Here is a 56,097-nt window from a genome sequence, read left to right as displayed (position 1 = left end):
GCAACGCAAGGTCTGGCGCTTCGAACGGTTTGGTTGGTACGCCATGGTGCTCATCATGGCGCTCACCTTGGCCGGGCTGTTCTCCAAAGGGCCGTTGAGCACCACCCAGGTGCGCAGCGCCGATGGGGCGGTGCGTGTCGAGTACCAACGCTTCCTGCGCAACGGCTCCTCGGACGTATTGGTGATTCATCTGCAGGGTAAGGCCCGCGAGCCGCTTGAGGTGGCAATCAGCGGTGAGCTGTTGCAGGGCTTCAATATTGAAATGCTGCAGCCGCAACCGCTCAAGGCCAGTACCGCGGGCGAGGGCATGAGGCTTTGGCTGCTCAGCGACAATGATGGCAAAGCGGTGTTGCACCTGACCTTGCGCAGCGACGGCGTCGGCAGTTTCGACACCCAGGTCGCACTCGCCACGGGCGCGTCCGTGGGTCTATCACAATTCATTTATCCCTAGGGGGCAGCCAGCATGGACTCAGTATTGCGGGCGGCAGCCATTTACCTGGTGCTGCTGGTGCTGTTCAAGATCGCCGGCAGGCGCTCCCTGGCGGAACTCACCACCTTCGACCTGGTGTTGTTGATGGTGATCGGTGAAGCCACGCAACAGGCGCTGCTGGGCGATGATTTTTCGCTGACCAATGCCGTCCTGGTCATCATCACGCTGATCGCCATCGACATCGGCTTCTCATTGGTCAAGCTGCGCTCACGCTGGTTTTCCCGCATGTTGGATGGCGGGCCGACCATCGTAGTCGAACGTGGCAAGGTGCTTCACGAGCGCCTCAAGCGCGCGCGGATGGATGAAAGCGATATCCTCGAAGCGGCCCGCTCCGCTCAAGGGATTGTCCAGATCGATCAGATCCAGTTCGCGATCCTTGAGCGCAACGGGAAAATCTCCGTTATCCCTTATCAATAAGCCCAGCCTAGCGGCTCGACTGACGCAGTTTTTCGATCAGACTGATCAGGGATTCATGGGTTACGGGTTTGCTGACATGGGTGTCAAAGCCTGAGTCAACGGTTTTCTTCTGGTCACTGCTGGCACCGTAGCCGGTTAATGCGATGGCCGGAACCTGGCGCAGATGGCCTATCTTGCGCAGCTCGCGCATCAGCTCGTGGCCGTTCATTTTCGGCATGCCGATGTCCGAGATAATCAGGTCGTAGTGGGTATCGCGGACCGTCTCAAGCGCGCCCAGCGGGTCGCTGAACGCGCTGACCTGGGCGCCTTCCATCTCCAGTAGCATATTCAACACCTCCAGCACATCGGCCGAATCGTCCACCAGCAGCACCTTGACGCCGTTCAGCCGTTCATTCTCGGCCTTTGCGCCGCAGGTGTCGGGCAAGTGGCTCTGCTCGCTGAGGGGCAACTTGATCGAGAAGGTACAGCCAAAACCCAGGCCCTTGGAGTAGACACTCACCGAGCCACCGTGCGCCTCGACCAGTTGGCGGACCAGCGACAGGCCAATCCCCAGGCCTTCACGCTGATGGGTCTGATGCTGGTTCTCCGCCTGGCCGAACAAATCGAAGATCTTTTCCAGGCTGTCTTCGGCAAGCCCCGCGCCACTGTCGATGACATCCAGTTGCGCGTGGCCTTCCGAGCGGCTGAGCACCAATTGCACTTGCCCGTCTTCCGGGGTGAATTTGAGTGCGTTGTTGACCAGGTTCCAGATCACTTGCTCGATACGGGTAGGGTCCACGTCCACGATCAGTGAGCCAGGTACCGAAGGCGTTTGCAGGGTCACTTGGCGGTGACGCCCGTCGGCAAGCACCACGCTATGGATATCCTGGAGCGTGCGGATCAGGTCGACCGGTTGTTTCTTCAGCTTGAGCTTGCCGGTGCGCACCCGGGCGACATCCAGCAGGTCGTCAATGATGCGCGCCTGGCTGGAGACTGCCTCGCAGATGGTATCCACGGCCCTGACCGCGGGGCCCGCTGCCTTGGTGACGGGCAGGCGTCGCAGCAATTCGGCGTTCAGCTGAATCAGGTTCAACGGGTGTTTGAGTTCATGGGACATGACCGCGAAGAATTCATCCTTGAGGTGGCTGTTGGTCTGGGTTTCCATCAGCCGCTGGCTCTGTTCTTCCTGGGTACGCTTGTGGCCGGTCAGGTCGCGGGCAATCTTGACGTAGCCTTGCAAGCTGTCGCTCTTGAGCAGGGTGACTTCACCGCTGCAGTAGAAGCGGCTGCCGTTCTTGTGCACATGCCAGCGTTCGTCTTCGCCGCGCCCATGTTCGCGGGCCGCGCGCAGCTCGCTCTCGGGGATGCCCGCGGCGCGGTCTTCCGGGGAGAAAATCAGGTCGTAGTAAGCGCCCAGCACTTCGTCCTTGGTATAGCCGAAGATCAGCTCGGCCCCGGTGTTCCAATCGGTGATGGCGCCATGGTCGTCCAGGATGATGATGGCAAAATCATGGGTGCTCTCGGCGACCAGGCGCATGCGTTCTTCACCCAGGCGCAGTTCCTCTTCGGCCAGGCGCCGTTTGGTGATATCGATAAAGGTCAGCACGGTGCCGTCAATGTGGTCTTCGCTGGAACGGTAGGGCAGCAAGCGCGCGATATACCAGCGGCTGTCTTTGCTGCTGATTTCGCGCTCGATCATGCTCAGCGATTCAAAGACGGTGGTGGCATCATCGGTCATCTCCGGGTAGTCGAGGCGGTGCGTGATGTCCATCAACGAGCGCCCCGTGTCCACCGGCAGCATGCTGAAGATATCCGTGGCGCGCGGGGTGAACCAGCGAATGCGCATATTGCGGTCGACGAACACCGTGGCGATGTCGGTGGAGGCGATCAGGTTGGTCAGGTAGTCGTTGACCTTGTCAGTCTCTTCAACCTTGGTCTTGAGCTCATAGTTGACCGTCAACAACTCCTCATTGATCGACTGCAGCTCTTCCTTGCTGGTTTCCAGCTCTTCAGTGGCCGAACGCAGTTCTTCGTTGACCGCCTGCATCTCTTCGTTGGAGGCCTTGAGCTCTTCGCTGGAGACTTCCGCCTGCTCGATGGTGTCCTGCAGGTGCAGCTTGGTGCGTTGCAGCTCGCGTTCCAGGTTGCTCATGATCGCGTTTTCCGCATGGCTGACGCTGGTGGCGTCGGACTGTTCGGCGTCGACTATGGCTTCCTGGAACATCACCAGCACGTAGTCGCTTTCGGTGGCGTCATCGCGGTAGGGGCGGGCGGTGATGTCCACCAGATAAGTGACCTGGTCCCGTTGGATGCGCACCTTGCGCGAGGTCACAGGTATATTCGATTGCTGGACCTGGAACAGTGTCGTACGGATATCCAACCGCAAATCGGGATGGACCAGGGCCAATAGATTGTGGGTGATTTCCCCGGCCACATAGCGCAGGTAGCGTCCCGCGCCTTCGCTCATGTGCAGGATATCGGCCTGCAGGTCGACAATGACACTGGGCGGTGCAGCCTTCTCCAATGCGCGCAGGTGCATATCGGCGAACGAACGCTTGGTGGGCGCCTTGATTTCCGCGGCAGCGACCGGGGCGTTGGCACGCACATAGCCGCCTCGCGGCATGGTGGGCGCGCGGCGAACCGCCGAGGAGCCGGCGCGCACGCGAAAAATGCGGTTGCGCTTGTCCACCGGCACGAACAGGTCCTGGCAGCCGTCGGCCGACTCCGATGAACCCAGAAACAGATAGCCACCCGGGCGCAGCGCAAAGTGGAACAGTTGCAGGATCTCGCGCTGCACTTCACGGTCCAGGTAGATCAACAGGTTGCGGCATACGATCAGGTCGATCTGCGAGAACGGCGGGTCCGCCAGCAGGCTGTGCTTGGCGAACAACACCCGCTCGCGGATTTCCTTGCGCACCCGGTAGTGCTGGTTTTTTTCCTTGGAAAAGTATTGGCGCAAACGCGACGGCGGTACGTCAGTGATGATCGCTTCGGAATACACACCGCTGCGGCCATGGCTGATGGCGCGCTCATCAATGTCGGTGGCAAACACCTGCATTTTCGCGCTGCTGGCGTCCAGCGCCAATTGTTCGGCCACCAGCATCGCCAGGCTATAGGCCTCTTCCCCGGTGGAGCAACCGGCCGACCAGATGCGCACTTCCTCGCGGTGCGGCACAGTGTCTTCCAGGGACTTGACCAGGTTGGGGATCACATCACGCTCTAGGGCTTCGAAGGCTTCGCGGTCGCGGAAGAAATTGGTCACGCCAATCAGCATGTCGCCGAGCAACGCCTTGGTTTCTTCCGGATGCCCCTGCAGATAGGTGTAATAGGCGGCCAGGTCGGGCTGGGCGGTGACTTGCAGGCGCCGCTCGATGCGGCGCAATACGGTGGCGCGTTTGTAGTGCTTGAAATCATGCCCGGTGCTGGCGCGCAGTTGGATCAGGATATCGAGCAGCAACTGTTCGGCCACCGCCGCGTCGCGTTCGGTTACGGGCGGGGTGGTATGGATTTCAGGGTCATTGGCGTTGGGCAGGATGATCGACTGGGCGTTGTGCCATAGCTCCAGCAACTTTTGCGGCATCTCCACCACCGGCAGCACCAGATCGACCATTTGCGTCTCGATCGCCGCCAGCGGCATGCCGTCGTACTCAGCGTCTTCCGGTGCTTGCACCAGGGTGATGCCGCCTTGTTCCTTGATGCGCGAAAGCCCCACCGCGCCGTCGGAACCGGTGCCTGAGAGGATCAGGCAAAACGCGCGCTCTTTGTGGGTGTCGGCCAAGTCGCGAAAAAACAGGTCGATGGCAATGTGCGTGCCGCCTTCGCGTGACGAAGGCGATACGCCCAGATAACCATCATTCATCATCAACCGCTGTGCAGGCGAGATGACATACACGTGGTTCTTTTCAATGGGCGTGGTGTCATTGATCTGCACGACCGGCAAGCCCGTCGACTCCTGGATGATCTTGTCCGCCACGCTCTGATGGTCGGGGGACAGGTGCAGTACCACCACGAAGGCCATGCCACAGTCTTTGGGCATGTGCTCGAAAAATGCTTTTACCGCTTGCAGCCCGCCCGCCGACGCGCCAATGCCGACCACTGGAAAGGTCAGGGTGCTGGGGGTCAGATCCTTGCGTTGCGGAACGTTGGGGGACCGCAGAGGGGCAGACTTCATAAATACCAACCTTGGTTAACTGCGCACGAGAAGAGCGTGTAGGGGCACGAATTCCAGCGAGGGTGATGAGTGAGCGGGAGGTGAAATATAGCTGAAAACCTGCTCGTAACAGAATGCCTGCGTGCGACTCCACTACCCCTTGGAACCTTTACTCTCGGTTGAGACGAGCGTGTTGCAAAGGTTTATACAAACTGACGAGTGGCGTAGTTGCCGTAGTGAGCGGGCTTGTCGAATCGTCGCACCGCCCGCGCTGGGGGGCGAAGCCGCCCCAAAAACCACACCTCGGTTTTCAGATAAAACCGAATTGTCTGGATTAGGGCGGCTTCGCCCCCCAGCGCGGGGCAAGCCCGCTCACTACAATCGCGCGGCGACTACGATTTACGCATCGCCCGGCGGATGCGCATCCAGTCCCGATAAGCCGCGGTGCGTTGCTCATCCGCGGCTTTCTTGGCTTCCAGAAAACGCGTCCAGGTTTGCGCCTCGCCGCTGTAGTTCTCGATGATCTTGTACGCTTGCGCATCCAGTCGATCGGCCTCGAAAAACATCTCGGTGTTGTGCGCGATCTCGTCGTCCCACGTTTGCCCTGCTGTGTAACCAAGAGTCTGGCTGTTCATTGTGTGAGGCCCTCCGCCCACTGGATCGCTTCGGCGCCGCTCCAACGCACATCGGTGATGCCGTATTTTTCGGCCATCGGTTTAGACACGCGCTTGAGGGTGTGTTGACCAAATCTGGGTATGACTGCCACACCAGCATCGCAACTGGCCCAATGCCATGCCTCGGCATTGTTCATTTGCGCGGCACGCACGATGAAAGACCTGGGTTCACCGTGCAGCCGATACCGGATAGTGAATAAATCGTTGTGTTTCATGAGGACTCCTTATGCTCATGAAGTACAGATATTTGACGTCAGGGAAAATTCAAAAAACTGTCAGACAATTCGATGGCCGAGAACGAGACTTATACAATCAGTCATCCACTGTAAAAGTTACCCAGCCAGGCCCTTCGACAGGGCGCTCTATCTCGGCAATCACGCCGCTCACAGAGGTGCCATCCGGCAAGTTGACGGTCACAAAGGTGGGGTTGCCAGGCCACTCCAATGGCGAGTCGAAATCCAGGCGCACGATAGTGGGTTTGCCACTGCTGGACATCCGGATAGTGACCGAGTCATTCAGGCGTTCATCCGATTCTGTCCCCAGGTGGCGGGAGGCCGTGATGACGCTGGCGGTACCTTCGAAGTTGTAAGACATGCTGGATTACCTCATGCAAAAAAGGGGGGCGGTCGCCCCCGAAAGCTCATTTGTGCCGCGTGTTGTTCGAACGCAGGTTACGCGCGACGGCAACGCCGCTCAGTAACAGTACGGCGCCCGCTGCGGCCAGCCAGTAAGACGTGTGGCGGGGTTTTCGTTGGCCGCCTTCGACGCGTCGCTCGCCGCTTGCCGGTGTGAACAGGTTGCCCGACGATGTGGCGGCGTGGGAGCTGCGCTCCAACCCCCGGCGGGTCAGCCAACCGGATAATTGGGGGAAAGCAGGCAGCATAAAATGCGCAACGCGCGCAACGGTGGCGGCGGCACCGACGGTGGTGCTGTTCTTGGGCTGCAACGCACAGGCCACCATTGCTTGCGCAACCCGCTGTGGATCGTAGACCGGTGGCGGCGGCTTCAGCGCGTGGCCGGTGAAATTGCCGCCATCGCGAAAACCCGGCGTGTCGATCACCGCCGGATAGATGTCGCACACGTGGATATTCGGGAAGCCAACCAATTCGCCGCGCAGCGCTTCAGACAAACCACGCAAGCCGTACTTGCTGGCGGAGTAGGCGGCCGCGTAAGGCTGTGCAACCCAGCTGCCCAATGACAAGGTATTGATCAGAATCCCGCTGTTCTGCGCCTTGAAATAGGGCCACGCGACGTAGGCACCACGCAGGTAGCCGAGCAGGTCCGTTTGCAGCACCTGCTCATGGGCTTCCAACGGGGTTTTCTCGAAATCGCCGACCGCACCGACCCCGGCGTTGTTGACCCAGATATCGATCCGGCCATTGCCAAAGGCGGCGGCCTGTTCGGCCAAGGCGCGCATCTGGTCGCCCTGGGTCACGTCGGTTTGCACCGCCAGCGCCTGGGCACCGAGCGCCGCGCATTCCTCGACCACATCGGCCAACGCCGCTTCGTCGCGGGCCGCCAGTACCAGGCGCGTGCTCTGTTTGGCAAAGGCATGGGCCGCGGCGCGACCGATGCCGCTGGAAGCGCCGGTGATCACTACCGTCTTGCCGTGCAGTTGGCCGTTGCGCTCAGCGGCGGCAGGCGCGGGCTCGTCCTCGGTTGCGTGCACAGGCGTCTCATGCAGTTTCAGCCGGGCGCCATCGCTGAGTATCAGCGTGAGGTTTTCGATCGTGCCGGCGACGCGGTCGGGGAAGACCGGTTCGCCGGTGGCGTCGAGCTCGTCATAGATAAACGTCTGGCCTTCGAGCCAGCCGACTGCGGTGAGCAGTTCAGGTCCCAGGTAGTACTTCCCGTCCAGGAAAAAGCCGCTGAAGTGCTTCGTTCGTTCCAGACTGTCCACTGTGTAGCGTTCGCCAGGTCTCATTCCGGTTGCTGGATCAATCATGCTGACATCCTCCATTCGCTGGTTTTGGGATAGAGGCGGGCCAGTAAATGATCGTTCAATCCAAATGCCCGAGTGGTGTATTCAGTGCCGATGAGGTGTTTCGGTCGGGTCGACGATCTGGATGACGTTGCCCTGGCGCCATGCATCCGCACCCGGCGCGATGGGCGCTGCGATGATGTCCGCACGGGCCTTTTTCTTATCGCTGCTGTTAATTCCCAGCCGCTGGTCGCGCTCGGCAACCATGGCCGGGTCAGCCTGGCCGTCAGCGGTAAAGCCCATCATCAATTGCGGCACGCCCAGTGGCAGCTGTTTGTTGAGGTCGGTGTGCCAGGTGTGCCAGGTCTTGCCATAGGTATTCACCAGCTTGTTCATCAAGGCATGCTCGGCAATTTCGGGAATGCCCGGCGCAACCAGTTGCCCGGACTTCACTTCATGCACATGGCTGTGCCACAGCGCCTTTTCAGCCGCAGGCAGCGTGTTGAACAACTGCTTGCTGATGATGTATTCCACGCCCATCAACTTGGCGTCCTGGCGATTGCCGTCGTAGATCACGCACTGGATCACCTCTTCGTTGAGGATCGAGCAATAGTGATGGGCCTCCATTTGCACATCGGGGTGGCCGTTGTAGAAGTGAAAACCGTCCAGGTAAGCGTTCAACGCATCAATCGGTGGGCGTGACTGGAGCATCGCGGCGCCCGCATCCAGCGTTCGGGTGGTCGGCGATTTCTCGGCACCGGGTGCCACCACATTTGATGCCGAATCGTTACCGGCGCAGGCTGTCAGCACACCGATGGACGCTGCCAGGCAGAGCGATGGGAGCGCGGTCGTGCGGTTGGCTTTTTTCATGGCTCAGTCCTTCCGTGGTTATGCGCAAGGCCAGAGGGGAGGCCTTGTCAGGTTAAGGTTTGCCACTGTTTAGAAGGAGGCCCCCAAAAGGCGTTCAATCGGTTTTCGCCTGGGACCACTCGTCAGCCTCGGGTCGATTTGATTGAACACGGCGGGCTGTGCTCCGGCCAGATAAAGCGTGTGCTGACGAAGTTCGGCTTCGTCTTGCCAGGTTGAATCACTCGACTTACAGCAGGTGAACAAGCATGAAAAAGTTAACCATGTGCCTTGGGCTGTGCAGCGTCTTCATGCTGCACGGCTGTTTTGACAGCGCCGACAACGCCACCAAAGAGAATGCCGACGGTAAGGCTTCGGTGCAGATGCAAGAAGGCAAGGCAGACGAGAGCAAGTAAGGCTTCCATCCTGTGACCTGGAGATTTTTTCCATGAAGCACGACCCATCCAACACCCAGAACCGCCCCGTTGAAGATTTGGGCCCACCCAATGACGACGGCAATGTAATCGGTACCGCCGGGCGTGACGAGGACCCCAATGCGGCCACCGATTGGGACCATCCCGGCACCCTTGAAAAGTCCGGCGAAGCGGATGTCTTGCCTCCCAACGGGACGCCTGAAATAGACATCGTTCCCTCTGACAACGAGCGCGTCGATTGAATGCCTGGCATCGCCGTTTCGCTTAGCCATTCAGACGTAACCGCTGGTCGAGATATGTGCAATTTTTTTTGAAATTTCCAGCGCCGGTTATTTCACATGAAAGTAGGCGCGCATTTGCAAAGTGCCGTCTCTTTTCGATTAGCCCGAGGAGATTTGTTCATGTTTCTACATAACAAGCGACTTCAATACACCGTCCGTGTTGCCGAGCCTAATCCTGGCCTGGCCAACCTGCTGCTGGAACAGTTTGGCGGCCCTCAGGGGGAACTGGCGGCAGCGTCCCGCTACTTCACCCAGGCCTTGGCTGAAGACGATCCTGGGCGCAAGGATCTGTTGATGGACATCGCCACCGAGGAGCTCAGCCATCTTGAGGTTGTCGGGTCCATCATCGTGATGCTCAACAAGGGCGCCAAGGGACGCATGGCCGAAGGCGTGGAAGAAGAGGGCGAGTTGTATCGCTCGCTCAACGGTGCCGGCAATGACTCCCATGTCACCAGCCTGTTGTACGGTGCCGGTGCGCCGTTGATCAACTCCGCCGGTGTGCCCTGGACAGCGGCCTATATCGACACCATCGGTGAGCCCACCGCGGACATGCGCTCCAATATCGCGGCCGAAGCCCGCGCCAAAATCGTCTACGAGCGGCTGATGAATGTCACGGATGACCCGGGCGTGAAAGAGGCGCTGGGCTTTTTGATGACGCGGGAAATTGCGCATCAGTTGTCCTTTGAAAAGGCGCTGCATTCGATTCAGCCGAACTTCCCCCAAGGCAAGCTGCCGGGCATGCCCGAATTTACGCAGGTCTACTACAAGATGTCCCAGGGCGCGGGGGGCATGCGTGGCCCCTGGAACCAGGGCGAAGAGTGGGAGTTCGTGGAAAGCCCGCAACCGGCGGTCGATGGTGGCGATGGCTTGGCCAGCGTGAAGTTGGACGCAGACGACGAAGCGACATTGAGCGCGATGAAGATCCGCACGGCCTCGGACCCGACGAGCGACCCCGTTACAGGCGCGGACCTGGGCTCGGGAATGCAACCCAAACCCGAGATTTGACGCGGCACAGCCGCACGCTTTCGGGCGTGCGGCCCATGCTATTTTTTCATCAAGAGGACTAACGACATGGCAACTCCACAGGAAAACCTGCTTGATTGGCTGCGTGATGCCCATGCGATGGAGCAGCAGGCCGAAAAAATGCTCAAGGCGCAATCCGAGCGCCTGGAGCATTACCCGCAGCTCAAGGCGCGGATCGACCAGCACATTGAGGAAACCCTCGGCCAGCAGCAGCTGGTTGACCAGTGCCTGGCGCGCCTGGGCGGCAGTTCGTCGACCCTGAAAGACATGGGTGGCAAGCTGATGGCGTTCGGCCAGGCAGTCGGTGGTTCGTTGATGAGTGACGAAGTCATCAAAGGCGCAATGGCCGGGTACGTGTTCGAGAACATGGAAATTGCCAGCTACACGGCGCTTATCGCCGCTGCGAAAGAGGCCGGTGATTTGGAAACCCAAGCGGCCTGCGAAAAGATCCTGCCGCAGGAAATTGCTATGGCCGAGTGGCTGCTTGAGCACTTGCCCGAACTGACGCAAGCGTTCCTGCGTCGCTCAGCCGACCCCGACAAAGAAGCCAAGCGCTGATGCAACGCGCGGCGCCCGACCTCATGCGGCGGGCGCCTGTTCAGCGCAGGGTGGCACTGCGCGACATTTTTACGGTCCATGGAACACGCACCACGTAATTGGAGGTGAACCTTGGCAAGCAAGAAAAAGCCCGTGGTCGACCGTATCGATCCAGCGCGGCTTTCTTCCAATCGCAAAGACCTGTTTTTCGCGGCCATGCAAACCAGCCAGAGCGCGATGATCGTTTGCGACCCCGCCCAACCCGATAACCCGATCATCTTCGCCAATCAGGCGTTCCTGAGGCTGACGGGGTATGAACAGGATGAAGTCATTGGGCGCAACTGCAGGCTTCTGCAAGGGCCTGAAACCGACAAACGTGCGCTGCAGCAAGTGCAGCGTGCCATGACATGCCGCCATGAGGTGTGCGTGGAAGTACTCAACTACCGTAAGGATGGCTCGACGTTCTGGAACGAAGTGTTTATTTCGCCGTTGTTCAATGAGCAAGGGCAACTGGTGTACTTTTTCGCCTCCCAGTTGGACGTGAGCCGGCGTCACGACGCGGAACTGCGCGTGCGCCGCGCCCAGGACCTGGAGGCCCTCGGGCAACTGACCGGGGGCATTGCCCACGACTTCAATAACCTGCTGCAGGTGATGGTCGGTTATCTCGAACTGATCCAGCAGAGCGCCCAGCGCCCTGGCGCCGATCCGCAGCGCATCTTCAACGGCGCCAGCCGCGCCAGGGCCGCCGCCGAAAAAGCCCAATCCTTGACCCAACAGTTGCTCGCGTTCTCGCGCAAGCAACGCCTGGACAGTCGCGTGATCAACCTGAACACCTTGCTGGGCCGCACCGATTTCATGGCGCAGACGCTTCAGGATGCCCAGCTGCATGTGGATCTCGCCGAAGACCTGTGGAACTGCCGTATCGATCCCGCGCAGGCGGAGTTGGCAGTGCAGCACTTGTTATCCAACGCCCAGGATGCACTCGAAGGACGCACCGAGCCGACCGTGACGGTGAAGACGTGCAATGTTCAGGTTCCCGGCGACGCCAATGCGCAACGCGACGGGCTGGCCGAGGGCCGCTACGTGGGCATCTCGATCAGCGATAACGGCAACGGCATCGACGAGAGCGTCCAGGAAAAAGTGATGCAGCCGTTCTTCACCACCAAGGAGGAGGGCAAGGGCTCGGGGCTGGGCCTGTCAATGGTGTATGGCTTCGTCAAGCAATCGGGCGGCACTGCGCGCATCTATTCCTACCCAGGCGTGGGCACGACGGTGCGCCTGTATTTTCCGGCGGACGACAGCCAGCTCTGGGTCGAGCAGACGCCTGCGGCCACGTCGCTTCACGGCGACGAACGCATCCTGATTGTGGAGGACCGGCCCGAAGTGGCCGAGCTTGCCCAGGAAATTCTGTGCGATTACGGTTATCGCACCGACATTGCGCACACGGCCGCCGAGGCATTGGACCGGCTCGCCGACGCGACCTACGACCTGGTGTTCAGTGACTTGATCATGCCCGGCGAGATGAATGGTGCGGTACTTGCGCGCGAGATAGCGCGCTTGTATCCGCATACCAGAGTCCTGCTCACGACGGGCGATGCGAAGGATTCGCTGGAGCGTGCCGATATACAGGTGCATGACTTCGAGCTGATTGCCAAACCCTATCAGCCGGCTGATTTGCCCAGGAAGATTCGCACGTTGCTCGACACAGCGTGGACAGCGCCAGCATCAGGTTGAGGGCCATCACCAACAGAATCGAGAAGCCGAAGATCGAGCGCGCCCAGCGCGCTGGATCGACCCGGCGCACGCTGCTGTTGGCCAGCGCCAGCCAGTAACCGTCGAGGGCGCTGACCACGGCGAAATACAGGATGTCCATCTGAGCCACCACGCCCAGCACCAGGGTGCTGGCGCAGAAGGCCAGGGTGTACGCCTGTATTTGCCGGTGGGCTTGGGACAGGGTCAGCAGCGGCAGGCGCGCCGCGCGAAAGTCCTCGCGGCGCATCACGGTTATGGCGTGTGAGTGGGGCATCTGCCAGCAACAGAACACCAGCACCAACATCAGCGCCGTGGCGTCGAACCTGGCGCTGACCGCGCAATAACCGATCACCGGCGGCATTGCCCCGGAGAGGCTGCCAACCAAGGTGCCCCAGTGGGAACGACGCTTGAGCCAGAACGTGTAGACCCCTGCATAGATCACCAGCCCGACCAGCGCCAGCAAGCAGGCCAGCAGGTTGCTGCCTGCCCAGAGCAGGCCGAAACCGCTGACGCCCAGGGCGATGGCATAGCTGGCGGCGGTGGGCACTGCGATGGTCCGCAGCGCCAGCGCGCGATGGCAGGTCCGCACCATGCGCCGATCAATGTCCCGATCGGCGCAATTGTTGATGACGCAACCGCAACCGATCACCAGTGCGGTGCCGAGCAGGGTGGCCAACAGATGCACGGGGTCTGCCAGGCGCCCGCCGCCGGCGAGGAAGTAACCCCCCAGCACTGACGCGAGATTACCGAAAATAATCCCCGGCTTGGTCAGTTGAACTCCGGCATTGAGCAGCCCCAGCCAGTACCTCAGTGCGCCAGCATGTTGTGGTGAATACTGCCCATGATCCATAGCGAGAGCCCTACCAGCAAGAGAATGATGACCGCCGAGAAAATCAGCGCAACCAGGTTCCAGCGTTGTTCCTCGGCGGTATCCAGATGCAGGAAGAACTTGAGGTGGACCACGACCTGGATAACCCCCAGCGCCACCACCAGCCAGGCGGTAATGGTGCGTGGCAGCGAGGGGAACATCACCAGGGCGAAAGGGATCAGGGTCAGCAGCACCGACACCAGGAACCCGACCAGGTAGGAGCGGCTGCTGCCATGGCTGCTACCGGCGCTGCTGTGAATCGAACTTTGCTTGTACATGTCACACCACCCCCAACAGATAAACCACGGTAAAGACGCAGATCCACACCACGTCCAGGAAGTGCCAGAACAGGCTCAGGCAACTGAGCCGGGTGGCGTTGGTGGTGGTCAGGCCTTTCTGGCGGATCTGCACCATCAGCACCGCCATCCAGATCAGCCCCGTCAGCACGTGGGCACCGTGGGTGCCGACCAAGGTAAAGAAGGCGGTGAGGAACGCACTGCGGTCCGGTCCGTAGCCTTCTGCGATCAAGTGGTGGAACTCGTTGATTTCCATGGCGATGAAGCCGGCACCGAGCACAAATGTGAGCCCCAGCCAGCGCAGCACCTGGCTTTGCTGGCCACGGTTCATCGCCAGCATCGCGTAGCCGTAGGTGATGCTGCTGAGCAACAGCAGCATGGTTTCAGCGAGCACATAGGGCAGCTCAAAAATGTCCACGCTCGATGGACCGCCCGCCACGCTGTCGCGCAACACTGCATAGCCCGCGAACAGGGTCGCGAACAGGATGCAGTCGGTCATCAGGTAGATCCAGAACCCGAAGACGCTCAGGGAACCCGCGTCCTCATGCCCGTGTTCCTGGGTATGAGCGACGTCTTTTTCAATCACGGTATTGGACATGGATCAAGCCTCTGCCAAGTCTTTGAGACGTGCCGTTTCGATGCGCGCGACTTCTTCGGCGGGCACGAAATAATCAGTGTCTTCGTCGTAGCTGCGCACCACGAACGCGACCACCGAAGCCACCAGCCCGAACGCCGCCAGCCACCAGATATGCCAGACCAGGGCGAAGCTGCAGATCAGCGCGAACAGGCTGATCACCAGGCCCGAGGCGGTGTTGCGCGGCATGTGGATGGCGCGGTAGTCGGTGTGGCTGAGGGTACTTACGCCGCGCTCTTTCATGCCCCAATAGGCGTCCAGGTCGCTGACCTTGGGTTGCTCGGCGAAGTTGTACAGCGGCGGCGGGGAGGAGGTGGCCCACTCCAGGGTGCGCCCGTCCCACGGGTCGCCCGTGAGGTCGCGGTATTGGTGACGGTTGCGGATGCTGACGTACAGCTGCAGTGCCTGGGAGATTACGCCGCAGAGAATGATGAGCACGCCCAACACTTCCAGCAGCAGCCACGGCCGCCATTCCGGATTATCGAAATGGTTGAGGCGCCGGGTCATGCCCATAAAGCCCAGCACGTACGAAGGCATGAAGGCGAAATAAAAGCCGATCAACCAGCACCAGAAAGCGATGCGGCCCAGCTTGTCGTTCAAGCGGAAGCCAAAGGCCTTGGGGAACCAGTAGGTCAGGCCGGCCATGTAGCCGAACACGGCGCCACCGATGATCACGTTGTGAAAATGCGCGATCAGGAACAGGCTGTTGTGCAGCATGAAGTCGGCGCCCGGCACTGCGAGCAGGACCCCGGTCATCCCGCCGATACTGAAGGTCACGATAAAGCCCAGGGTCCACAGCATCGGGGTTTCGAAGCGCACCCGGCCACGGTACATGGTGAACAGCCAGGTGAAGATCTTCACCCCGGTCGGCACCGCGATGATCATGGTCATGATGCCGAAGAACGCGTTGACGTTGCCTCCCGCGCCCATGGTGAAGAAGTGGTGCAGCCACACGATGAACGACAACACGGTAATCGCGATCGTGGCCCATACCAGCGACACGTAACCGAACAGCCGTTTACTGCTGAAGGTCGCGGCAATCTCGGAAAACACCCCGAACGCCGGCAGAATCAGGATGTACACCTCCGGATGCCCCCAGGCCCAGATCAGGTTGACGTACATCATCGGGTTGCCGCCGGCTTCGTTGGTAAAGAAATGCATGCCCAGGTAACGGTCCAGGGACAGCATCAGCAGGGTGGCGGTGAGAATCGGAAACGACGCCAGGATCAGCACCGAAGTGCACAGCGCATTCCAGGTGAACACCGGCATCTTGAACAAGGTCATGCCTTCGGTGCGCATCTTCAGGATCGTGACGAAGAAATTCAGCCCCGTCAGTAGCGTGCCTATACCGGATATCTGCAGTGACCAGATGTAGTAATCCACCCCGACCCCGGGACTGTAGGCCAACCCGGATAACGGCGGATAGGCGACCCAACCGGTTCGCGCAAACTCACCGATTCCCAGTGATACGTTGACCAGCAGGGCACCGGCCACGAACAGCCAGAAGCTCAGCGCGTTGAGAAACGGATAGGCCACGTCGCGTGCGCCGATCTGCAACGGCACCACAACGTTCATCAGGCCGACCACGAAGGGCATGGCCACAAAGAAAATCATGATCACGCCGTGGGCGGTGAAGATCTGGTCGTAGTGTTCCGGCGGTAGATACCCCGGCCCGCCACTGGCGGCCATGGCTTGCTGGGTGCGCATCATGATCGCATCGGAAAAACCGCGCAGCAGCATCACCAGCGCGACGATGATGTACATGCAGCCGATCTTCTTGTGGTCCACCGAAGTGAACCACTCGCGCCACAAATAGCCCCATTTGCGTTTCCAGGTAATGGAGCCGACCATCGCCACGCCTATGAGACCGACGAAGGCCAGCGTGTACATCACAATGGGTTCAGTGGTTGGAATCGCGTCCCATGACAGTTTTCCGAACATTGTTATTGCTCCTCGGCCAGCAGACTGGGGTGTTGATCGGTGCGCGTGCCGGTGCCGTTCGATTCAGCACCATTGGATTGGGTCTGGTTGCGCTCGGGTTTCCTGGCTTTGTTCATGCCTTCGTATTTGTCGACGATGTCCAGGAACAGCCGCTCCTGGACCGACGAGAAATAGGTCACCGGGTGCCGGGTGGTGGGCTTGGCCAACTGCGCGTAACGCGCGTGGTCGAGTGGGGCGGCGGCGCCCTTGACCTTGGCCACCCACGCCTGGAAGTCGGTGGGGCTCAGGGACAGCGTGGCGAAATGCATGTCGGAAAAACCGGGGCCGTTGTAGTTGGCGGCAATGCCTCTGAACTCGCCGGTCTCGTTGGCGATCAGGTGCAACTTGGTCTGCATGCCGGCCATGGCGTAGATCTGCCCGCCCAGGGCCGGGATGAAGAATGACGTCATGGCCGCGTCGGAGGTGACGGTAAAACTCACCGGCGTATGCACCGGCAGGGCCAGCTCATTGACACTGGCGATGCCCAGGTCGGGGTAGATGAACAACCATTTCCAGTCAGTCGCCACCACCTGCACATTGATCGGTGGCGTCTCTGAGTCGAGCGGGCGGTAAGGATCGAGCGCGTGGGTGGTTTTCCACGTCACCCATCCCAGGGCAATGATGATCAGCAACGGAACGCCCCATACCACCGCTTCGATTTTGTGCGAGCTGGCCCAGCGCGGTGAGTAACGGGCCTTTTTATTGGTGGCGCGGTAGCGGTAGGCAAACACAAACGTCAACACGATCACCGGAACCACTACCAGCAGCATCAAGCCGGTGGCGAGGATAATCAGGTCGCGTTCATCGGTTGCAACCTGCCCCTTGGGGTTGAACACAATCAGGTTGCAGCCGGTTAATAAGAAAATGCTGGCGATATATACCAGGCAATAACCAATCGCTCGTTTCATGCCTTGCTCCTGTATTGAAAACTTCCGTTGTTACGGTGCCGAAACGGTGGCGCCGGTGTTCGCAAGTTAACTAAGCGAAACGCCAGCGCAGCGCTTGTTAATGCGTGGCGCAGTCAAGTGCTTAACGCCAGGCAATACGGCGCCGCCAGTGGAGAAACTGCATCCACTGCCCGGATCTGTTGGCTTTCTCGGCCGCTCTGCGGGGCGTGTTTCACCGCGCTCCCGAACATTTTGAATAGACGCCCGGGGGTTGGTTTAACAATTTGTTACTTCGCCTGACGAACGGTTTAACAAGCGAAACGGCACTTAGGGTTTTATAGGCGCATGATGCAATTAGCCTTGGAAAAAAGACGGAATCCCTGCTAAAGCATTCAGGTCTTACTTGAAGGCCAACCACTAACGGTCTGGGAGAACAGCTATGTTTATTCGTGGTAATACCTATAAGGCTTGGGCCGAAAAGGCACTCGAGGAAGAGTGCTTTACCCAGGAAGTGGAAAACGGTTGCCATATCGAAGTCAGGGCTCGGGAGCGCGAAGACGCCGATATTGAAGTGCTGGTCAGCGTCTATACCGCCACGGGGCAATGTGTGGTCGAACGCACCCAGCAGTTGCCTGGCGCGCAATGGTCCGTGCACGACGCGCTCAAACGCGGCATCGATCAGGCGGAACGGATTGCCGGCGGGGAATCGGGGCGGTTGCCCTGCGCCGATGCGCATTTGCACGACGACGATTGACGCGGCGCGTCGCTGGAATCCCTGCAGAAAACGGAACTTTGGCGGCGCGGGCATTTTCCATTGTAGATAGCCCCGCGTCAGCCGGCCCGTGTCGGATGATCGCTCTTTGCAACCCACGCCAGAGCCGCCCATGTCCGAATCCAGCTTGAGCCAAGCCGCACCTTCCAAACCGTCCTTGCGCCGCGCCGTGACGGGCCCGATGTTGTTCCTGTTCATTCTCGGCGATGTGCTCGGTGCCGGCGTGTATGCGCTGGCCGGCACCATCGCGGGCGAAGTGGGCGGGGCGATCTGGGTGCCGCTGCTGGTGGCGTTGTTCTTTGCCATGCTCACGGCAGGCTCCTATGCGGAACTGGTGACCAAGTACCCCCATGCCGGCGCCGCTTCGGTGTTCGCCGAGAAGGCATTCAAGTCACCGCTGATTTCTTTCCTGGTCGGGTTCAGCATGCTCGCCGCCGCCGTCACCAGCGCGGCGGGGTTGTCCCTGGCGTTTGCCGGCGACTACCTGGCGGCGTTCGTCGACGTATCACCGCACCTGGCCGCGCTGATATTTCTGGTGGTGATCGCACTGCTCAATGCACGCGGCATCAAGGAGTCGTTGGGCGCCAATATGGTCATGACCTGCGTCGAACTGTCCGGGCTGCTGTTGGTGGTGGTGGCTGCGGCCTGGTGCATACAGTCCGGCGAAGCAAACCTTGGCCGCGCGCTGGAGTTCAAGGCCGGGGTCAACCCGATGCTCGCCGTACTGGGCGCCGCGTTATTGGCGTTCTACTCGTTTGTCGGTTTTGAAACATCGGCCAATTTGGCCGAAGAAATACGCGGTGTGCGCAAGGTGTATCCGCGTGCGCTGTTTGCCGCGTTGGTAACGGCGGGCATCGTGTATATGGCGGTCGGTGTCGCCGCGTCGGTGGTGCTGCCGATGGACAAGCTGACGGCCACCTCCGCGCCGTTGCTCGAAGTGGTGCGCGCCTCGGGGTTGAGTATCCCGCCCCAGCTCTTCGCCTTCATCGCGCTGGTGGCGGTCGCCAACGGTGCGCTGCTGACCATGGTCATGGCCAGCCGCCTGGCCTATGGCATGGCCCGCATGGGCCTGTTGCCGGAGCCGCTTTCGCGCGTACTGCCCAAGCGCCGTACGCCCTGGGTCGCGATCATCGCCAGCACCTTGGTGGCCATCGCCTTGACCCTGACCGGCACCCTCGCGGCGCTGGCCGAGACGGTCGTGCTGTTGCTGCTCTTTGTGTTCCTCAGCACCAACCTGGCGGTGCTGGTATTGCGCCGCGACACCATCGCAGAACAGCATTTTCGCGTGCCGACCTGGGTGCCGGTGCTCGCGATTGTTTCGTGCCTGATCCTGCTCAGCCAGCAAAGCCTGGACACCTGGTTGCGCGGTGGTGCGCTGATGCTGCTGGGCATCGCACTGTACGCGTGCAACCGCTTGGCGACACCTGTTGCGGAGCCTGGCTGAGGGTGCGACTGGCCGCCCTAGCTAAACCGCTCATCGGAGGACAATCACAAAATTTCGATGCCCTCCCGCGATCTCCTTGTCATCCAATAGAGCCGCAAATCCTGATGCAGGCTCGTTGAAAAAGTCACTTGGTGACGACTGATGAAGGAGATCGACCCATGTCCAAAATCGATAATCTGCTGGATAACAAGGGCACGCCCTTGGACAAGCAGAGCTTTACCTGGCGTGACCTGGCCGGCAAGCCGATCAGCAAGCTGGACGATGATGCCTTCACCCGGGTACGGGTGATTTTGATGAACGGTGTTGAATCTGACGCCTTGCGACTCAAGCACTTCGGCTCGCGGTTTCACAAGGAGCTGCAGCTGCCCCTGGCGCAGATCCGCCGTGTCGAGCAACACCAGATGACGGCGGTCAACTGGCTGCTGTCTGCAGACCATTCACCCTTGGAAACCACCGTTGCCTACGAGCAGGTGGCGATCGAGGTGACCGCCGCCGTCGCCCAGAATGAGCCCGACCCCTACCAGGCCCAAACCTATCGCTTTGGCCTGCTGGAAGACTTCGACCACCTCTACCGCTACGCCGCCATGCTCGACCGGCTGGAGGGTAAGGACGCCAACAACATTCTGCAGGGCTACACCGACCTCGTGCCCGGCAGGCCCACCAGCGAGCATCACCGCGCCCCCGGCGATGATCTGCGTGATAACTATCAAAAAGACAACGCCGCACTGATCACCAAGATCCACGCGGCGCTGATCACCGGGGCCGAATACCAGACCCACGACTACTACATGAACATCGGCCCGCTGTTCGCCGACCCGGTGGCGCGCGCGCTGTATGCCGAAATCGCCTCGGTCGAGGAGCAGCACGTGACCCAGTATGGTTCGTTGCAGGACCCCAGCGAAACCTTTATGGAAAAGTGGCTGGTGCATGAGGCGATGGAGGTCTACACCTACGCCAGTTGCGCCGAGCAGGAAGAAAATCCGCGGATCAAGGCGCTCTGGGAACGCTTCGTCGACTACGAACTGGGGCACCTGAACCTGGCCTGCGAGTTATTCAAGCAATACGAACGCCGTGATCCCGCCGAGGTATTGGCCGGCCCGCTGCCGCGCATGATCGAGTTCAAGAGCCAGCGCGATTTCGTGCGCGAGACCTCGTCCCGCGAGGTCGACCTGCGTGCCCATGGCATCGACTATGTGCCTAAGGAAAGGGAAGGGCAGGCCTCTCTGGATCAACGTGCACGCCTGAACAGTGAAGGCGTTCCAGCCAACGTGGTGTCGGCTGGCTACACCTTCAAACCCGGCACCGAACTCAACCCAGCGGGAGAACAGCAATGAGCGAACGTCAAGTGATCATCGGCACCAACCGCACCGGCGCGCAAATGTCGCCAGAAGGCACTGCACGCCAATTGGAAGCCACGCGCCTGTTTCCCGCCGATGTCCCCGGCGACATGAGCGCCTTCACCGCCGAGCGCGAGCGCGCTATTCGTGAAGCCGACCTGATCGGTTCGGTGCCGGCGCCAGGCAGCGCCAAAGGCGTGGTCAAGACCGCGCTGGACAAGACCATTGGCAAAGCGCCCGAAGTGCTGCTCGACAAGCTTGGCGAACGCCTGGCCTTCGAGCGCACCGGCGTACGTTTATATGAAGCGATGGTGGCCAAGGCCACGTCGGCACCAGGCGCCAACCCCGAATTGGTGGACACCTTGCGCCAGATCCAGGCCGAAGAACTCGAACACATGAACCTGGTGCGCGAAGCCATCGAAACCCTGGGCGCCGACCCCACCGCCATGACGCCATGTGCGGACGTAGTCGGGGTCAAGGCCATGGGTGTGCTGCAAGTATTGACTGACCCGCGCACGACGTTCTCTCAGTCGATGAGTGCGATCCTGACCATCGAGCTGGAGGACAACGCCGCGTGGGAACTATTGATCGAACTCGCCCGCGCGGGTGGTCATCCGCTGATTGCCAAGCGCTTCGAGCATGCGTTGCAGCAGGAGGAAACACACCTGGCGACGGTTCGCCAGTTCATCCGCGACGACCTGCTTGCCCAAGTGAGCTGACCGTTCGCGCGATGCGTGGTTTCACGCCGGACATCGGTGTGAAACCACGCGCACTCGCCCTCAGGGCTTAAACACCGCCCGCAGACAATTATCGGTTTTTTCCTTGAACAGCTTGTAGCCTTGCGCCCCGTCTTCCAGGCTCATGGGATGGGTCAGCAGATAGGCAGGGTCGAGCTCGCCTTTCTGGATGTGCTCGAACAGGGTCGGTGCGTAGCGCTGGCCCGGTTGCTGTCCGGATTTCAAGGTCAATGCCTTGTTGACGATCGCGCCCATAGGGAACTTGTCGAGCAACCCGCCGTACACGCCGACCACCGACACCGTGCCGCCTTTGCGGCAGGCGCGTATGGCCTGCCTGAGCACGCTGCCGCGTTCGGTGTGCAGCCTGAGCAGTTGCTTGGCCTTGTCATAGGCGTAGTCGATTTCGGTGCCATGCGCCTCCATGCCCACGCAGTCGATGCAGCGGTCCGGCCCGCGCCCTCCGGTCAGCTCCAGCAAGGCGTCGTGCACATTGGTTTTCTCGTAGTTGATAGGGATGGCCTTGCCGCGCTCTTCGGCCAGGCGCAGCCGGTCGGGGTAGCGGTCAATCGCAATCACCCGCTCGGCGCCCAACAGGTAGGCGCTGCAGATCGCCATCTGGCCAACGCCACCGCAGCCCCACACCGCCACGGTGTCGCCGGGCTGGATATCGGCGTTGTCCGCGGCAAAGTAACCGGTGGGCGCCGCGTCCGAGACAAACAGCGCCTGTTCATCGGTCACGCCTTCGGGCACCTTGAACAGGTTGACGTCGGCAAACGGCACCCGCACATAGGTCGCGTGGCTGCCGGGGTAACCGCCAAAGGCGTGGCTGTAGCCGATGATGCCGCAGCACGGCTGGCCGTACATCAGGTCCGTCGCCGACGGGTTTGGGTTGGAGTTGTCGCAACAGGAGAAATCGCTGCGCTGGCACGGCTCGCAGTTGCCGCAGCCGATGATCGAGATGGTGACCACTTTGTCACCCTTGCGCAGCTCCGTGACGCCTTTGCCGACCTCGACCACTTCGCCCATGAATTCGTGGCCAATGATATCGCCGGGCTTCATGGCGGGTACGTAGCCGCCGAGCAAGTGCAGGTCCGAACCACAGACCGAGGAGAGCGTTACGCGGATGATCGCGTCCCGTGGGTTGAGGATCGCAGGGTCGGCGACATTGTCGACTTGCAGCAGGTTGGGGGCTTGCCAGGTGAGTGCGCGCATCAGTGATGTCCTCCTTCAATAACCACACCGGTCTTGGCTGACGGCTGATCGGTCGTGACCTGATCAGTGCCGGCGTGTACGTAAAAAAAGTCGTCGTCCTGGTCCGGCCTGAGGCGGTTGTTGCTGACCTCGCCGGTCTCCAGTTGCTGCTTCACCGCCTGCAGGGCGTTGAGCAAGGCCTTGTCGCTGAACAGGCTGATCGCACGGGCCAGGCCATAACCCAATGTGCCCATTGTCGGCTTGCACACCACCACGGCCTTGACCTGGGTTCCACGGCCGGCCGGGGCGGGCGTCAGGGAGACGCTGATGTCGTGCGCCCAGCGCGCGTCGCCCGGGGTGTTCCAATGCAGCACATTGGGATCCTGGGTGTCGCTCTGCACCAACGTGCATTGCAGGCGCCGCCCGGCCGGGGCGCGCAGGTTCCAGCGCGCGGTGTCCGGGGTCAATTGTTCAACGCTGTCGACCCAACGCAGCAACGGGCCGATGTTCTCGGGCCTGGCGATGAAGGCAGACACATCCTCCAATGGACGCATGATCGTAATGCTGCGCGTGATCGCCTCGCTGATCGGCCATTGGTGTTCGCTGCTGAATTGCGCTTCGTAGGGGGTGGGCGTCAACGCCTGCTTCAGCGCGCAGTGCCCGGCTGCACCGCGAAACACGCCGTAGGCGCCCGTCGCGATCTGCAGTGCGCCGCTCAACCCGCCCTTGCGCCAGCCATGCAGCAAAAGGGCAGCGCCGGCCGTCAGCGACAGCGTGCGCTCGGCCTTGGTCATCGTGCCGCTTCGGTGCGCATCAGGCGGGGTGTGGGTCGATATCAGGGGCTGGTCAGTCATGGTTCGATCCTCCGATGGGTGTGTCTGCGATAGAAAATCGTGCGCCGTTTGAGGTTCCGCCGCATTTCGGGATTGGGGATGAAAGGTGTCGCGCTCTTCAAGTTCACGCTGTTCGCTGCCTGCTTACACTTTGGAATAAACAACCCTTGTATATATAGGGGTGCATGCACTAGTCACGGTCTCGCTGAGAAGGGTGGCCTTATAAAAAGCAAAAAAAAGCCCGTACGGAGTACGGGCAAGACAGGAGTTTTTACCAGAGCCTGGAGTGAACAGACTCAGTAGTAAGAAACAAGAAAAGTGGAAACGGTTTTGTTTTTTTTATGAATCGCCGACGAATGGTCGTATCACAAGGTCGCCGCAATTTGGTGCAACTAAAAGGACTTGTAAGGGGAAAAAAATCTGAACCTTCGCACTGCGCAAATAACAAAAAATCATCAGGAGCGCATATGAAAAATTCTTTATACATCATCGAATATGAATACCATCATGAGCCGAAGTCTTTCATTATAAGAGCTGAGGTCATGAATAACGCCGAGGCGTGGCATTGGGCATCCTGCGATGCTGGAATCGGTATAATTCCACGGTCACGCCATGAAAAGATAAAGCGGGTCAGCAAACCTCTTGCAGAACGCTACGGCCTGGAGAATGTCAGGTGGCGGCCTTCCGGAAGTATTCCGTTTATTGCACAGCCTTATGTGCCGCCACCCCCTGAATGAGTGCGGGATCCGGTTAAGGGTATCCATTTTAGTGTGGTGTTGGTTACATGTAAAGCTTGCTACTTTCTTCGGCGTTCCTGCAGCATGCATAACTTGAGGACGCTGCGTTGAAGTGCGTCCTTCATTACGTCGGCCAGATACTGCTGCCTGCATTTAGGGCAGAGCATTTCGGACGCTGTGGATACCAAGTAGGCGGGTTCGTCAGTAGTCGGCTCAAAAGGTTGTTTGCATTGAGCGCATCCGCGGTTCGCTTGTAGATCAGACACATCGATTCCTCCTTGAATTGAAACGGTCACCCACAATCAATTATGACGTGATTGTTTTCAACAAAAAAAGGGAAGATTTTCAAACGAGCGCTTAGTTGATATTTAAACGCCAGTATTGGAGTTTCAAAGGGGGAGCGTTCGGACAGCTGCCGAACGCTTGGTCTGGCAGGTTCAGGTCTTGAGTTTTTTGCTGCGAGTTTTTTGCGCGGCGGACGAGGACGCCGTCTGACGTTTCGAGCGGTCCGGCGTGGGGGGCGTGACACTGCTTTCGATCGAGCCCGACAAACCATCGGTCTGTGCGGGCGCCAATTCGTCCCTGGCTTGCAACCAGTGCACAAAATCCTGGCCGTCAGGCTTACCTTGCTGTTCCCAAATGCGGTAGGCGGTGAGTCGAATCGTTTCTTCGTCCATTGAGGTGCTCCCGTTCTGGTTTAAAGGCGCTAGGAGTGAATGAAGCTGCTTACAAAATCGGCTTTGACGACCGGCAGTTCGATTGCATGGATCAGGCCGGCGGACATGGCTTGTTGCGGGTCAAGAATGCGCGGCGCCGCGATCAGGTACTTTTCCGTTTCGAGTTTTTCCCTGGCGTCTTGCGTGCGTTCGGCGACGATGCGTGCATACAGGTGCAAGTCGTAGTCGAGGCTCATGGCATATTCGGACATGCGCGAGTGGTCCACGGCACCCTGGACATGCCAATGGAACGGATGGAACAGGAATTTGCTGTGACTGCAGGCCGTCCTGCGTTCACCGGCCAGGAAGATGATATTGCCCATCGACTCCACGGTGCCCAAGTTGTGGGTATGTACCGGGATCGGCAGCGACAGCAGGAAGTTGTACATGGTAAAGCCGTAGCTGCATTCGCCGCCCATGGTGGCGATATTCACTACCAGGCCCGAAGCGTCTTGCTGCACGGCCAGGGAGGCTTTTTCGATGAGTTGGCTGCAGGTTGAGGCGGTGACCGGTCCGGTAAAGTTAATAATGTGTAAAGGCATGGTGTCCCTCATCAATCAAGGCAGGGGAGCATGGCTCCCCTGCATCAAGCACATTAACTGTTGCGTCCACCACCATGGCTGTTCTGCCCGCCTTTACGGCCAGCTTCGGAGGCTTTCTCGCGGTCGTTGGCAAAGTTGCCGCCACTGTTCTGACCACCTTTGCTACCCGCTTCGGCCGCGCGCTCGGGATCATTCTTGAAGTTCCCGCCGCTGTTCTGGCCACCTTTGCTACCGGCTTCGGCGGCGCGCTCGGGGTCGTTCTTGAAGTTGCCGCCGCTGTTTTGGCCACCCTTGCTGCCGATCTCCTGGTAGAACTCTTTGTCATGGGAAGCCGAAGTGGCTTCGCCACCTTTTTTACCGGCTTCGCTGACGCTCATTTTGCCATCATTGTCTTTAGTGCTCATGTTCAGTTACCTCGTCGTTATGTCGGTTATACAACTTTCATTTCGATTTAGCGGGTACTTACCTGGCGCAGTTCATGGCGCAGGTTATAACTGCCTTTCACACAGCGGGCGCGTTTGCGATCCGCCGATAGTTGATTCAGCCAGTTCAACGACTCGCCGATGCTCGTAACACGGGGACGCATTGGGCCGTTCGATGACCCTTGCGTCAATGCGCACTTGCATACTGGGTCGATGATGCAACTCGCTTCGCTGATGTTCCACTGACGTACGCATGGTAAGTTGCCTCTTTATATCGTTACGACTTGCGGCCGCCGCCGTGACTGTTCTGGCCACCTTTACGGCCAGCTTCCGAGGCTTTTTCACGGTCGTTGGCAAAGTTGCCGCCAGACGCCTGGCCACCTTTCTTTCCCGCCTCTGATGCTTTCTGGGGATCGTTGGCGAAATTGCCTGGGTTTTTATTACTGGTCGTCATAGTAGTACTCCAACTGTAATTGAGGTTTCGCTGACGCCCGTTTACTGCAACGGACATAGGTTCCGATACGGGCACCCGTCGAAATGTTTTGAGAATTTTTCAAAACGGCGATGAACGGTAGTTAGTCATGTAAAACTTATACAGCATGCTAATTGGAAGGCCGCTTCGTATAACTTTTACAAGTTGGGGGTAGGGGGCTTGATATTAAGTTAATAGCACTGTTTTCCGCTTCGCTTATAGAGTTGCCGCTTCGCTTGTATAGGACAGAAAGCGAAAGGAACCTCTTGGGCAGGACGACGCCCTAACGTAGGCCACTGACTTGGAGGTGCTGCATGCCAGGTCCCTATTTCTAATAAGGAGGAAATGATGCCTGACCTGTCGACACCCGATGAGGCAACTCCGCGCAGCTGGTTGAGCCATGTGTCCGATCAAGGATGGGCGGGCGCGTTGTTCTGGACCACCACGGTTGCCGTGACGCTGTTGCTACTGGTCAGCGGGTACAGCGCCATCGTCGGGGCCGATGCGTCCAACCTGCGTTATGCGTTACTGGGCGGCCTCAGCGGTTTCGCGGCGACGGCCCTCGGTGCAACGGCAGCGATGGTGCTGCGTGACATCAGTTCACGCACCCAGGACACCCTGCTCGGTTTTGCCGCCGGCATGATGCTGGCGGCCAGTTCGTTTTCCCTGATCCTGCCGGGTATCGAGGCGGCACAGGACATTACGGGCAACCCGATGTGGGCCGCGTGCGTGGTCGTGCTGGGGCTGGGGCTCGGCGTCGCGCTGATGATCGGCCTGGATCGCTTCGTGCCCCATGAACATTCAAAGTCCGGCCGTAGAGGCCCCCAGACCGAACGCTTCAATCGCGTCTGGCTGTTTGTGCTTGCCATTACTTTGCATAACCTCCCGGAAGGCATGGCCATCGGTGTCAGCTTTGCCAATGGCGACCTTCGCGTCGGCATGCCCCTGACCACCGCCATTGCGATCCAGGATATCCCGGAAGGCTTGGCGGTGGCCCTGGCGCTGCGCGTCACTGGGGTCTCAGCCGTTCGCGCTGCGCTGATTGCAATCGGCTCTGGGCTGATGGAGCCCTTGGGTGCGGTAGTGGGGCTGGGCATTTCCAGCGGGTTCGCCCTCGGCTACCCGATTGCCTTGGGGCTTGCCGCCGGCGCCATGATCTTTGTGGTCTCGCACGAAGTGATTCCCGAAACCCACCGCAACGGTCACGAAACCCCGGCCACTCTTGGCTTGATGCTCGGCTTTGCGGTGATGATGTTCCTCGACACTGCGTTGGGGTGATGGGGCGACGTCATCGCGAGCGGCGAAAATAATCTGAACAAGCGTACAACGCATCCAGTCATTTTTGATGTGTAAGGCGCCGAGGCGATGGCGCCGTTTGTTATTCACCCGTGCGTGATCGAGAGCCAAGATGCCTGATATACAACGCGACGCCAGCCAACACGACGAATTGTTGAAACAACTTTTGATGGCCCGTGGGCCGGGTGGGCAAGAGGACGAAGTCCGCGAAATCTGCCTGCATGCCATGTCACCGCTTTGCGACGAAACCTGGGTTGATCCCGCCGGCAACGTCGTGGGCTTGATCAAGGGGCGGCGGGAGCGCAGCGAACCCAAGCGTGCGGTCAGGGTCATGGCGCATATGGATGAAATCGCCATGGTTGTGAAATGCATCGATGACGACGGCACCTTGAGAGTCACGGCCCTCGGCGGCGCCAATCCGGTGAATTTCGGCATGTGTCCGGTCGACATCCTGGGCGATCAAGACATCATCCCTGGGGTTTTGTCTTTCGGTTCGATGCATGCGACCCAAAATGCACCTCAAGGCGCTGATGTGATGTCCGGAAACGTGCATTGGAACGACGTGCATGTGGTGACTCGCGCTTCGATAGACACGTTGCGTGCCCACGGCGTGCGCCCCGGAACCCGGGTGGTGTTGAGTCGCCACTGGCGTGAACCGTTTCGCGTCGGTGATGCCATCGCGGCGCATTTTCTGGATGATCGCGCACCGATAGCGGCGGTGATCGACGCCGCGCACCGCTTGAGTCAACGTCGCGATGACCTGGCCTGCGATGCCTATTTTGTGTTTACGACCCTGGAAGAAGAGTGCAACGCCGGGGCGATGTACGCCTCGGCGACGCTGCCCGGCGATACCACCATCGCGGTTGAGGTCGGCCCGGTGATGGCCGAATACGGCACGCAGCTAAGCATCAATCCGATCATCAATACCGGCGACGAAAAAGGCTACTACACCCGCACGGTCGTAGCGTCCCTGGCCGCTGCCGCAGAGCGCTGTGGTTACACGCCCCAATATGCATTGCTGGTTGATTTTGCGTCGGATGCCAGCGCGGTGTTGAGCAATGGTTCATCGGCGCGGGCCGGGTGCATCTCGATACCGACGGAAAACACGCATGGTTATGAATTGATTTTGGACGGGGCCATCCAGGCGTGCTCGGCGTCGCTGTGCGAGTACCTGGCCACCTGCTGATCGCTACTCAGGGATATATTGGTATGAACACAGCCGCGGCAACTATCGAGTTCCTCAAATCCAACGACCTGGTGATCACCACCGCTGAATCCTGCACCGCCGGCAAGATAGTCACGTTGCTCTCGGAAGTTCCCGGGGGCGGCGCGTTCATCGACAGCGGCTACGTTGTCTACTCGCCAGAGGCGAAGCAGCGGTTGTTGAACGTGCGCGCCTACACGATCGAAACGTTCAACCTGACCAGCTGCGAAGTCGCCAGGGAAATGGCCCAGGGCGCATTGCGTGACAGTGAGGCCGACGTCGCTGTGGCTACCACGGGCATCCTCGGCCCGGATGACATGGACGGCATACCCGCTGGCACAGTCTGCTTCGCCTGGGCGTACCGCGGCCCGCAGGGCCTGTGCCTGTTCAGCCGGAAAGAGCGGTTTATCGGCTCGCGCGAGCAGGTGCAGCTGTATGCGGCGGTTCACGCGTTGGAGCGTCTGCCGTATTTTTATGAGCGGGCGGTGGCGGGGGAGAGAGGCTGAGCAGCCGTTTTCAACATTTTTATCGCAGTGGAATGCGTTTGAGCCTATACACTCAGGGAAGAGCCAAAGACGTCGAGAGCAGGCGCGTTTCAACACCCGTGCATTGAGGAGCAGGTATGTTGCAAGTCGACGAGTTCCCCACAAAGACAGGGGAACCCAGTGAATACGAGAGCCTGCTCGCAATGGGCACTCACTCGCTCAATGCCATTCCGGGGGCTATTTACCTCTGTGATCGCGACGGATGGCTGGTCAGGTTCAACAGCGAAGCGGTCAACCTGTGGGGAAGAACACCTGCCCTGGGTGAGCATGGGGACCGTTTTTGCGGCTCGTATCGGCTTTACACGACAGGCGGCGCGCCGTTAGCCGTCGACGAATGCCCGATGGCCTCGACGCTCAATGCAGGCCTGCATGCGCGTAACCAGGAAGTCTTGATTGAGCGCCCGGACGGGTCGCGGTTCGTAGCGCTGATGAATATCCGCACGCTGAGAGACCGGCATGGCGCTATCCAGGGCGCGATCAACTGCTTTCAGGACGTCTCCGCGCACCACGCACTCGCCGAAGAACTGCGACGTAAAAGCACCGATCTCGAAGACTTTTTCGAAAACAGCGCCGTGGGCCTCCACATCGTCAGCGGCGAGGGCATTATTCTGCGGGCCAACAAAGCAGAGTTGTCGCTGCTGGGCTATTGCGCAGACGAGTACATTGGTCGTCACATCACCGAATTTCATGTGGATGAACCGGTCATCGGCGACATCCTCAACAAGCTCGGCAGCGGTAATTGCCTCAACAGTTACCCGGCGCGTCTGAGGGCCAGGGACGGCAGCATCAAACACGTCGCCATCACCTCCAATGGACGATTTGAAGACGGTAAATTCTTCAACACCCGTTGCTTCACGATCGATGTGACCCGCGTGCATGACGCCGAAATCGAGCGCCAGGAAAGCGAGCGACACATGCGCAACCTGCTGGAGGCGCTGCCGGCGGCCGTCTACACCACCGACGCCGAGGGGCGCATCACGTTCTATAACCGTGCGGCAGTCGAGTTGTCGGGGCGCACGCCGCAACTGGGCGACCAGTGGTGCGTAACCTGGAAACTGTTCAACACCGATGGCACCTATCTTCCTCACGACCAATGCCCGATGGCCGTGGCGCTCAAGGAAAACCGGTCCATACGGGGCGTCGAGGCGATTGCGGAGCGTCCGGATGGCACCCGCGTACCTTTTGCGCCTTACCCGACTCCTCTGCACGATGCGGACGGCAACCTGATCGGCGCCATCAACATGCTCGTGGATATTACCGAGCGAAAGCAGGCCGAAGACCGACAAAAAAACCTGATTGACGAGCTTAATCATCGGGTCAAGAACACGCTGGCGACGGTCCAGTCCCTCGCGGCCCAAACAGCACGCAATGCGTTGGATGCCAAGGACGGGTATACCCGGTTCGAAGGCCGACTGCTGGCATTGTCGCGTGCCCACGACCTGCTGACGAAGCGGCATTGGGGCCTTACCCCGCTGGGCGTGCTGGCCCATGAAGTGTTAATGCCGGTGCTGGGCGCCGAGCCTGCCCGCATCACGATCACCGGTGATGCTGTCGAGGTGGACACCCGTGTGGCCTTGAGCCTCACCATGACGCTCAATGAATTGGCAATCAACGCCCTTAAATATGGCGCGATGTCCACCGAGACCGGGACGCTGTCCGTCAGTTGGAGCGTGCAACCCCAACCGAACGGCGCGCTACTGAGCCTGGACTGGCATGAGCAGGGCGGCCCCACGGTGCTGACGCCTGTGCGCGAAGGCTTGGGTTCGCGGTTGATGAAGCGCTGCATCGAGCGCGATCTAGGCGGTTCTTTTGAGCTCGACTTCGCGGCTGAGGGCGTTCGCTGTCGCTTCTCGTTCATGGTCGCCGAGAACCAAGCATGACTTCGTTCACAGGGATTCGGGTGCTCCTGGTTGAAGACGAGGGCGCCATTGCGATGTTGATCGAGGAAATGCTCGAAGACATGGGCTGCACGGTGGTTGCCTCCGTGGCTCAACTCGCGAAGGCGCTGCAAGTGGCAGATGCAGTGGATGTAGACGTGGCGATTCTGGATGTGAACCTGGCTGGAGAGCGCGTGTTTCCGGCAGCCCGGGTTCTACGCGCACGCAACATTCCGTTTTTATTCAGTACGGGCTACGGTGCCAGTGGCCTGCCGGCAGAATTCGTCGACTGCCCGGTGCTGCATAAGCCGTTTGCCGAGGCGGATCTTCGGCTGAAAATCGCACTGACGCTGGAATATCAGGCAGTAAAACCAGCAACTGACCGTCCCGCCTGAATCCCGAGAAAATCTTTTCCAACCCCATCCCCTCCCGCAAAGCTTCTGTCCGGTCGAGCAAAGGTCCCGGCAGGCGAGTGCCTTGATAATCCCTGCACTCAACCCCACCGCTGCAACGAGCACCGCGTCCCGCCATGAACCTGCGCACCTTCATCCGTAGCCGCTGCCTGAACTCCAGGCTCGCCACGCATGCACTGACCCGCCTGCATCAGTCGCTGTCTTCCCTGGCCGCTCATCTGGCCCGGCGCGGCTTTGATTCCAACACATGCCCGGCCACCGGTGACGGGGCCGCGCTCGATCGTCGCATCAACAGCCTATGCCCCGAGTTGGCCGCCACCGTATTCAGCAACGCCCGCGACGGGATCATCCTGGTCGACCCGTTCGGCCGCGTCATCGCCATGAACGAGGCCTTCAGCCGGCTCACCGGCTATGGGCGCGACGAAGTGCTGGGGCGGGCGTTGAATTCCCATCGCATGGTGCGTCGGCTCGCAACGTTTTATGCGCCGATGAAGAACGCGCTGGATTTCCACGGGCATTGGTCCGGTGAGATCCAAAGCAGCCACAAGGATGGACGGGAGATGACCTCGCGGATCAGCGTCAGTGCGGTGCATGACCGTCACGGCAATGTTCAGCACTATGTGGCGCTGTTCAGCGACATGACGCAGATGAAGCAGCGCCTGCAGTTGCTGGAACGGGATGCCCGGTATGACGCGCTCACGCAGTTGCCCAACCGCTTGCTGTTGGCCGAGCGGATGCGCCAGGCGCTGGGCCAGGCGGCGGTGGACCAGCAGAAAGTGGCGATCGTGTTTATTGACCTTGATGGGTTCAAGGCGCTTAACGACAGTTATGGCCATGATTGGGGTGATCGGGTGTTGCAGATTGTCGCGGCGCGGATCAACGCAACGTTGCGTGAGGGCGATACGTTGGCGCGGCTCGGAGGCGATGAGTTTGTCGCCGGGCTCGTGGGTTTGCAGGCGGTGGAAGACAGCGAACCTTTGCTCAAGCGGATGCTGCAGGCGGCCAACGCGCCGATTTTGATTGGCACGCAGACAGTAGAGATCGCCGTGAGTATCGGCGTGGCATTTTATCCAGAGCATGGGACGCAGATCGATGGGCTGATCAGCAAGGCGGATCAGGCGATGTACCTGTCGAAAAAGGCTGGTGGTAATCGGTTGGCGTTTTGTCCGACGCGGCTTGTTTCGCTCAATAGCGAAGCCTGACGGTGGTGCCCAGGGTGCGTTCGCTGCCGGTCATGACGCCGTAGTCACCGGCGCCGAGCAATGAATACACGGCGGTGATGTACTGGCGGTCGAAGACGTTGCGCACCCAGCCTTCCACTTCCCAGGCACGGTCCTGGCTGCGCAAGCCAAGGCGCAGATTGGTGAGCCCGTAGCTGGGTTGATAGCTGCCTTCGCCGCCTTCGAGGGTGCCGTAGTAACCGGTCCTGAAGCTGTAGTCGATGCCGCTATAGGCTTCCAGTCCATGCGCCAGCGGGTGACTGTGGTCGAGGCCGCTGCTCAAGCTCCATTGCGGCGCATTGTAGAGACGCTCGCCGCTGAGGTCGCAGGTCCATTGGCCCGAGGCCGGTGGGCACGGGGCATTGGGGAAACTGCGGTAGCGCGCATCGCTCCAGGCCAGGCCCAGGCGCCAGGTGAGTTGCGGGCGCAGTTGCCAGGCGGAATCCAGCTCGATGCCGCGCAGGCGGACTTTACCGACGTTGATCAGGTTGTCCCGCAGCGGTGGCGCGAACAGTGAGGTCGGTGGGCTGTAGGTGAGCGCCTGGTAGTTGTCGACGTCGGTCTGGTAGACGGCGAGGTCGAGCATTGCGCGGTCCTCCCAAAAGCGCGTTTTCAGCCCCAGTTCCACGGACGTGGCGCGCTCCGGTTCGAACGTGGGGGCGGTGAACGGGCCGACCACGTCGAAGTTGATCCCGCCGGCCTTGTAGCCCCGCGACCCACTCACATAGCCCATCACCGCATCGTTGAAGCGGTAGCTGGCGCTGAGCAGGCTGGAGACGTTGTTTTCTTCAATCGAATCTTCACGGTAATAACCACCGCCGAGTGCGATGCCGCGCAACAATTGCCCGCCCGCCTGGAAAGCCGGCGGCAATCCGTTCAGCGGGGCCAGGTTGCTGACATCTCGCGAGACCCAGCCGTCCTTGCGCTCCTGGCTGTAGCGCAGGCCGGCGGTGAGTTCCAGTGGGTCAATCGGACGCCAGGAAACCTGACCGAACAGGGCGCGGCTATCGCCTTTATGCTCGCCGTCGTAGCGTTGCCGGGCACCTTCCAGCAGCATGGCCGGTACCTGGTTTGGCGCGGTGAAGGCAATGCCATAGCGTTTTTTCAGCGCATCCAATTGATCACCGACGAACCACGGCGCGGCGTCCTTGCCGAATGCGACGTCGATCTTGCGGTCGAGCTGCTGACGCAGGTAATAGAGCCCGACGACATAGTCGATGGACGAGCCGGCGGTGCCGGACAGTCGCCATTCCTGGCTGAACTGCCGATGACCCAACGCGGTGTCGGACGCGGCCACCGACAGCGCGGTGCTGTCGCCGTCGCGGGTGGCGCGGTAGTCCCAGTCGCGGTAGGCGGTGATGCTGGTAAGACGCATGGCCTCGTTGACGTCTTGGTTCAATTCCAGTGAGACACCGTTCTGCAGGGTCTGCGGATGGCCAGGCGCGTCGATGCGTGCCTCGCGCTGGTAAGGAGAGGGTTCGGCCAGCGGATAACCGACGAACTTGGCGCGCTGCCGAGTCTGGGCGCTGTAATGATTGGCCAACAGTACGTTGCCGGCCTCGTTTTGTTCGGCATGGTCGGCGATCAGGCGCGCGCTGAAGCCTGGGGTTGGCGTCCACAGCAATTGCCCGCGCAGGCCCTGACTGTCGGCGTCGCCGAGGCGCCTGCCATCCTGCAGGTTGTGCACCGAGCCATCGAGCGAGCTGTTGAACACGTTCAGGCGCCCGGCCAGTACGTCGTCCCGCAGCGGCCCGGAAACCACGCCGCGATATTCCCGCAACCCGTGTTCGCCGTAGCTGGCTTCCAGATCGGCTTCGGGTTCAAAGGTCGGCGCGCGGGTGATGATGCTCAGCGCGCCGGCGCTGGTGTTCTTGCCGAACAAGGTGCCTTGCGGCCCGCGCAGGACTTCGATGCGCTCGATGTCCATCAACTCGGTGAAGGCCATGCCTTGGCGCGCCTGGTAAACGCCATCGACGTAGGTGCCGACGCTGCCTTCCAGACCATCGTTGTAGGCGGTCGCGCCGAAGCCGCGCAAGCCGACGCCGGCGAAGCGGGCGTCATGACCGGACACCACCAGGCCGGGTACCCGTTGCTGGATGTCTTGAAGCCGATGCAGGCCGGCCGTGTCCAATTGATCACCATAGAGGACGCTGATCGGGATCGGTACGTCTTGCGGCGCCTCCTCGCGGCGTCGAGCGGTGACGCTTGATTCGTCGAGCGTGAGGGTGCCGGGTGCCTCTTGTGCGGCATTCGTCAACGTCCAAGGCAGTGCCGCAAGGCAGCCGAGCCAGAGCAGCCGATAACCTGACTCCGGCATGCTAAACCTCCCAGGCCATCTCGCGACGCACCCTGTCCGGGCAGGCCAGTTGCTTGACCCACGCCAGCAATTCGCGGCTGTCGGCGGGCTTGAGCAGTACCGCGTCGAACGCCAGAGTTTCTGGATACTGCTGCGGCCTGCGGGGTGGAACCGCCGAATACAGCATCACGGGCAGATGGCCCCAGCGCTTGCGCACCTGGCGCAGCAGTTCCCAGCCGTCCATGCCAGGCATCATCTGGTCGCTGATCAGCAGGTCGACCGATTGCCCGGCCAGGCAGATCAAGGCGTCTTCGCCGTTCGCCGCCGTGCTCACGTCAAAACCGTAGCCGGCCAACAGGTCATACAGCCATTCGCTGTTCTGGTCGATGTCATCTACCAGCAGAACATGTTTGCCCCGGCCGTCGAGCGGCGCGGCGTTATTGTCGACGATGCCAAGCTCCAGATCCTGTTCCCCGGCGCATCTAAGGCGCAGGCTGAAACTCAAGTGGCTGCCGCCCCGTGCAGTGGCGTGTGGTTCGAGCCGGCTGTCCATGTGCGTCAGCAATTGCGTGACAATCGACAAGCCCAGTCCGCTGCCGTCATGGCGCTGCGCATTGCGGCCACGGCGGAACGGTTGCAGCAGGTGTTCGAACTCTTGTGGATCAATGCCGATGCCGGTGTCGATCACGCTGAAGCGCAGCTCCACGCCCTCAGCGTTCGCCCCCGGGTGAGCGCTCACCTCGAAACGAACCTGGCCGTCGCGGGTGAACTTTGCCGCGTTCGCCAGCAGGTTCATGAGGATTTGCCGAAGACGCTTGAAGTCGGCCTCGACCAGTGGCGGCAGGTCATCCGCCAGCACCGCTTGGAAGGTATTGCCCTGACGCGCGGCGAGAAAGCCGGCCTCATCGGCGATTTCCTTGAGGAAGCCGTACAGATAACCCGGCGCGAGGCTCAGTTGCATTTGCTCCAGTTCGCCACGGGAAAATTCGAGCATCTCATCAATCAGTTCCAGTTGCTGGCGGGCGTTGCGCTCGATCGTGGCCTGATAGTCGCGGTTCGGCCCGGCGTGCAGCAGGCGCGCGTAGTCGATGATGCGTACCAGCGGCGAGCGCAGGTCGTGGCTGATCCGCGCCATCAACGCACTGCGGGCCGCCAGGGATTCGCGCAATTGCGCGGTGCGCAGCGCGACGGTGCTTTCCAGGCGTTCGTGCTCGGCCTGGCGTTGCTGTTCGAGGCTGGACAGCGCGTGTTTTTCACGGTCGCGGCTGCGGGCGACTTCCATGATCAAGGTACACACCAGCAACGCCACGCCTGCCAACGTGGACGATAAGCTGTATTTGCTTTGCGGCGACTGCCAGGGCAACTGTTCCTGGGGGAAGAAAATCCGCATCAGCAGTTGACCCAGTAAAAGTCCCGGCACCAGCCAGGCCATCCAGCTGTAACTCAGCCGTTTGCGCCAGGCCATGAATAACGTGGCGAGCAGCACTGCGTAGAAACTCATCAGCGACACCTGGACTATTTGCGCACCCTGGACGGGGTCGACGTTCAGCCACCAGAGTCGGCCCAGGATGCAGCCCGACAGGGGCACCCAGTAGCTCCAGCCAATGGCCTTGGGCAGGCGGGCTACCTGCAGCAGCACGCGCATGTAGGCCAGGAACAGGACGAACGAGACCGCGCTGGCGCAGGTCAGCCACTCGCGCGTCCAGCCCAGCGCGGCAGGCCAGTAGACTAGGTAGCCGTTGAGGATGCAGGTCAGCAGGATGTAGCTGAGGACCGCGCCGGCGTTCACGGTCAGCAATCGAGAGCGCAGGATCCAGCCGACGATCAGGCCGAACGGCACGACCAGCAGGACAATGCCCAGGGTGAGCCCGTCGCTCAGGTAGGTCTGTTGCTGACTGCGCAGCAGCGCAGGTTCCGACCACAGTTGCGGCTCCAGCAGCATTTGGAAATGGCTCGTCACTCGGATGAGCACGGTGACGCTTTCCCGCGCACCCAGCGAAACCGGGAACGCAGGCTGACGCGCGGGGGGCTGGGGCCATTCGGTCAAGGGATGGGCGCTGCCGGCGTGCGCCGCGCGCCAGCGTCCGTCGGTGTGTTGGTAGACGCGGATATCCTCCAGACGCGGCGCCCCGACGACCAGCAGGCGCGAGCACGCCACGTCGCTCGAATTGGTGAGCTGCACTTTCAACCAGAACGCGGAGCGGCTATAGCCTTGGGTCGGCCAGCCTGGGGTCATGGTGTTGAAACGCGCTTCGGGCAACTGAGCCACGTCTTCCAGGCTCAAGCGGGCCTGGGCGTCCTCGAAAATATGTATCGCGGGCATCAGATCCAGGTGCTCGGCCTGGCAGATTTCCACGGGGGCAGCGCGCAGCAGTCCTGCGGATAACACGGCCATCATCAGCAACAGGAACTGTAGAAGCCGCATCAGGCGTGCTCGATGCCCAGGGATTGCTGGCGAAACTGACTGGGCGTCATGCCGATTCGCTGGCGGAAGGCGGTGGCGAAGTTGCATGCATTGCGAAAGCCCACCAGTTCGGCGACGTCCTGCACGCTCAGGGTGCTTTCGCAGAGCAGTGCCTGGCCGCGACGCAGCCGGGCATCGCGAACGTAGGCGAATACGGTCAGCCCCAAGTGCTCACGGAAAATGGCGGAGAGGCGTTTTTCATGGGTGCCGACTTTTTGGGCAAGGCAGGGCAGGGAGGGGATATCGTCCAGCTGGTGTTCAATCAATCGCATGGCCGCCCTCAACACGATTTCATCGCCCTGTGGTAATGGTTCGGCCAGGCGCTCCTCATCGGGTGGCGGCGCTCGCCAGGTCAATTGCAGATGAATTCGGATGCGCGCCAGCACTTCCTCGGGCGCGTAGGATTTGGGGATGTAGTCCACCGCGCCCACGGCCAGCCCTTCGAGGCGTTCCAATGAGGTGTTTGCCGACGACAGGAACAGGATCGGCGTATGCCGGGTGGCCGGCGCCTCGCGTAACAGCCTGCACAGGCTGAAACCATCCATGTGTGGCATGTGAACATCCAGCACGATGAGGTCCGGACGCAGCGCGAGAGCCCGTTGATAGCCCTGATGGGCATCGCTGGCCACCGAAAGGCGCCAGGGTTGGGCCTTCAACAGCATGAGCGTGGCGCGGATATCTTCAGGGACATCGTCGATCAGCAGGATATGCGGCAACGCGTCGGATGCGGTGCCGCCGCCCACGGTCGCTGCAGGCCCTTCGTAGTGTCCAGTGTGCATTCGCCAGGTTCTCTTATCGTATTTCGCCAGATCGTTGCCGCGGGCACTGTAGACAGTTTTACAACGATAAGTCACGTCTTGGGCAGGCGACAAATTGATATAGCGATAGCGGCCGATGACGCGAGAACTGAAGGCCCTGACGTTTCGATGGCCGAGCGAGCTTTCAGGCGAGGCGCAACAGCCAGCCAATAAGCGCGTCATCTTTCCAAGCTTTGCGCAGTGCGCCGGGGTTGATGCAAATACCTTCAATCATCGGTCACCACGCTTGGCCACGGTGTTTGCGTTCCAACCTTTGAATGAACGCCTGCAGCACCCGCAGATACAGTTCGTCGCCCAGGACCGCGTCTTCGATGCCTGCGTCCAGGTTGGGGTTGTCATTCACTTCGGTGACCAGCACCCGATTGCCCGCCTGCTTGAGGTCGACGCCGTAGAGGCCATCCCCGATAAGCCGTGCCGTTTGTACGGCACGCTGCACGACGTCGGGCCGGACCTGATTAATAGGTTAGATATCTCAGATCATCGTATGCCCTCCTTGTGCTAAAGCTTATTGATGTTCCAGAGCTGCTTTCGCAAGCGCCAGCCCTTGGTGGGCTTCAAGCGATATCGAACGAGGCGTTGGAATCCTGCGCCAACGCCTTTTTGGTTCATAGCATGCGGCGCAGGACGTCGTTGCGTGGGTCCCGGTCGTAAAAGCGGTGTTTGAGGGCGCCCACCACATGCAGCACGATCAGCGCCAGTAGGGTGTAGGCGAGTACTTTGTGCAGCCATTGGAATACGGCGAACCAATCGTCGTTCTTGGGCAGCAATTCCGGCAAGTTAACCCCGAAAAAGAACACGCCGTCGCTCATCGTGTAGGTGCTTGACATGGAGTAACCCATCAACGGCACGATCAGCACCAGCCCGTACATGAGACGTTGCGTCAGCCTGGACAAGATCCGCTCATACGACGCCAGTGTCGCCAGCGGTTGCGGGATGCTCGCTGCCTGCCAGCGCAGGGCAATCTGGGTCAGCACCAGCAGAAGCGTCAGCAACCCGAAGGATTTGTGCCAGGGGTAATACAGCTCGTATTTGCTCGGCACTTCATCGTTCAGGCCGGTCATGTACCAGCCTGCCCAGAGCAGGCCCAGGACCAGTACGGCACGTACCCAGTGCAATACGCGCAGGGCGGTTGGGTACCGATCGATTGTCGGTTGATATATTGGGTTCATATCAGGCTCTCCATGGTTCTATGCACGGTTCAATGGCCACCCTTGTAGGCAAAGGCCGCAGGGGAGCTCGGTCAGAGCGGGCAGAGCGGGCAGTGCGCTCAGGCAGGCAGCAGCACGGTAATCACTTTTTCCTCGGTGTAGGCCACCGCGCCGCTGAACCCGCCTTCACGCCCGATACCGCTGGTCTTGAGGCCGCCCCAGGGCAGGTTGGCGTCCAGCGGGCTCCAGCAGTTGATGCCCACGGCGCCGGCCTTCACCGCCGCCGCGACGCGGTGCGCGCGCGCCAGGTCGGTGGTCCATACCGTGGCGGCCAGGCCGTAGCTGGAGTCGTTGGCCAAGGCGATCGCTTCCTCTTCACTGTCGAACGTGATCAGCGTGCCGACGGGGCCGAAGATTTCGTCCTGGGCAATCGCCATGTCATTGCGCGCATTGGCGAAGATCGTCGGCCGCACAAACCAGCCCCGTTCAGGGCTCGATACCCCACCGGCGAGTAACACGGCGCCCTGGTCGATGCCGAGCTGGATGTAGCGGTTGACTCGCTCGAACTGGGCTTTCTTGGCCACCGGGCCCATCTGGACGCCGGGCTTGCGTGGATCGCCCACGTTCACCGCCTGCGCGGCCTCGGCCAGCGCCGCACCGAAACGCTCGGCAATGCTGCGCTGCACCAGGATGCGCGAGCCGGCGGCGCAGACCTGGCCCTGGTTGGCGAACAGGCCGAGCGCACAGCCGCGCAAGGCGTCGTCGAACGACGCGTCATCGAACACGATCTGCGGGCTCTTGCCGCCCAGCTCCAGGGCCACGCGCTTGAACAGCACGCCGGCGGTGCGCTGGATCTCGCGCCCGGCCTCGGGGCTGCCGGTGAAGCTGATCTTGGCGATGTGCGGGTGTTCGCACAGGGCCCGGCCCACTTCATTGCCGTAGCCGGTGACCACGTTGATCACGCCGTCCGGGAAACCTGCCTCCTGCGCCAGCGCCGCCAGGTGCAGTGCCGATTGCGGGGTTTCTTCCGAAGGCTTGATGACCACCGTACAGCCTGCCGCCAGCAGGGCGGCGAGCTTCCACACCGTGATCATAAGCGGCGAGTTCCAGGGCACGATTGCGCCCACCACGCCCACAGGCTCGCGTACCGTGTACGACAGGGTCCGGGTGCCGAAATAGCCACCGCTGGGGATGGTTCGCCCTTCAAGCTGATTGGCCCAGCCGGCGGCGGCGCGCAGGTTGGCGAGCACGTTGGGCAGGTCCATGCGGCGTGGTTCGATGGGCGAGCGGCCGATGGCGTTGGCGTCCAGATCGGCGAGTAATTCGCTGTCGCGCTCTACCAGGTCGGCCAGCTTCGACAGCAGCCGGCCACGCTGTGCGCCGTCGAGCTGGCTCCAGGCGCCGCCCTCGAGCTGGCTGTACGCGGCTGCCACGGCGCGGTCCACATCGTCGGCCGTGCCGCGCGCGGAGCTGGCGTACCCCTGTTCGGTCACCGGGTTGATCAGGTCAATGCGACGGCCGTCGGAACTGTCGACGGCCTTGCCTGCGATGAAGTGCTTCAAGTGTTCAGTCATTTTTTGTGGTCCATAAGTGTGCAGGATCAGGCCTTGAGGGACGCCAGGGCGTCGCCGAAGATATCCAGGGCCTTGAAGAACAACTCGCGGGAAATGGTCAGCGAAGGCATCACGCGCATCACATTGCTGTAGCGGCCACAGGGGATCATCAGGACGCCGTGGTTGAGCAGGTAGCCCATCAACTGGCCGATCCTCTCGCCCGCCAGGGGCGCTTTGCTGACGGAGTCTTCGACCAGTTCGATACCGATCATCAGGCCGCGGCCGCGCACTTCACCCACGAGCGGGCTGTTGAAGCCTCGGATACGTTCCTGGGCTTCCAGCCCCAGCGCGTGGGCGCGGTTGAGCAGGTCGAGTTCGGGGTCCTGGAGGATGCTGATGTTGGTCAGCGCCACGGCCGCGGACAGCGAGTTGGCGGCGAAGGTATTGGGCATCGAGCCGTCGGGAATCTTCGCCGCCAGGTCCGAGCGCATGATCAGGCCGGCCATCGGCAGGTCGCTGCCGATGCCTTTGCCGAAGGTGAGCATGTCAGGCTTCACGCCGGAATGTTCGACCGCCCACATCTTGCCGGTGCGCCCCGCGCCGGATTGCACTTCATCGACGATCAGCAAGGTGCCGCTGCGGTCGCAGGCCTGGCGCAATCTTTGCAGAAACTCCGGCGAGGGCGGCACGTAGCCGCCTTCGCCCTGTACCGGTTCCACGATCACGGCGGCCACGTCATCGGCGGCGGTGTACGGGGTGTTGAGCAGATAGTCGATGTAGTCGCCGGCGATCTGTTCGGCGCTTTTGTGGGTGGTGTCGAAAGGAAAGCGGTAGGCATACGGGTAGGGTGCGTGAATCACGCCGCCCATCTGTGCGCCAAAGCCCTTGCGGTAGGCCGTGCCGGTGGTCAGCGAGCCCGAGGCGTTCCAGACACCGTGGTAGCCGCCATGGAAGGCGATGATCTGGTGCCGCCCGGTGATGCGCTTGGCGAACTTGATCGCGGCTTCCAGTGCATCGCTGCCGCTTTGCGTGAAGAAGGTGATGCAGTCGCCACGCAGGCCGTCAGGGGCGATTTCGGACAGTTTGGCGGCCAGCTCGGTGCGGCGGGTGCTGTTGATTTCCAAGGCATGCATCAGCACTTCGGACTGTTCGCGAATGGCCTGCACCACTTTGGGGTGGCAACGGCCCACGCTGCTCACGCCGACCCCGGCGGACAGGTCGATGTAGGTGTTGCCGTCCGGGTCCTTGAAGGTGGCGCCGAAGGCGCGGTCCATGGCGATCGGCATGCGCCCGCCGCCGCGTGCCATGGACTCGGTGCGCGCCGACAGTGCCAGGGCCTCGCACGTCTTGGGCCCGGGAAGCGTGCTGGAGGTGATTCGCGGTGCATCGGCGAAGTGGAGGGCTGCAAGCTGGGCTTCACTCATGACGGATTCTCTGCAAGGGTGTTTTATGTGGGGTTGATCATCTCCGTGGCGGGCGCCAGGCAGGTAGCCCGAATCGGCACATGGGCGTGCTGGCGCAGGTCATTCGGCGCGCCCTTTAAATGGCGCTGGAATTTGCATAAATTGCTTTATGTGAGAATATCCATAAATAAAAACGCCTTAAAAGAATAAATAATCCGTGGGTATCGCTCATTGTGAGAAATAACAGCATCGGTCATTTTAAGGACGTGCACGTTCATGCCGCCAACGTGCAGCAGTGGAACCAGGACTACAACCAGTTAACCGCCGGCTCGACCGAATGTTCGCTGATGCAACTGACCACAGGCAGTTGCCACGTTTTCCTCGAACAGATCAACCAGCGTGTCGTGCAACATGGCGTCGCGCCGCGCGGCAAGATGTGCTTCGCGGTGCCGATCAACGTGCCGGGTTCGATGCGCATGCAGGGGCGTGAGGTGGACCACAGCAGCCTGTTCTTTCTGCATGGCGGCGAGGAGTTCATGTTCCATATGCCGATGGGCATGCAACTGCTGTCGATCACCTTCGAGCGAGAATTGTTCGAGCAGGCGCTGGCGCAAACGGCGTTGGCGAAGGACGTCAGCCTGTTGCTGCGCCAGCCAGTGATCAGGGTGTCCAGCCAGCGTTTCGCCGAGGCCCGTCGGCGCTTGCTCGCGGTGTTCGCCCAGGCCATGGCCGACGGGACTCACGACAGCGTGCAGGAGCGGCAACGTGAACAGGCGCTGGAACAGGCCATGCTCAATGAGCTGGTGCGGCTCATGACCGATCCGGCCTGCGACAAGCAGCAGCGCACGCCCAGTTCCACGCGCAGTTATATCGTCGAAAAATGCCACCGCATGGCGGCTGCCGGGCAGTTCGACGTGCCCAGTGTGTTCGAACTGTGCGAACGCCTACAGGTGAGCCGGCGCACCGTGCAGAACAGCTTTCGCGCGGTGGCCGAGACCACGCCGCTGAACTACCTGCGTTGCGTGCGGCTCAATGGCGTGCGCCGCAGCTTGATGTCCACCCAGGCCGCAGGCCTCTCGATTGGCGATGCCGCGGCCCAATGGGGGTTTTACCACCTCAGCCATTTCGCGGCCGAGTACCATGCGCTGTTCGCCGAGTTGCCGTCCCAGACGTCACGCGCCACCCTGCCGCCGTGCGTTATACGCGGAACTGGTCCATCAGTTTCATCTGTTGATTGGCCCGTGCGTTAAGCTGACTGCTGATCTGCGCCGACTCGGCGGCCTGCTCGGTCAGGGTCTCGGTCACCCCGCGGATGGTCGAGACGTTGCGGTTGACCTCTTCGGCCACCGCGCTTTGTTCTTCCGCCGCACTGGCGATCTGCAGGTTCATGTCGCTGATCACCGTGACCGCCTCGCTGATTTTGCTCAGGGCCCGCACGGCCTGGTGGATCTGCCCGGCGTTGTCCTGGGCCAGTGTCTGGCTGGAATGCATCGTTGCGACCACGCCTCGTGTACTGGTCTGGATACGCTCGATCACCAGGCGTATTTCTTCCACTGAATCCTGGGTGCGCCTGGCCAGGTTGCGCACTTCATCGGCCACCACCGCAAACCCCCGGCCGCTTTCCCCGGCGCGCGCCGCTTCAATCGCCGCGTTGAGTGCCAACAGGTTGGTTTGCTCGGCAATGCTGCGGATCACTTCCAGCACCGAACCGATCTGCTCGCTGTTGACCGCCAGGGCTTCGACTTCATTCACCGCCTTACTGACCTCGCTGGCCAGGGCGGTGATGTCGCGGGTGCTGCGCTCGATAAGGGTGATGCCGTCCCTCGACGCCTGGTCGGCACCGCGTGCCGCCTGGGCCGCATTCGAGGCGCTGTGGGCGACTTCATGGGCGGTGGCGCTCATTTCGTTGGACGCGGTTGCCAATTGGTCGATCTCGCGAAATTGCACCTGCATGCCTTCACTGGTCTGCCGCGCGATTTCCGAGGATTGGTCGGCGGTGCCGCGCGCATCGGTGATGCTCTGCTTGATCTGCGCGATGGTCGGTTGCAGTTTGTCGAGGAAACGGTTGAACCAGTTCACCAGTTCGCCCAGTTCATCTTTCTTGTTGTAGTGCAGGCGTTGGGTCAGGTCGCCGTCGCCGCTGGCAATTGCCTTGAGCATCTGCGCAACACTGTTGATCGGGCGCGTCACGCCGGAGGCGGTGAACCAGATGAGCAGCAGGCCCAGCAACCCGGCACCGATGGCCACCAGCAGCGACTCCAGCGTGTCGCGGGTTTGGGTCTGGTCGAGCAAGGTCTGAAGCGCTGCCGAGTCTGCCAGCAAGACTTGTTTGGGCAAATCGATGACTACGCCCCACGCCGGCGCGTCGGGGATCGGCGCGACAGGGTAGACGGCGCGGATCAAATCATTCTGCGCCAGCACCAGCGGTTTTTTTTGCGTCAAGGTCGCGAGTATCGCCTTGCCTTCCTCGCCCAATGTGACGGCGACCTGTTTGGCGACCTGGCCTGCATCCTTGCTATAGGCCGCGAGCACGCCGCTGTCGGACACGATCAGCATGCTGCCCGAGCCGTTGAACAGCGTACGCTGGGCATCGCTTGCGGCCGCTTGCAGGGCGCCGAGTGCGAGGTCCACGCCGAGGGCACCGATCACCTTGCCATCGGCAATCAACGGCATCGACAGCGACGTCATCACTTGGGCTTGCCCGCCCAGAGTGTCGGCATAGGGCGCCGTCAGGCAGGCAATCCCCTTGTCTTTCGGGCAGGTGTACCAACTGTTGTAGGGAGTACCGCTGATGCTCAGCTCGGTCTTATGCAAATCGCTTTCGGTAATCTGCAGGTTCATTGACTGGCCGGCACCCCGGTTCCAGGCGCTGGCAAAGCGTCCGTTTTCGTTGGAGGCGTGCGCCGTGTCGTTAACGAACTCGCTGTCCTTGCCTTCCAGTGCATTCGGTTCGTACACCAGCCAAAGCCCCAGAACCTGAGGGTTGCGATCGAATGTTGTCTTCACGCTCTGGTTAAGTTCCTCGCGCAATGTCGAGGCCGGCAACCCGCGCTGAGCGGCCATGTTACGCAGGTTGGACGCCTGGTCGGAGAGGGCGGTGATGATCAGCAGGCTGTCGCCGAAAACCCTCTGCAGGTTGCCGGCCTGTTCGGAGGCCTTGGCCAGCAACAGGTTCTCGCCACTGTCGGTCAGCATCTTGCTGCTGGACGTACTGATCAAGCGGTTGTTCTGGTTACCCTGGTAGAGGTTCATGCTGACGATCAAACCGATCACGCCCAGAAGGCACAGACCGGACAGCAGGATGATTTTCAAGCGGATGGAGAGGGAATCGAGCATCGGGGTATCTCGCTAGTGAACTGCATGCCTGTTGACCATCAGTTGGCCTGGGCCACTGACTTCTTATTGGGTATGTCATATACCGGGCGGCCTCGGGTCTTAAAGAAGCCGGTTCGGTAATTCTGTAACTATCGCGTCATGACTGGCGCTTGCCGGCTGAACTTGACCAGCAGCGCCACCGAGAGGGCATAGAGTGGGGCTCGACAATTGAATGGCCTGCAACTGCAGAACAGAAAAGCATAGGCCGGGTGAACATAGCATGCATGGACGCACGCACACGCCGTTATCCCAAATCGGCGGGGAGTGAATCGGCCCCCGACCTGTTTTGGGGCGCCGCCCGCGATGTTACCGATTTGGGATAGCGAGGTATTCACGGGCGGGCATAGCATCGAACTCAGCGCGCAACCTCAATAATAAAAGCGCTACCCGGCACCGATAGCGCCTTGATCGGGGTCACCCCACAGCGACTGCCTCATACAATAAGGTCAAGAACATGAGCGTAACTCTCTCGGTCAACAGCTCCACGGAGCTCAAGCGTGGCGCCCTGGGTGTCGGCTTCATCATCTTCTTCGTTATTTCCGCGGCGAGTCCGCTCAGTGTGATCGCCGGCGGCTTCCCGATCGGCATCATGCTGGGCAACGGCGCGGGCACCCCGGCATTGCTGATCCTGGCCTTGCTGGTGCTGATGGCATTCTCGGTGGGTTACACCACCATGTCGCGTCACGTTACCAACGCCGGCGGTTTCTACGCCTTTACCTCCCGTGGCCTGGGCGGCCTGGCCGGCGGTTCGGCGGCGGTGCTGGCGATGTTCGCATACAACATCCTGCAGATCGCCTTGTATGGCATGTTCGGTGGCGTGGTCGCCGGCACCATGGAGAGCGTGGCGGGCGTGGTCTTGCCCTGGTGGGCCTATTCGCTGATGGCGATGGCCAGCATTGCGTTTCTCGGCTATCGCAAGATCGACCTCTCGGCGCGGGTTCTGTCGTTGGTGGTGATTGCCGAATACCTGGCGATCCTGATTCTCGACTTCGCCATTCTGAAGACCGGTGGCGATAGCGGCGTCAACCTCGACTCGTTCACCCGCCAGCATGTGTTCAGCGGTACCCCGTCCATCGGCCTGCTGTTCTGCTTTGCGGCCTTTATCGGCTTCGAGGCCACCACCATCTACGGCGAAGAAGCGAAAGATCCGCAGCGCACCATCCCGATTGCCACCTACAGCTCGGTGCTGCTGATCGGCGGGTTCTACGCGCTGTCGGTATGGTCGATGGTGGTGGGCGTGGGCGCGGACAAGATCGTGCCGATGCTGCAGGCGTTGCAAGACCCCACCACCTTTATCTACGGCATGTCCGATCACTTTGTCGGCCCGCAGCTGACCCAGGTCATCCGCGTGCTGTTCATGGTCAGCATCTACGCCGGACTGCTGGCGTTCCATAACGCCGCGGCGCGCTATTTCTACGCCATCGGCCGTGACGGTTTGCTGCACAGTGTGCTCGGTACCACCCACCGCGTGCACCAGAGCCCGCACATGGGGTCGGCCTTGCAGAGCCTGATCGCGGCGGTGGTGGTGTTGATCTTCGCCGCGATGGACGCCGACCCGATCCTGCAACTGTTCGCCTGGTTCTCCAACCTGGCAACCCTGTGCGTGATCCTGCTGATGGCGATGACGTCGGTGGCGATCTGCGTGTATTTCCATCGGCACCCCGAGCTCAAGGTCGGCCTGCTGCGCGGGCGCCTTCTGCCTGTGTTCTCGTGCCTGGCGTTGCTGAGCGTGCTGGTGCTGGCAGTGGCGCATTTCGATGTGCTCACGGGGGCCAGCCAGCTCTTGTCCTACAGCTTGTGCGCGGTGATTCCCGCAGCCCTGCTGAGCGGCTTGTACCTCGCCATGCGCCTGCGCAAGGTGTCGCCGCAGCGGTTTCTGGCCCTGGGCAGCCACAAGCTCTAAGGCCTGGCTCGATACCTCTCTACTGTGAATTGTTCGCTTGCCACTGTCCGGCAAGGCTCGTCTGCGTTAAAGGAAATTGCATATGCACCCGTACAAGATGTTCATCAATGGCGTTGCGGTTGGCGGTGAAAACGGCCAGTTCGATGTGATCAACCCGGCGACCGGCGTCGCATTCGCGCAATGCCCGGCCGGTTCGCTGTCGCAGTTGGACGAGGCGGTAGCCGCCGCCCAGGCGGCTTTCAAGACCTGGCGCCACAGCGCCCACGCTCTGCGCTGCGAGCGCCTCAATGCGATCGCCGATGACATCGAGCAGGACGCCGACACCCTGGCCCGGCTGATCGTGCAGGAACAAGGCAAGCCCCTTGAACTGGCGTTTTCCGAAGTCATGGGCGCCGCCGCCTGGACTCGCTACGCGGCCGGTCAAGAGATTGCCGTGGAATTGGTGGAAGAGACCCCGACCCAGCGCGTCGAGCTGCATCGCAAGCCCCTGGGCGTGGTGGCTTCCATCACGCCGTGGAACTGGCCGTTCATGATTGCCGTTTGGCACATCATGCCGGCGCTGCGCGCGGGTAACTGCGTGATCAGCAAACCGTCGAGCCTGACGCCGCTGAGTACGTTGCGCCTGGTTGAAATCATCGGGCGGCATGTGCCCCACGGCGTAATCAACTGCGTGACCGGCGAGCAGGGTTTCGGCAGCGCGATCACCTCGCACCCGGGAATCCAGAAGATTGTGTTCACCGGCTCCACCGCCACCGGCCAGAGCGTGATGCGCGGGGCCGCCACCAACCTCAAGCGCCTGACGCTCGAACTGGGCGGCAACGACGCGGCGATTGTCTTGCCTGGCACGCCGGTGGAGGAGGTGGCCGAAGAAATTTTCCAGGCCGCCTTCCTCAACATGGGCCAAACCTGCGCCGCCCTCAAGCGGTTGTACATTCACGAATCCCAGTACCAGGCATTTGCCGAGGCGCTGACACGGATTGCCGAGCGCCAGGTGGTCGGTGATGGCCTGGAGCCCGGCGTCAACTTCGGCCCGGTGCAGAACCTCGATCAACTGCGCTTGGTGGACACCCTGATTGCCGATGCGCGGGCACAGGGTGCGCGGGTGCTCTGCGGTGGTGCGCGCCTGGACCGCCCCGGGTTCTTTTACCCGCCGACACTGGTGGCGGATGTCACCGATGGCCAGCGCCTGGTCGACGAGGAACAGTTCGGGCCGGTATTGCCGCTGATCGCTTATCAGGAGGTCGAGGATGTATTGCGCCGCGCCAATGCTGGCGACATGGGCCTCGGCGGCTCTGTCTGGGGCCCGGACGCAGCGCAGGCGCAGGCTTTGGCCAGCCGTTTGGAGAGTGGCGTGGCCTGGGTCAACTGCCACGCGCGCATCCAGCCGAACACGCCGTTCGGCGGCAGCAAGATGTCCGGCTTCGGCGTCGAGTTCGGCCTCGAAGGGTTGCTGGAATTCACCGGCCAGCAGTTGTTGTTCGTCAACAAGCGCGCAGCCGAATAAAACGTGTCGCGACCTAAAAGACAGCCTTTGAAAGGCGCACCCCAAGGAGCTTCGATCATGCGGTATTCGTCCACTTCATTTCTCAGCGGTACGTTGGCCTGTACCTTGACGCTTTGCGCCATCAGCCAGGCCCAGGCCTATGAGCTGTACAGCGATGAGAGCCGCCATCTCAATGCCGACATGACCGCCGTGTTCGGCATGTTCAACAGCCGCAAGAATTATGACGGCACGCCAGGCGGTTCGACCTGGCGCGAAGGCTATATCAAATACGGCTTGAGCGGCGACCAGTCGCTGGCGGGCAATGGCACCGCGTACGGGGCGTTTGCCCTGGTCAGTTCGGCGACCTGGGGCGACGGTGATCCGGCCGGCAATACGCTGGGCAGCGAACGCACCACCAAAATCGAAGACGCTTACCTGGGATGGCGCTCCGGCGACCTTTTTCCGGCACTGGGCAAGGACGGCGTGGACATTTCCGGCGGGCGCCAGGTGGTCAAGCTCGGCAGTGGCTTCCTGATCAACGACGACGGGCCCAACCAGGGTAAGGGCCCGGCCAATGGCACGATGAACCGTGGCGGCGCGTATTACCTGGCCGCGCGGCACGCCTTCGATCAAACCGCCTACCTGCGCCTGGGCGGCAAAGACGGCCTGCATGGCAGCCTGCTCTGGCTTCAGTCCGATAACCGTGCCCAGGCCAAAACCGAAGTGGCCGCCGGGACCCTGGATTACACCGCCAAGCCCGGCACGCTGGGCTTGACCTGGGTACATGGCATCGATGTGAACGAGCGCTGGGCCAGTGACTTTCAGCGCCAGCGCAAGGGCATGAATATCTACAGCGTGCGCGGCGAAGGCGACGCGGGTCTGCCGAATGTCAGCCTGGCGTTCGAATATGCCTGGCAGGACAAGGAAACCGGGCCGGAAAAAGCCTGGTACGGCGAAGCCGGCTACACCTTTGCCGATGTCGCTTGGACGCCAAAGGTCAGTTATCGCTACACCCGCTACTCACAGAAGTGGGATTCGCTGTTCACCGGCTTGAGCACCGGCTACGGCACCTGGCTGCAAGGCGAAGTCGCCGGCAACTATGCCGGGCCGTTCAACAGCAACACCAGCATTCAGCATGTGGCCCTCAAAGCCACGCCCCTGGAAAACCTGACCCTGGGCGCGCTGTACTTCGACTTCGACACGGTGCGCAAAAGCAATGCGCTGAACCTCAATGCGCGGGAGCTGGATATTTACGCCGAGTGGGCCGTCAACCCGCACCTGATCGTTACGCCGCTGATCGGCCTTTACAAGCCCAAGCAGGACGCCACCACCGGCGGTAACCAGGTAGCCGGCAACGGCACCAACGTCTACAGCCAGTTGACCATCGCCGTACCGTTCTGACCCACCGCTGCGGTCGCGCCTGAGCCTCAGGACGCGGCCGCGCCCGGCGGATTGCGCAGGTTTTCGGCAATCCGGCGGGTGGTGTCCATGACCATTTCAATCACGGTTTCCTGACGCAGCAGCTTGAAGCTCTGGGTGCTGCCGACGGCGGACAGGCTGCCGATCACCTCGTCGATGTCCGGCTGGATGATGGGCGCGGCGATACCGGTCAGGCCGAGGTTGAGTTCATCGTGGGTCATGCAGTACCCATCCTTGCGAATCTTTTTGGTCGCCTTGGCGAAGCTGGCCCAGTCGTAGGGGCTGTCCGGGTCGCCGGCCATATGCTCTTCGAACAGGCGCTGCAGGCGCCGACCTTTCTGGAAGGCGATCAAGACCTTGGACTGCGCGCCGCGGAAAAAGGGCAATGGATGCCCGCGTCCGAAGGAAAAGTGATAGGTGTCGGTGGGTTCGGCGATGTAGGTGTTGATGATGCGCCCGTCATAGAAAACGCTGGCGAACACCGCCAGGCCGGTCTGCGCCGACAGCTCATGCATCAGTTCGCGCCCCGCCAGAAGGATGGGGTCGTACTGGCGCATCATCCAGTCCAACTCGATCACGCGTGGCCCCAGGCCGTAGTGGCCGGCATCCACGCGGGTCAGCAGGCCGGCGTCGCACAATTCCTTGACGTAACGATACGCGGTGGCGCGCGACAGGCCCATGCGCTCGGCGATGGTATCCGGGTCGATCTTCAACGTCGCTGGACCGAACAGGTCGAGGACATTCAGCAATTTACTCAGGCTGCTCATTTCGTTCCTAAAGAAGGGATGGCACGCGGGTAAGCACTATAGGCGAAAACGCCAAAAATCCATTGTACGAGCGAGGGGGACGCCTAGTTCTTGCTCGCGAAAAACTCACAGGCACCGCATTCCTTCGGGAGGCACGCTTTATCGTTGACGTTTTTCGCGAGCAAGCTCGCTCCTACAGGTCGCCACTCTATCTCTATTTGCTGTTAACTGTTCGTAAATCTCAAAATAAGAGATTTATGGTAAAAAAATCTTGTCTGGTTTGTTTTTGTGTGTGATAAATCTCACCAAAGAAAACGCTCAAGCGAGAGGGCTGACAATGAATGGCGCGCAACTGATTGTGAATGCGGCAGCGGCAAGCGGTATCGAGTACTGCTTTGCCAACCCGGGCACCACCGAGATTCCGCTGGTGGCCGCGATGGCCAGTGCACCTGCCCTCAAGCCGGTGTTGTCGTTGTTCGAAGGGGTGTGTACCGGTGCGGCGGACGGTTACGGCCGTATCGCCGGCAAACCGGCGATGACCCTGACGCACCTGGGTCCAGGTTTTGCCAACGGCATCGCCAACCTGCACAACGCACGGCGCGCCAACACGCCCATCGTCAATGTGATCGGCGACCACGCGTCCTGGCACGTCAATTACGACCCGCCTTTGGCCAGCGACATCCAGGCCCTGGCCGGGACTGTTTCCAGTTGGGTACGCACCTCCCGCACCGCGTCAGGTGTGGGCGAGGACCTGCAGGAAGCCATGCGCGCTGCCTGGCAAGCCAAAGGCCAGATCGCCAGCTTGATCCTGCCCATGGACCTGCAATCCAACACCGTGAGCCATAGCGGCCAGTTCAGCCCGCTGCGTGCGCCGGTCCGGCGCTTTGCCGGCGACCGCATCGAAGCCGTGGCCCAGGCGCTGCGTGATGGCCAGCGCCTGGTCTTCATCGTCGGTGACCAGGGCTTGTCGGTGGCCGGCCTGGAAGCGGCGGGGCGCCTGGCACAACTGCCCGGCGTGCGCATGTTTGCCGAGACTTTCCCACGCCTGAGCTACCGTGGCGGCGGCTTGCCTGACCTGGATCGCCTGCCGTATTTTCCGGAAGTGGCCATCGAAATCCTCGAGCAGTACGACAAGGTCGTGTGCGCGGGTGTCGTGGAGCCCATCAGTTATTTTGGCTACGAAGGTATTCCGTCACGGTTGGCTGAGCGCGAGCGTCTGCTGTCGCTGGCCGAGGTGGGCGACGACGTGGCCGGAGCGCTGACCGCGCTGGCCGATGCGCTGGACGCGCCTGCCTATGTGCCGACGCCGCAGGACATCCAGCTGCCGCCGGGCGAGGCCGCTTTGAGCCCGCAGTCGGTGGGGCAAGTGTTGGCCGCTGCGCTGCCGCACGACTGCATTGTCTCGGTGGAGGGCGGCACTTGCGGCTATCCGTTTTTCACCGCTTCTGCCCGTGCAGCGCGGCATCGTGTACTGACCAATACCGGCGGCGCCATCGGCCAGGGCATTCCGGTCGGGTTCGGTGCCGCGCTGGCCGAGCCGGGCAACCGGGTGTTCTGTCTTCAATCGGACGGCAGCGCCCAGTACACCATCCAGACCTTGTGGAGCATTGCACGCGAGCAGTTGCCGGTGGTGATCCTGATTGCCGCCAACCACCGCTACGCGATCCTGCAGAACGAACTGCGCCGTTTCGGCATGACCGAGCTCGACCCGCAGGCGCTGAAGCTGACCGTGCTCGACAGTCCGCGCATCGACTGGAAGGCCCTGGCCAAAGGCTATGGCGTGCCGTCCTGCACCGTACACACCAACGCCGAATTGCAACGGGCGCTGGCCAATGCCGCCGCCAATGCCGGGCCTTGCCTGATCGAAATGGCGCTGTGAAGGAGTCGACCATGAACCTGTCCCCATTATTGCCTGCCGTCCAGGCGTTCCTGGACCAGCCCGGTCGCCTGTTCATCGGCGGTGCCTGGGAGGACGCCGCCAGCGGTCGCCGCTTTGCCGTGGAAAACCCGGCCACTGAACAGACCCTGACCGAAGTCGCCCAGGGCGATGAGCGCGATGTGAACGCGGCCGTCGCGGCTGCCCGTGCAGCCTTTACCGGCGCCTGGGCCTTGCAGTCACCGGCGCAGCGCGGCTTGTTGCTGTTTCGCCTGGCCGATCTGTTGGACCAGCACCGCGAAGAACTGGCGCAACTGATCACCCTGGAAAACGGCAAGCCGATCGCCAATGCGCGCGGTGAAGCGGCCAGCGCGGCGAACATCATTCGCTACTTTGCCGGCTGGCCCACCAAGATCGAAGGCAGCACGCTGCCCGTCTCGCCGGCCAGCGGCGCGCCGATGCTCAACTACACCCTGCGCGAGCCGGTGGGCGTGTGTGCGCTGATCGTGCCGTGGAACTTCCCATTGACCATGTGCGTGTGGAAGCTTGGTCCGGCGCTGGCCACCGGTTGCGTGGCGGTGCTCAAGCCCGCCGAGCAGACGCCGTTGGTGGCGATTCGCCTGGTGCAACTGATCGAGGTCGCCGGTTTCCCCGCCGGCGTGGTCAACCTGATCACCGGCCTGGGCGCCGACACCGGCGCGCCACTGGCGCAGCACCCGGACGTGGACAAGATCGCCTTTACCGGCTCGACTCAGGTCGGGCGGCTGATCGCCCAGGCGGCCACCGGCAACATGAAGAAGGTCTCGCTGGAGCTGGGCGGCAAGTCACCGAACATCATCCTGCCCGACGCCGACATCGTGCGCGCCGCCAAGGGCGCCGCCGATGGGATTTTCTACAACCAGGGCCAGGTGTGTACGGCCGGCTCGCGCCTGTATGTGCACGCCAGTGTGCTCGACCAGGTGCTCGAAGAACTGCAGCGCCATGCCGCCGCCTATGTGCTCGGCAATGGCCTGGACCCGGCCAACAGCATGGGCCCGCTGGTATCCGCGCGGCAACTGAATACGGTCAAGGGTTACCTGCAGCGGGGCCAGGAAGAGGGCGCCGAACTGATCTGCGGCGGCAGCCGCCCTGCACACTTGGAGCGCGGTCACTTCATTCAACCCAGCGTTTTCCTCGACCGCGCCGAGCGCGCCTGCGTGGCCCGCGAAGAAATCTTCGGCCCGGTGCTGACCGTAATGGCCTGGAGCGAAATCGACGACCTGGTGCTGCGCGCCAACGACTCGCCCTATGGCCTGGCCGCCGGTCTGTGGACCCGTGACCTGCGCTCGGCGCACCGCGTGGCCGCGCAGCTCAAGGCCGGGTCGGTGTGGATCAACTGTTGGAACGTGGTCGATCCGGCCTCGCCGTTCGGCGGTTACAAGCAGTCCGGCTGGGGCCGGGAAATGGGCAAGAACGTGATCGACGCCTACACCGAAACCAAAAGCGTCTTCGTCGATCTCGCCTGAATCGAACAATCACAAGAGGAAATGGCAATGGATCTGGAATTGAAAGGCCGCGTGGCAATCGTCACCGGTGGCGGCATGGGCATCGGCAAGGAAGTCGCACGGTTTCTGTCCGAGGAAGGCTGCAAGGTGGTGATCTGCGCGCGGCGCATGGCGTTCCTGCAACTGGCTGCCGAAGAGATCACGGCACAGACCGGTAATGAAGTGCTGCCGCTGTTCTGTGACACCAACGACATGAAGGCCGTGTCCGAGATGGTCGATGCTGCCTACAAGCACTTTGGCCGTATCGACATCCTCGTCAACGGTGCCGCAGCGCCGTCCGGTGTGGTGCGCAATGACATCGAGCACGCCGGCGACGAGGAGTTGCTGTCGGACCTCAACACCAAGGTGATCGGCTACTTCCGTTGCGCCAAGGCCGTGACCCCTCACATGAAGGCTGCCGGCTTCGGTCGCATCATCAACATCGGCGGGCTCACCGGGCGCAGCAGCAAAGTGCTGTCGGGCATGCGCAACCTGGCGATTGCCCACATGACCAAAACCCTGTCCGACCAGCTCGGCCCGTCGGGCATCACGGTCAACCTGATTCACCCCGGCGTGGTGGATACCCCGCATATCCAGGAGCTGTACGAGCGCGAAGCGGTCAAGCAAGGCAAGACCGCGGAACAGGTTGAACAGGCCTACATCGACGCGACGCCGATTCGCCGCACCCTGGCGCCGATTGAAATGGGCTGGCTGATCGGCTTCCTGGCATCCCCCAAGGCCGGCGCGGTGACCGGTGAATCCATCGGTATCGACGGCGGCCTGACCCGTGGCATCTTCATCTGAGGAGCAATTGCGATGAGTAACGGAACCCTGTTAGTCGCTACCGTTGGCCAGGCGGTTATCCGCAGCGCCGACGACGGCAAGACCTGGCATCGTCTGGGCCTGGGGCAAGACCTGGAATTCGACGCGATCACCCGTTCGTTGAGCGTGCATCCCGACACGCCCGAGCGAATCTATGCCGGCACCGATGTGGGCTTGTGTGTCAGCCACGACACCGGTGGGCACTGGCAGCGCGTCGATTCGCCGTTCAACGGCGAGACGGTGTGGAAGGTCGCGGTGGACCCGCAGGATGCCCGGCGGATCTTTGTCGGTACCGGTGCGCCCTCGCGCGCTGTGCTGTGGCGCACCCTGGACGGCGGCCT

Annotated in this window: 50 protein-coding genes and 3 pseudogenes (2 of these 53 running past the window's edge); 26 read left to right on the top strand and 27 right to left on the bottom strand. The window is 61.2% G+C overall.

Annotated features, from left to right (window positions below; genetic code table 11):
• Both ACLH0H_RS26510 and ACLH0H_RS26505 read left to right on the top strand, forming a co-directional pair.
• Window positions 1-451: the 3' portion of a hypothetical protein gene (locus ACLH0H_RS26510; RefSeq protein WP_411380320.1), read on the top strand. The gene continues 65 nt to the left of window position 1, outside the view; 451 of the gene's 516 nt are visible here — the last part of the coding sequence; its start codon lies beyond the left edge, outside the window; it ends in the stop codon at window positions 449-451.
• A gap of 12 nt (window positions 452-463) precedes the next feature.
• Entirely contained in the window at window positions 464-907 is a 444-nt protein-coding gene (locus ACLH0H_RS26505; RefSeq protein ID WP_411380319.1) for a DUF421 domain-containing protein, read from the top strand.
• A 7-nt stretch (window positions 908-914) separates the two neighbouring features.
• Here the strand turns inward: ACLH0H_RS26505 and ACLH0H_RS26500 are convergent, their stop codons facing one another.
• The 6 genes from ACLH0H_RS26500 to ACLH0H_RS26475 all read right to left on the bottom strand — a co-directional run bounded on the left by ACLH0H_RS26500 (window position 915) and on the right by ACLH0H_RS26475 (window position 8,501).
• Window positions 915-5,057, bottom strand: a complete 4,143-nt coding sequence (locus ACLH0H_RS26500) for a CheR family methyltransferase (protein ID WP_411380318.1) — start codon at window positions 5,055-5,057, stop codon at window positions 915-917.
• Window positions 5,058-5,428: 371 nt separating this feature from the next.
• Entirely contained in the window at window positions 5,429-5,671 is a 243-nt protein-coding gene (locus ACLH0H_RS26495; RefSeq protein WP_411380317.1) for a hypothetical protein, read from the bottom strand.
• Window positions 5,668-5,925 carry a DUF6555 family protein gene (locus ACLH0H_RS26490; RefSeq protein WP_186689575.1) on the bottom strand — a complete coding sequence of 86 codons (258 nt, stop codon included), beginning with the start codon at window positions 5,923-5,925 and terminating at the stop codon, window positions 5,668-5,670. Before ACLH0H_RS26490 ends, ACLH0H_RS26495 begins: the two co-directional genes overlap by 4 nt.
• Window positions 5,926-6,022: 97 nt before the next feature.
• Window positions 6,023-6,304: a hypothetical protein gene (locus tag ACLH0H_RS26485; RefSeq protein ID WP_411380316.1), complete on the bottom strand. Its 282-nt coding sequence runs from the start codon at window positions 6,302-6,304 to the stop codon at window positions 6,023-6,025.
• Window positions 6,305-6,350: 46 nt separating this feature from the next.
• Complete coding sequence (locus ACLH0H_RS26480) at window positions 6,351-7,655, bottom strand: SDR family oxidoreductase (RefSeq protein WP_411380315.1); 1,305 nt, start codon at window positions 7,653-7,655, stop codon at window positions 6,351-6,353.
• A gap of 81 nt (window positions 7,656-7,736) precedes the next feature.
• On the bottom strand, window positions 7,737-8,501 hold the full coding sequence (locus ACLH0H_RS26475) for an OBAP family protein (protein ID WP_411380314.1): 765 nt from the start codon (window positions 8,499-8,501) through the stop codon (window positions 7,737-7,739).
• Window positions 8,502-8,746: 245 nt separating this feature from the next.
• On the opposite strand from ACLH0H_RS26475, the gene ACLH0H_RS26470 reads away from it, so the two are divergent.
• From ACLH0H_RS26470 to ACLH0H_RS26450, 5 genes are all read left to right on the top strand, one after another.
• Window positions 8,747-8,893 carry a hypothetical protein gene (locus ACLH0H_RS26470; RefSeq protein ID WP_411380313.1) on the top strand — a complete coding sequence of 49 codons (147 nt, stop codon included), beginning with the start codon at window positions 8,747-8,749 and terminating at the stop codon, window positions 8,891-8,893.
• 32 nt (window positions 8,894-8,925) lie between these two features.
• On the top strand, window positions 8,926-9,153 hold the full coding sequence (locus tag ACLH0H_RS26465) for a hypothetical protein (protein ID WP_307393558.1): 228 nt from the start codon (window positions 8,926-8,928) through the stop codon (window positions 9,151-9,153).
• 159 nt (window positions 9,154-9,312) lie between these two features.
• On the top strand, window positions 9,313-10,197 hold the full coding sequence (locus ACLH0H_RS26460) for a manganese catalase family protein (protein WP_411380312.1): 885 nt from the start codon (window positions 9,313-9,315) through the stop codon (window positions 10,195-10,197).
• Window positions 10,198-10,263: 66 nt separating this feature from the next.
• Entirely contained in the window at window positions 10,264-10,773 is a 510-nt protein-coding gene (locus tag ACLH0H_RS26455; protein ID WP_411380311.1) for a ferritin-like domain-containing protein, read from the top strand.
• Between the two features lie 111 nt (window positions 10,774-10,884).
• On the top strand, window positions 10,885-12,486 hold the full coding sequence (locus ACLH0H_RS26450; RefSeq protein ID WP_411380310.1) for a histidine kinase famiy protein: 1,602 nt from the start codon (window positions 10,885-10,887) through the stop codon (window positions 12,484-12,486).
• Here ACLH0H_RS26450 and cyoE read toward each other — a convergent pair.
• From cyoE to cyoA, 5 genes and pseudogenes are all read right to left on the bottom strand, one after another.
• Window positions 12,467-13,354 (bottom strand): annotated as a pseudogene (gene cyoE, locus ACLH0H_RS26445) (heme o synthase); the annotation flags it as partial. The gene ACLH0H_RS26450 and the pseudogene cyoE overlap by 20 nt on opposite strands.
• Window positions 13,312-13,650, bottom strand: a complete 339-nt coding sequence (gene cyoD / locus ACLH0H_RS26440; protein WP_411380309.1) for a cytochrome o ubiquinol oxidase subunit IV — start codon at window positions 13,648-13,650, stop codon at window positions 13,312-13,314. The gene cyoD and the pseudogene cyoE, both read right to left, overlap by 43 nt.
• Before the next feature lies 1 nt (window position 13,651).
• Window positions 13,652-14,266: a cytochrome o ubiquinol oxidase subunit III gene (locus ACLH0H_RS26435; protein WP_411380308.1), complete on the bottom strand. Its 615-nt coding sequence runs from the start codon at window positions 14,264-14,266 to the stop codon at window positions 13,652-13,654.
• 3 nt (window positions 14,267-14,269) lie between these two features.
• On the bottom strand, window positions 14,270-16,243 hold the full coding sequence (gene cyoB / locus ACLH0H_RS26430; RefSeq protein WP_076954909.1) for a cytochrome o ubiquinol oxidase subunit I: 1,974 nt from the start codon (window positions 16,241-16,243) through the stop codon (window positions 14,270-14,272).
• A 2-nt stretch (window positions 16,244-16,245) separates the two neighbouring features.
• Window positions 16,246-17,190 carry a ubiquinol oxidase subunit II gene (gene cyoA, locus ACLH0H_RS26425; RefSeq protein ID WP_076954908.1) on the bottom strand — a complete coding sequence of 315 codons (945 nt, stop codon included), beginning with the start codon at window positions 17,188-17,190 and terminating at the stop codon, window positions 16,246-16,248.
• A 418-nt stretch (window positions 17,191-17,608) separates the two neighbouring features.
• On the opposite strand from cyoA, the gene ACLH0H_RS26420 reads away from it, so the two are divergent.
• The 4 genes from ACLH0H_RS26420 to ACLH0H_RS26405 all read left to right on the top strand — a co-directional run bounded on the left by ACLH0H_RS26420 (window position 17,609) and on the right by ACLH0H_RS26405 (window position 21,441).
• On the top strand, window positions 17,609-17,923 hold the full coding sequence (locus ACLH0H_RS26420) for a hypothetical protein (RefSeq protein ID WP_411380307.1): 315 nt from the start codon (window positions 17,609-17,611) through the stop codon (window positions 17,921-17,923).
• A 130-nt stretch (window positions 17,924-18,053) separates the two neighbouring features.
• A complete protein-coding gene (locus tag ACLH0H_RS26415; protein WP_411380306.1) occupies window positions 18,054-19,385 on the top strand; it encodes an APC family permease in 1,332 nt (443 codons plus the stop codon).
• A 158-nt stretch (window positions 19,386-19,543) separates the two neighbouring features.
• The gene (locus ACLH0H_RS26410) at window positions 19,544-20,719 is read left to right on the top strand and encodes a hypothetical protein (RefSeq protein ID WP_411380305.1); all 1,176 of its coding nucleotides are present in this window, start codon (window positions 19,544-19,546) and stop codon (window positions 20,717-20,719) included.
• Window positions 20,716-21,441 (top strand): DUF892 family protein, encoded by a 726-nt coding sequence (locus ACLH0H_RS26405; protein WP_411380304.1) that lies wholly within the window; start codon window positions 20,716-20,718, stop codon window positions 21,439-21,441. Before ACLH0H_RS26410 ends, ACLH0H_RS26405 begins: the two co-directional genes overlap by 4 nt.
• 60 nt (window positions 21,442-21,501) lie before the next feature.
• Here the strand turns inward: ACLH0H_RS26405 and ACLH0H_RS26400 are convergent, their stop codons facing one another.
• A complete protein-coding gene (locus ACLH0H_RS26400) occupies window positions 21,502-22,671 on the bottom strand; it encodes a zinc-dependent alcohol dehydrogenase (protein ID WP_411380303.1) in 1,170 nt (389 codons plus the stop codon).
• A complete protein-coding gene (locus ACLH0H_RS26395) occupies window positions 22,671-23,504 on the bottom strand; it encodes an SRPBCC family protein (protein ID WP_411380302.1) in 834 nt (277 codons plus the stop codon). Before ACLH0H_RS26395 ends, ACLH0H_RS26400 begins: the two co-directional genes overlap by 1 nt.
• Before the next feature lie 446 nt (window positions 23,505-23,950).
• Here ACLH0H_RS26395 and ACLH0H_RS26390 point away from each other — a divergent pair, with 446 nt between their 5' ends.
• Window positions 23,951-24,220: a DUF6555 family protein gene (locus ACLH0H_RS26390; protein WP_411380301.1), complete on the top strand. Its 270-nt coding sequence runs from the start codon at window positions 23,951-23,953 to the stop codon at window positions 24,218-24,220.
• A gap of 437 nt (window positions 24,221-24,657) precedes the next feature.
• Here the strand turns inward: ACLH0H_RS26390 and ACLH0H_RS26385 are convergent, their stop codons facing one another.
• From ACLH0H_RS26385 to ACLH0H_RS26370, 4 genes are all read right to left on the bottom strand, one after another.
• Window positions 24,658-24,897, bottom strand: coding sequence for a DUF2934 domain-containing protein (locus ACLH0H_RS26385; protein ID WP_411380300.1), 240 nt, complete (start codon window positions 24,895-24,897; stop codon window positions 24,658-24,660).
• A gap of 29 nt (window positions 24,898-24,926) precedes the next feature.
• Window positions 24,927-25,478 carry an ATP-dependent Clp protease proteolytic subunit gene (locus ACLH0H_RS26380; RefSeq protein WP_411380299.1) on the bottom strand — a complete coding sequence of 184 codons (552 nt, stop codon included), beginning with the start codon at window positions 25,476-25,478 and terminating at the stop codon, window positions 24,927-24,929.
• A gap of 53 nt (window positions 25,479-25,531) precedes the next feature.
• A complete protein-coding gene (locus ACLH0H_RS26375) occupies window positions 25,532-25,882 on the bottom strand; it encodes a general stress protein (protein WP_076954898.1) in 351 nt (116 codons plus the stop codon).
• A 295-nt stretch (window positions 25,883-26,177) separates the two neighbouring features.
• Window positions 26,178-26,354, bottom strand: a complete 177-nt coding sequence (locus tag ACLH0H_RS26370; RefSeq protein WP_003174481.1) for a general stress protein — start codon at window positions 26,352-26,354, stop codon at window positions 26,178-26,180.
• 366 nt (window positions 26,355-26,720) lie between these two features.
• Between ACLH0H_RS26370 and ACLH0H_RS26365 the strand changes: the two genes are divergently transcribed.
• The 6 genes from ACLH0H_RS26365 to ACLH0H_RS26340 all read left to right on the top strand — a co-directional run bounded on the left by ACLH0H_RS26365 (window position 26,721) and on the right by ACLH0H_RS26340 (window position 32,909).
• The gene (locus tag ACLH0H_RS26365) at window positions 26,721-27,650 is read left to right on the top strand and encodes a ZIP family metal transporter (RefSeq protein ID WP_411380298.1); all 930 of its coding nucleotides are present in this window, start codon (window positions 26,721-26,723) and stop codon (window positions 27,648-27,650) included.
• Between the two features lie 130 nt (window positions 27,651-27,780).
• On the top strand, window positions 27,781-28,854 hold the full coding sequence (locus ACLH0H_RS26360) for a M42 family peptidase (RefSeq protein WP_411380297.1): 1,074 nt from the start codon (window positions 27,781-27,783) through the stop codon (window positions 28,852-28,854).
• A gap of 23 nt (window positions 28,855-28,877) precedes the next feature.
• Window positions 28,878-29,378 carry a CinA family protein gene (locus tag ACLH0H_RS26355; protein ID WP_186689542.1) on the top strand — a complete coding sequence of 167 codons (501 nt, stop codon included), beginning with the start codon at window positions 28,878-28,880 and terminating at the stop codon, window positions 29,376-29,378.
• Between the two features lie 116 nt (window positions 29,379-29,494).
• The gene (locus tag ACLH0H_RS26350; RefSeq protein ID WP_411380296.1) at window positions 29,495-31,297 is read left to right on the top strand and encodes a PAS domain S-box protein; all 1,803 of its coding nucleotides are present in this window, start codon (window positions 29,495-29,497) and stop codon (window positions 31,295-31,297) included.
• On the top strand, window positions 31,294-31,689 hold the full coding sequence (locus tag ACLH0H_RS26345; RefSeq protein ID WP_411380295.1) for a response regulator: 396 nt from the start codon (window positions 31,294-31,296) through the stop codon (window positions 31,687-31,689). Before ACLH0H_RS26350 ends, ACLH0H_RS26345 begins: the two co-directional genes overlap by 4 nt.
• 134 nt (window positions 31,690-31,823) lie before the next feature.
• Window positions 31,824-32,909 (top strand): diguanylate cyclase domain-containing protein, encoded by a 1,086-nt coding sequence (locus ACLH0H_RS26340; RefSeq protein WP_411380294.1) that lies wholly within the window; start codon window positions 31,824-31,826, stop codon window positions 32,907-32,909.
• Here the strand turns inward: ACLH0H_RS26340 and ACLH0H_RS26335 are convergent.
• The 7 genes and pseudogenes from ACLH0H_RS26335 to ACLH0H_RS26305 form a co-directional block, all read right to left on the bottom strand.
• Window positions 32,893-35,244 carry a TonB-dependent receptor gene (locus ACLH0H_RS26335; RefSeq protein WP_411380293.1) on the bottom strand — a complete coding sequence of 784 codons (2,352 nt, stop codon included), beginning with the start codon at window positions 35,242-35,244 and terminating at the stop codon, window positions 32,893-32,895. The two genes, ACLH0H_RS26340 and ACLH0H_RS26335, sit on opposite strands and share 17 nt — an antisense overlap.
• Before the next feature lies 1 nt (window position 35,245).
• A complete protein-coding gene (locus ACLH0H_RS26330) occupies window positions 35,246-37,648 on the bottom strand; it encodes a hybrid sensor histidine kinase/response regulator (protein ID WP_411380292.1) in 2,403 nt (800 codons plus the stop codon).
• On the bottom strand, window positions 37,648-38,466 hold the full coding sequence (locus ACLH0H_RS26325) for a helix-turn-helix domain-containing protein (protein ID WP_411380291.1): 819 nt from the start codon (window positions 38,464-38,466) through the stop codon (window positions 37,648-37,650). The genes ACLH0H_RS26330 and ACLH0H_RS26325 overlap by 1 nt, the downstream gene beginning before the upstream one ends.
• Before the next feature lie 256 nt (window positions 38,467-38,722).
• Window positions 38,723-38,953: pseudogene (locus ACLH0H_RS26320) on the bottom strand (RimK family alpha-L-glutamate ligase); the annotation flags it as partial.
• A 157-nt stretch (window positions 38,954-39,110) separates the two neighbouring features.
• Complete coding sequence (locus ACLH0H_RS26315; protein WP_411380290.1) at window positions 39,111-39,674, bottom strand: cytochrome b; 564 nt, start codon at window positions 39,672-39,674, stop codon at window positions 39,111-39,113.
• Between the two features lie 98 nt (window positions 39,675-39,772).
• Window positions 39,773-41,227 (bottom strand): aldehyde dehydrogenase family protein, encoded by a 1,455-nt coding sequence (locus ACLH0H_RS26310; RefSeq protein ID WP_411380289.1) that lies wholly within the window; start codon window positions 41,225-41,227, stop codon window positions 39,773-39,775.
• A gap of 26 nt (window positions 41,228-41,253) precedes the next feature.
• Entirely contained in the window at window positions 41,254-42,630 is a 1,377-nt protein-coding gene (locus tag ACLH0H_RS26305) for an aspartate aminotransferase family protein (RefSeq protein WP_411380288.1), read from the bottom strand.
• 212 nt (window positions 42,631-42,842) lie between these two features.
• Between ACLH0H_RS26305 and ACLH0H_RS26300 the strand changes: the two genes are divergently transcribed.
• On the top strand, window positions 42,843-43,859 hold the full coding sequence (locus ACLH0H_RS26300; RefSeq protein ID WP_411380287.1) for a helix-turn-helix domain-containing protein: 1,017 nt from the start codon (window positions 42,843-42,845) through the stop codon (window positions 43,857-43,859).
• Here the strand turns inward: ACLH0H_RS26300 and ACLH0H_RS26295 are convergent.
• Both ACLH0H_RS26295 and ACLH0H_RS26290 read right to left on the bottom strand, forming a co-directional pair.
• Entirely contained in the window at window positions 43,807-44,562 is a 756-nt protein-coding gene (locus tag ACLH0H_RS26295; RefSeq protein WP_411382467.1) for a methyl-accepting chemotaxis protein, read from the bottom strand. The genes ACLH0H_RS26300 and ACLH0H_RS26295 overlap by 53 nt on opposite strands.
• A gap of 102 nt (window positions 44,563-44,664) precedes the next feature.
• Window positions 44,665-45,672, bottom strand: a pseudogene (locus ACLH0H_RS26290) (HAMP domain-containing protein); the annotation flags it as partial.
• 766 nt (window positions 45,673-46,438) lie between these two features.
• On the opposite strand from ACLH0H_RS26290, the gene ACLH0H_RS26285 reads away from it, so the two are divergent.
• From ACLH0H_RS26285 to ACLH0H_RS26275, 3 genes are all read left to right on the top strand, one after another.
• Complete coding sequence (locus ACLH0H_RS26285) at window positions 46,439-47,887, top strand: APC family permease (protein WP_411380286.1); 1,449 nt, start codon at window positions 46,439-46,441, stop codon at window positions 47,885-47,887.
• A gap of 82 nt (window positions 47,888-47,969) precedes the next feature.
• Window positions 47,970-49,391: an aldehyde dehydrogenase family protein gene (locus ACLH0H_RS26280; RefSeq protein ID WP_411380285.1), complete on the top strand. Its 1,422-nt coding sequence runs from the start codon at window positions 47,970-47,972 to the stop codon at window positions 49,389-49,391.
• Between the two features lie 57 nt (window positions 49,392-49,448).
• Window positions 49,449-50,771, top strand: coding sequence for a hypothetical protein (locus tag ACLH0H_RS26275; RefSeq protein ID WP_411380284.1), 1,323 nt, complete (start codon window positions 49,449-49,451; stop codon window positions 50,769-50,771).
• 26 nt (window positions 50,772-50,797) lie between these two features.
• Here the strand turns inward: ACLH0H_RS26275 and ACLH0H_RS26270 are convergent, their stop codons facing one another.
• Complete coding sequence (locus tag ACLH0H_RS26270) at window positions 50,798-51,556, bottom strand: IclR family transcriptional regulator (RefSeq protein WP_411380283.1); 759 nt, start codon at window positions 51,554-51,556, stop codon at window positions 50,798-50,800.
• Window positions 51,557-51,872: 316 nt separating this feature from the next.
• On the opposite strand from ACLH0H_RS26270, the gene ACLH0H_RS26265 reads away from it, so the two are divergent.
• The 4 genes in view from ACLH0H_RS26265 to ACLH0H_RS26250 are tightly spaced (at most 27 nt apart) and all read left to right on the top strand, a layout consistent with a single transcriptional unit that may run on beyond the window.
• Window positions 51,873-53,414: an acetolactate synthase large subunit gene (locus tag ACLH0H_RS26265; protein ID WP_411380282.1), complete on the top strand. Its 1,542-nt coding sequence runs from the start codon at window positions 51,873-51,875 to the stop codon at window positions 53,412-53,414.
• Between the two features lie 11 nt (window positions 53,415-53,425).
• Entirely contained in the window at window positions 53,426-54,916 is a 1,491-nt protein-coding gene (locus ACLH0H_RS26260) for an aldehyde dehydrogenase family protein (protein ID WP_411380281.1), read from the top strand.
• Window positions 54,917-54,943: 27 nt separating this feature from the next.
• Window positions 54,944-55,738, top strand: coding sequence for an SDR family NAD(P)-dependent oxidoreductase (locus ACLH0H_RS26255; RefSeq protein WP_411380280.1), 795 nt, complete (start codon window positions 54,944-54,946; stop codon window positions 55,736-55,738).
• A 12-nt stretch (window positions 55,739-55,750) separates the two neighbouring features.
• Window positions 55,751-56,097, top strand: the 5' portion of a protein-coding gene (locus tag ACLH0H_RS26250) for a VPS10 domain-containing protein (RefSeq protein WP_411380279.1). 694 nt of this gene lie beyond the right edge of the window; the window shows 347 of its 1,041 coding nt (coding positions 1-347); it begins with the start codon at window positions 55,751-55,753; the stop codon falls past the right edge of the window.

It is taken from the genome of Pseudomonas sp. MPB26 (genome assembly GCF_046605355.1).
GTDB classification, from domain to species: domain Bacteria; phylum Pseudomonadota; class Gammaproteobacteria; order Pseudomonadales; family Pseudomonadaceae; genus Aquipseudomonas; species Aquipseudomonas cedrina.
The sequence above is the reverse complement of the archived record's forward strand: the minus strand, read 5'-3'. Positions and strand labels throughout refer to the sequence as shown.

Coding starts and splice junctions, on each gene's coding strand:
- ACLH0H_RS26270 (WP_411380283.1), bottom strand. CDS start 51,556: ATGAGCAGCCTGAGTAAATTGCTGAATGTCCTCGACCTGTTCGGTCCA.
- ACLH0H_RS26500 (WP_411380318.1), bottom strand. CDS start 5,057: ATGAAGTCTGCCCCTCTGCGGTCCCCCAACGTTCCGCAACGCAAGGAT.
- ACLH0H_RS26335 (WP_411380293.1), bottom strand. CDS start 35,244: ATGCCGGAGTCAGGTTATCGGCTGCTCTGGCTCGGCTGCCTTGCGGCA.
- ACLH0H_RS26395 (WP_411380302.1), bottom strand. CDS start 23,504: ATGACTGACCAGCCCCTGATATCGACCCACACCCCGCCTGATGCGCAC.
- ACLH0H_RS26465 (WP_307393558.1), top strand. CDS start 8,926: ATGAAGCACGACCCATCCAACACCCAGAACCGCCCCGTTGAAGATTTG.
- ACLH0H_RS26495 (WP_411380317.1), bottom strand. CDS start 5,671: ATGAACAGCCAGACTCTTGGTTACACAGCAGGGCAAACGTGGGACGAC.
- ACLH0H_RS26505 (WP_411380319.1), top strand. CDS start 464: ATGGACTCAGTATTGCGGGCGGCAGCCATTTACCTGGTGCTGCTGGTG.
- ACLH0H_RS26455 (WP_411380311.1), top strand. CDS start 10,264: ATGGCAACTCCACAGGAAAACCTGCTTGATTGGCTGCGTGATGCCCAT.
- ACLH0H_RS26295 (WP_411382467.1), bottom strand. CDS start 44,562: ATGCAGGTGCAATTTCGCGAGATCGACCAATTGGCAACCGCGTCCAAC.
- ACLH0H_RS26365 (WP_411380298.1), top strand. CDS start 26,721: ATGCCTGACCTGTCGACACCCGATGAGGCAACTCCGCGCAGCTGGTTG.
- ACLH0H_RS26490 (WP_186689575.1), bottom strand. CDS start 5,925: ATGAAACACAACGATTTATTCACTATCCGGTATCGGCTGCACGGTGAA.
- cyoD (WP_411380309.1), bottom strand. CDS start 13,650: ATGTACAAGCAAAGTTCGATTCACAGCAGCGCCGGTAGCAGCCATGGC.
- ACLH0H_RS26485 (WP_411380316.1), bottom strand. CDS start 6,304: ATGTCTTACAACTTCGAAGGTACCGCCAGCGTCATCACGGCCTCCCGC.
- ACLH0H_RS26475 (WP_411380314.1), bottom strand. CDS start 8,501: ATGAAAAAAGCCAACCGCACGACCGCGCTCCCATCGCTCTGCCTGGCA.
- ACLH0H_RS26435 (WP_411380308.1), bottom strand. CDS start 14,266: ATGTCCAATACCGTGATTGAAAAAGACGTCGCTCATACCCAGGAACAC.
- ACLH0H_RS26285 (WP_411380286.1), top strand. CDS start 46,439: ATGAGCGTAACTCTCTCGGTCAACAGCTCCACGGAGCTCAAGCGTGGC.
- ACLH0H_RS26305 (WP_411380288.1), bottom strand. CDS start 42,630: ATGAGTGAAGCCCAGCTTGCAGCCCTCCACTTCGCCGATGCACCGCGA.
- ACLH0H_RS26400 (WP_411380303.1), bottom strand. CDS start 22,671: ATGCGCGCACTCACCTGGCAAGCCCCCAACCTGCTGCAAGTCGACAAT.
- ACLH0H_RS26420 (WP_411380307.1), top strand. CDS start 17,609: ATGTTTATTCGTGGTAATACCTATAAGGCTTGGGCCGAAAAGGCACTC.
- ACLH0H_RS26280 (WP_411380285.1), top strand. CDS start 47,970: ATGCACCCGTACAAGATGTTCATCAATGGCGTTGCGGTTGGCGGTGAA.
- cyoA (WP_076954908.1), bottom strand. CDS start 17,190: ATGAAACGAGCGATTGGTTATTGCCTGGTATATATCGCCAGCATTTTC.
- ACLH0H_RS26325 (WP_411380291.1), bottom strand. CDS start 38,466: ATGCACACTGGACACTACGAAGGGCCTGCAGCGACCGTGGGCGGCGGC.
- ACLH0H_RS26385 (WP_411380300.1), bottom strand. CDS start 24,897: ATGGACGAAGAAACGATTCGACTCACCGCCTACCGCATTTGGGAACAG.
- ACLH0H_RS26415 (WP_411380306.1), top strand. CDS start 18,054: ATGTCCGAATCCAGCTTGAGCCAAGCCGCACCTTCCAAACCGTCCTTG.
- ACLH0H_RS26330 (WP_411380292.1), bottom strand. CDS start 37,648: ATGCGGCTTCTACAGTTCCTGTTGCTGATGATGGCCGTGTTATCCGCA.
- ACLH0H_RS26260 (WP_411380281.1), top strand. CDS start 53,426: ATGAACCTGTCCCCATTATTGCCTGCCGTCCAGGCGTTCCTGGACCAG.
- ACLH0H_RS26460 (WP_411380312.1), top strand. CDS start 9,313: ATGTTTCTACATAACAAGCGACTTCAATACACCGTCCGTGTTGCCGAG.
- ACLH0H_RS26390 (WP_411380301.1), top strand. CDS start 23,951: ATGAAAAATTCTTTATACATCATCGAATATGAATACCATCATGAGCCG.
- ACLH0H_RS26340 (WP_411380294.1), top strand. CDS start 31,824: ATGAACCTGCGCACCTTCATCCGTAGCCGCTGCCTGAACTCCAGGCTC.
- ACLH0H_RS26315 (WP_411380290.1), bottom strand. CDS start 39,674: ATGAACCCAATATATCAACCGACAATCGATCGGTACCCAACCGCCCTG.
- ACLH0H_RS26405 (WP_411380304.1), top strand. CDS start 20,716: ATGAGCGAACGTCAAGTGATCATCGGCACCAACCGCACCGGCGCGCAA.
- ACLH0H_RS26275 (WP_411380284.1), top strand. CDS start 49,449: ATGCGGTATTCGTCCACTTCATTTCTCAGCGGTACGTTGGCCTGTACC.
- ACLH0H_RS26410 (WP_411380305.1), top strand. CDS start 19,544: ATGTCCAAAATCGATAATCTGCTGGATAACAAGGGCACGCCCTTGGAC.
- ACLH0H_RS26345 (WP_411380295.1), top strand. CDS start 31,294: ATGACTTCGTTCACAGGGATTCGGGTGCTCCTGGTTGAAGACGAGGGC.
- ACLH0H_RS26370 (WP_003174481.1), bottom strand. CDS start 26,354: ATGACGACCAGTAATAAAAACCCAGGCAATTTCGCCAACGATCCCCAG.
- ACLH0H_RS26375 (WP_076954898.1), bottom strand. CDS start 25,882: ATGAGCACTAAAGACAATGATGGCAAAATGAGCGTCAGCGAAGCCGGT.
- ACLH0H_RS26255 (WP_411380280.1), top strand. CDS start 54,944: ATGGATCTGGAATTGAAAGGCCGCGTGGCAATCGTCACCGGTGGCGGC.
- ACLH0H_RS26355 (WP_186689542.1), top strand. CDS start 28,878: ATGAACACAGCCGCGGCAACTATCGAGTTCCTCAAATCCAACGACCTG.
- ACLH0H_RS26265 (WP_411380282.1), top strand. CDS start 51,873: ATGAATGGCGCGCAACTGATTGTGAATGCGGCAGCGGCAAGCGGTATC.
- ACLH0H_RS26350 (WP_411380296.1), top strand. CDS start 29,495: ATGTTGCAAGTCGACGAGTTCCCCACAAAGACAGGGGAACCCAGTGAA.
- ACLH0H_RS26310 (WP_411380289.1), bottom strand. CDS start 41,227: ATGACTGAACACTTGAAGCACTTCATCGCAGGCAAGGCCGTCGACAGT.
- cyoB (WP_076954909.1), bottom strand. CDS start 16,243: ATGTTCGGAAAACTGTCATGGGACGCGATTCCAACCACTGAACCCATT.
- ACLH0H_RS26360 (WP_411380297.1), top strand. CDS start 27,781: ATGCCTGATATACAACGCGACGCCAGCCAACACGACGAATTGTTGAAA.
- ACLH0H_RS26380 (WP_411380299.1), bottom strand. CDS start 25,478: ATGCCTTTACACATTATTAACTTTACCGGACCGGTCACCGCCTCAACC.
- ACLH0H_RS26480 (WP_411380315.1), bottom strand. CDS start 7,655: ATGATTGATCCAGCAACCGGAATGAGACCTGGCGAACGCTACACAGTG.
- ACLH0H_RS26470 (WP_411380313.1), top strand. CDS start 8,747: ATGAAAAAGTTAACCATGTGCCTTGGGCTGTGCAGCGTCTTCATGCTG.